The sequence below is a fragment of the Thauera sp. genome, assembly GCF_035444905.1.
Lineage (GTDB): Bacteria > Pseudomonadota > Gammaproteobacteria > Burkholderiales > Rhodocyclaceae > Thauera.
The window spans coordinates 1-55,498 of sequence record NZ_DAOMPS010000004.1 but is presented as its reverse complement, the minus strand read 5'-3'; the positions used below and the strand labels follow the sequence as shown (position 1 = coordinate 55,498).

Genomic DNA, 55,498 nt, shown 5'->3' with positions numbered 1-55,498 from the left:
GCACGGCGTCGAAGCCGGCCGCCCGTGCCGCCTCGGCCAGCATTGCAGCGAGGGCCTCGCCGGCGGTGTCAGCATCGAAAAGCGCGATCACGCGGCTGTGGTCCCACAAGCCGGTGGGCAGGTGCCCGGGTTCGCCGAACTGCGGTTTCTCCGCCTCGGTGCCGGCGTCCGCGTCCTCGATCGAGACCGACAGCGCGCCGGCCTCCATCAGCGCGTCGGAGAGGGCCTCGGCCTTGTCGGCCTCGGCCTGCAGGGTGACGGAGATCCACATCCTCGCCTCAGTCCTTCACTTCGTTGCGATCGGCGAGCTTGTGCTCCAGGTAGTGGATGCTGGTGCCGCCTTCGTTGAAGCGCGGGTCGAGCATCAACGTCTGGTGCAGCGGGATGTTGGTCTTGATGCCCTCGACCATCATCTCGGACAGGGCGATGCGCATGCGGCGGATCGCCTGGTCGCGGGTGTCGCCGTAGGCGATCAGCTTGCCGATCATCGAGTCGTAGTGCGGCGGCACCGTGTAGCCGTTGTAGACGTGCGAGTCGACGCGGATGCCGGGGCCGCCAGGCGTGTGCCAGTTGCTGATGCGTCCCGGCGAAGGGGTGAACTTGAACGGATCCTCGGCATTGATGCGGCACTCGATGGCATGGCCGCGGAACTCGACGTCACGCTGACGGAACCACAGCTTCTCGCCCGCTGCCACCCGGATCTGAGCCTGCACCAGGTCGACGCCGGTGATGAACTCGGTGACCGGGTGCTCGACCTGCAGCCGGGTGTTCATCTCGATGAAATAGAACTCGTCGTTCTCGAACAGGAACTCGAAGGTACCGGCGCCGCGGTAACCGATCTTGCGGCAGGCCTCGGCGCAGCGCTCGCCCACCTTGGCGATCAGCTTGCGGTCGATGCCTGGCGCGGGTGCCTCCTCGATCACCTTCTGGTGGCGGCGCTGCATCGAGCAGTCGCGCTCGCCGAGGTACACTGCGTTGCCGTGCTGGTCGGCCAGCACCTGGATTTCGACATGGCGCGGGTTCTCGAGGAACTTCTCCATGTACACCACCGGGTTGCCGAAGGCCGCCTGCGCCTCGGCGCGGGTGGTGGTCACGGCATTGAGCAGCGCGGCCTCGGTGTGCACCACGCGCATGCCCCGCCCGCCGCCGCCGCCGGCGGCCTTGATGATCACCGGGTAGCCGATGGCGCGCGCGATCTTGACGATCTCCTTCGGGTCATCGGGCAGGGCGCCGTCCGAGCCCGGCACGCAGGGCACGGCTGCGGCCTTCATGGCGTCCTTGGCCGAGACCTTGTCACCCATCAGGCGGATGGTGTCCGGGCGCGGGCCGATGAAGACGAAGCCGGATTGCTCGACGCGTTCGGCGAAGTCGGCGTTCTCGGACAGAAAACCGTAGCCGGGGTGGATGGCCTCGGCGTCGGTGACCTCGGCCGCCGAGATGATGGCCGGCACGTTCAGATAGCTCAGGGTGGACGAGGCCGGGCCGATGCAGACCGACTCATCGGCGAGGCGCACGTACTTGGCCTCGGTGTCGGCCTCGGAGTGCACCGCGACGGTCTTGATGCCCAGCTCACGGCAGGCGCGCAGGATCCGCAGCGCGATCTCGCCGCGGTTCGCGATCAGGATCTTCTCGAACATGGCGCGCTCAGCCGATGACGAAAAGCGGTTGGCCGTACTCGACCGGCTCGCCATTCTCGACCAGGATCGCCTTGATCACCCCGCTCGCATCGGCCTCGATCTCGTTCATCAGCTTCATCGCCTCGATGATGCACAGGCGCTCGCCTTCATTGATGCTCTGGCCGACCTCCACCAGGGGCTTGGCGCCCGGAGCGCTGGCCCGGTAGAAGGTGCCGACCATCGGCGACTTGACGATGTGGCCCTCGGGCAGGGCATTGGCGGCCGGGGCTGCCGCAGGGGTGCCAGCGGCGGCCGGGGCGGCAGGGGCAGCCGGAGCGCTGGCGGGGACTTGCGCGTAATAGGTTGCAGGGGCAGGGTTCGCGTGCTTGGCGATGCGGACCTTCTCTTCGCCTTCGGTGACTTCCAGTTCGGAAATGCCCGATTCCTGGACGAGGTCGATGAGTTTCTTCAGCTTGCGCAGATCCATGGTTTTCTCCGGACAGGGCCGCAGCGCTCGGACAGGCTGCGGTCGGATGTTGAGTGCTTTTCTTGGGGGGGCGGACGACGACCCGTCGCTCGATGGCGGGGGCTGCAGCTGCAGCGTGCCCGCCTTCGTGCTCATTCAGGCGCGCCGTCGTCGTCGTGCGAGCGGGGGCTCGGGCTGCCCGTCACCGCTCGCGTGCCCTGCGTCGACACCGCCACAAGAGCGCGAAACCCAGGCTTCAGGTGGCGTTTCGCGGCCTTGGGTGAGGTGCTGTGGCAGGCTTGTTGCATGCTTCATGACGGCAAGTTTGCCGCAATTGCATGCAAGTTGTCCACTTTTGGCTTGCTGGCTGGGAGGCCGCGGGAACGCTCAGGAGGCCAGCAGTGCGCGGATTTTGCGCTCGAGTTCCTCGCGGTGCAAGGTTCCGAGCTTGATGTGGCGAACCGTGCCGTCGCGGTCGAGAATGACCGTGAAGGGCAGGGCGCGGGCAGTATTGCCGAAGCCGGCGGCGAGTTCCAGCACCGGCGTGCCGGCGATCAGCAAGGGGTAGGGCACCTGGAATTCGGCATCGAACTCGCGCACCTTGTCCGCCGCGTCCACGCTGATGCCGACGAACTGCACCGGCTCGTTGGCCATTGCCTGGCTGACCGCGGAGAAGTCGGGGATCTCCTTGCGGCAGGGCGGGCACCAGGTGGCCCAGAAGTTGGCAACGATGATCTTGCCCTGCCACTGCGCCAGGGCCTGCTCTTCACCGCCGGTGTCGGGCAGGCGCAGCGCGAGCAGGGCGTCGATCGTCTCGCGCGAGACCGCTTGCAGGCCGGCGGGCGCGCTGGTTTCGGCGCCGCGATTGCTCAGGTAGCCGGCGGTGGCCGCGCCGATCGCCACCGCGGCGAACAGTACGAGCTGAAGGCTGCGCTTCATCGTTGGGAGCTCCCTTCGTGGGTCGGGTCGTCCGCGGCGAGCAGAGCCTCGACCTGGGCGAGGCGGGCGCGCTCCTGTCCGCGGCGGATGGTGCGTTCTGCGCTCGACGGGTACACCGACACCTTCACCGGCACCTCGCCCCAGTCGAAGCTGAGGACGGCCTCGGCTGCATGCGGGGCCGGCCGGCGGGGCTCACGGTGCTCGTAGGGAAAGTCCTGGTTGAGGAAGAAGATTTCGACGTCCTTGGTGCTTTCGGGAAAGATCTCGATCTCGAGCTCGGAATAGCGGCCGGCCGTGCCGTCGAGCGCGCCGCCGGTGAGATAAGGGCGAAAATCCGCCAGCAGGCGCATCACCTCGACCGCTGCGCTCCGCATTTCGCGCAGCCGCTCGGGCTGCTCCTCGTCCTGGTAGAGCGCCTGCCAGGCGCGCAGTTCGGTTTCGATCTCGTTATTGGTGGGCAGGGCGTCGGCGTCGGTGGCGCCGAGTTGCCTGGCCGCCTTGCGCTTGGCGAAGCCGAAGTCGCTGACGCCGTCCTCGGCCATCATGCGGGCGGCAAGCGCGGCGATTTCGCGTCTCAGGCTGCCGCTGCGGGAAACGTGGGCATGTGAGGGCATGATGGGGCTCGGGTAGAATGCGCGCCCATTGTACACGGGCCGGTTTCATCCGGATGACGGCCTCTCGGAGCTCAGCGCCACATGCACATCCACATCCTCGGTATCTGCGGCACCTTCATGGGCGGTGTCGCCCTGCTGGCGCGCGCGGCCGGCCACACCGTCAGCGGCTGCGATGCCAACGTCTATCCGCCGATGAGCACCCAGCTCGAGGAGCAGGGCATCGGCCTGATCGAGGGCTACGACCCCGCCCAGCTCGAGCTCGAGCCCGACCTGTTCGTCATCGGCAATGCGGTGTCGCGTGGCAATCCGCTGCTCGAGGCCATCCTCGACCGTGGCCTGCCCTATGTGTCCGGCCCGCAGTGGCTGGCCGAGCACGTGCTGGCCGGGCGCTGGGTACTGGCGGTGGCCGGCACCCACGGCAAGACGACGACCACCTCGCTGCTGGCCTGGATCCTGGAGGATGCCGGGCTCAATCCCGGCTTTCTGGTCGGCGGCGTGCCGCAGAACTTCGGCGTGTCGGCACGGCTCACCGAGTCGCCCTTCTTCGTCATCGAGGCCGACGAATACGACACCGCCTTCTGCGACAAGCGCTCCAAGTTCGTGCATTACCGGCCGCGTACGGCGATCCTCAACAACCTCGAGTTCGACCACGCGGACATCTTTTCCGACCTCGCCGCGATCGAGACCCAGTTCCATCATCTGGTGCGCACCATCCCGGCGAGCGGACGCATCGTCGCCAATGCACGCGAGGACAGCCTCAAGCGCGTGATCGCGCGCGGCTGCTGGTCTGAGCTCGAGTGGTTCAACGACGCTACACAGTGGTCGGCGGTGGCCGGCGTGCGCGACGCCGAGGCGGTGTTCAGCCTTGGCGGGGTCGAGCTCGGTCGGGTCGAGATGGCGCTCGCGGGCAGTCACAATCGCGATAACGCGCTCGCGGCGATTGCCGCCGCGCGCCACGTCGGCGTCACGCCGGCGCAGGCGATCGCCAGCCTGGCGCGCTTTGCCGGCATCAAGCGCCGCCTCGAGTTGCGCGGCACGGTGGGCGGGGTGCGGGTGTATGACGACTTCGCCCACCATCCGACCGCGATCGCGCTCACGGTAGACGGCCTGCGCCGGCGCGAGCCCGCAGGGCGCATCCTCGCCGTGCTCGAGCCGCGCTCCAACACCATGAAGCTGGGCGTCATGAAGGCGCAGCTACCGGCCAGCCTGGCGGGGGCCGACGCCGTATTCTGCTACCGCCAGGGTCTGGGCTGGGACACGGCAGAGGCGCTCGCGCCGCTCGGCGCGCGCGCGCGCAGCTACGATGCACTCGAAGAACTGGTGGCCGATGTGGCGGCGCAGGCGCAGGCCGGTGATCACATCCTGGTCATGAGCAACGGCGGCTTCGGCGGCGTCCACGAGAAACTGCTCGACGCCCTGGCCGCACGCTGACGGCATCGTTCGCGGCGCGGCCCGACCGCCGCATGTTGGCCGGGCCGCCGCCGGCATCGCTGCGCGGCAAGCCGTTGATGAAGGACTCAGCGCCGTGCGCCGGTCGGGTTGTCGAGGCGGCGTGCCTCCTCGTCGCTGATGTACTCGAACACGCGCACCACCTTGCGTACGCCCTGGCTGGTGCGCGCGACTTCGGCCGCAGCGTCGGCCTCGGCACGGGTGACGATGCCGAGCAGGAAGACCGCATTGGCCTCGGTCACGACCTTGATGTGGTGGGCCGAGAAGCGCTGCGCATCGACGAAGCGCGCCTTGACGTTGGAGGTGATGAGTGCATCGTTGGCGCGCGCGCTGAGCGTCGAGTTGGGGCCGACGACGACCTCGTTGATCACGCCGCGCACATGTTCGACACCCGCCACGATGCCGTCGAGCTCGCTGCGCACGGTCTCGTTGGGCGCCTCGCCGGTGAGCAGCACGTTGCGGTTGTAGGAGGTGACGTTGACATGGACCGTGTTGCCGTAGCGCTGGCGGATGCGGCTCGACACCTTCCATTCGATGCTCTCGTCCTCGACGTAGGTGCCGCTGGTGCGGCGGTCTGAGACCATCGCCGCGCCGGCGCCGACGCCGGTGGCCACGACCGGGAAGCAGCCCTGCAGCAGCGGCAGCGCGCCCGCGGCGGCAAGACCTAGCAGCAGCGCGCGGCGGCGTCCGTCGTTTGCAGGGCGTTCGGCTTGCAGGGGGCGTGCGGGGGGCAGCGTCTTCATCAGTCTTCCACTCCTAGTAACAGACAGTCGATGCCGTCGCACAGGCAGTGCAGCACGAGCAGGTGAAGCTCCTGGATGCGTGCCTTGCGTTCGGCTGGGGTGCAGATGTGGATGTCGTCCGGACCGAGGCAGTCGGCGATCCGACCGCCGTCGGCGCCGGTGAGGGCGATCACCCGCATGTCGCGCTCGTGCGCGGCGCGGATCGCCCCCTCGATGCGCGCCGAGTCCGCGCTGGCGGAAAGGGTCAGGAGGATGTCGCCGGGGTGGCCGAAGGCCTCGATCTGGCGCGCGAACAGGCCCGAGGTGTCAGGGTCGCCGGCGAGCGGGGCAAGGGTCGAGGTGTCGGCGCTGAGCGCCAGCGCGGCGAGCGACGGGCGCTCTAGCTCGAAGCCATTCACCAGCTGCGCGGCGAAGCGCCGCGCGTCGCCGGCCGAGCCGCTGCCGCCGCACACCAGCACCTTGCCGCTCTCGAGCAGGCTGGCGGTGATGAGTTCAACGGCGCCGGCAATGGGCGCGGCGAGCATTTCGAGCGCCTCGAGCGAGGTGCGCATGTTGTCTTCGAACTGCCGCGAGATGCGGTCGATCAGATTCATGCTGCGTTGGTCGTCTGCAGGGCGTGAAAGTCTAGCACGCAGTATCAGCCCGCATCGAAGGCGCCGGGTAACCAGGTGATGCGGGCAGGGTCGAGGGCGTCGAGCAGCACCGCGTCGAAGCGGCAGGCCGCGCTCTGAAAGCGCCGCCCCGCACCGCCCAGCCACCACTGTGCGGCGATCAGCACGCGCCGGCGCTTGGCCGCGGTGATGCTCTCGGCCGCGCCGCCGAAGCGTGTGTTCGTGCGCAGGCGCACCTCGACGAAGACGACGTGGCGGTGGTCCAGGCAGATCAGGTCCACCTCGCCGCCGCGGCAGCGGACGTTGCGCGCCAGCACGCGCAGCCCGCGGGCGACGAGGTGCTCGGCGGCGAGCGCCTCGGCTGCCGCGCCGCGCGCTTGCGCCGCCGTCCGGCGGGCGTCGATACTGTGTGCCTCCGCGCGCTCGAATTCACCCATGACTGTCTCCGTCCCCCTGCCTGATCGACCGCTTTCAAGTACGCCGTCATTGTATGTGGTGGCGACGCCACTCGGTAACCTGCATGACATCACGCTGCGCGCGCTGGCGGTGCTGGGCGCCGTCGATGTGGTGGCGGCCGAGGACACGCGCCACAGCCAGCGCCTGCTCGATGCCTTCGGGTTCAGGGTGCGCATGCAGGCGGTGCACCAGCACAACGAGCAGGCTGCCGCGGCCCAGTTGATAGAGCTCCTCGCCGCCGGCCGGCAGGTGGCGCTCATCACCGATGCGGGCACCCCGGCGGTATCCGATCCGGGCGCAAGGCTGGTGGCGCGCGTGCGCGCGGCCGGCCATCCGGTGGTGCCGCTGCCGGGGCCGTGCGCCGCGGTGGCGGCGCTTTCGGTGTCCGGTTTCGCCGAAGGCGGGTTTCGCTTTGTCGGCTTCCTGCCGGCCAAGGCCGGCGCGCGGGTCGCAGCTCTCGGTGAGCTGGCCGACGCGCGCGAGGCGCTGGTGTTCTACGAGGCGCCGCATCGCATCCTCGAGTGCGTGGCCGACATGGCGCAGGTCTTCGGCGGTGCGCGCGAGATCGTGATCGCGCGCGAGATGACCAAGCTGCACGAGCAGATCGTGCGCATGCCGCTGGCCGACACCGCCGCCTGGTTCGCCGCCGACGTCAATCGGGTGCGCGGCGAGTTCGTGCTCGTGCTGGCGGGCGCGCCGGCGAGCGAGGGGCTGGCGGCCGAGGCCGAGCGCGTGCTCACCCTGTTGCTCGAAGCCCTGCCGGTGAAGACCGCGGCACGACTGGCGGCCGACATCACCGGCGCGCCGCGCAAGGCGCTCTACGCACGCGCGCTCGAACTGCGCGCGCCGGACTGAGGCTGGCCCGCCTGCTGGCGACGGGGGCCCTGCGCCCGTCGGCGGGGCGCACTGATCTGGCATGAGAGCGGCCGGCGCAAGCGGGATGCGCCTATAATCTCCGGGCTCTCACGAGGATCCGTTCCATGCATTCGATTACCCTTGTCCGCCCCGACGACTGGCATCTGCACGTGCGCGACGGCGCCGCGCTCGACGCCGTGGTGCCGCATACCGCTGTTCGCTTCGGCCGCGCCCTGATCATGCCCAACCTCAAGCCGCCGGTGACCACCACCGAGCAGGCGCTGGCCTACCGCGAACGCATCCTCGCCGCCGTGCCGGGCTCGGGTTTCGAGCCGCTGATGACGCTCTACCTCACCGACAACCTGCCGGCCGACGAAATCGATCGTGCCATGGCCAGCGGGCGCATCCCCGCGGCCAAGCTCTACCCGGCGGGGGCGACGACCAACTCCGACGCCGGCGTGACCGCGATCGAGCGCATCTACCCGGTGCTCGAGCGCATGGAAAAGCTCGGCATGGTGCTGTGTGTGCATGGCGAAGCCACGGGCCACGAGGTCGATGTCTTCGATCGCGAACGCGTCTTCATCGAGCGCACGCTGTCGCCGCTGGTGCGTCGCTTCCCCGGGCTGAAGGTCGTGTTCGAACACATCACCACCGCCGAGGCGGCGCAGTTCGTGCGTGCGGCCGGCGCCAACGTTGGCGCCACGGTGACCGCCCACCATCTGCTGCTCAATCGCAACGCCATCTTTGCCGGCGGCATCCGCCCGCATCACTACTGCCTGCCGGTGCTCAAGCGTGAAACCCACCGCGAGGCCCTGGTCGCGGCGGTGACCTCGGGCAATCCGCGCTTCTTCCTCGGCACCGACTCGGCGCCGCATGCGCTCAGCACCAAGGAGAACGCCTGTGGCTGTGCGGGCTGCTACACCGCCCACGGCGGCATCGAGCTCTACGCCGAGGTCTTCGATGCAGCCGGCGCGCTCGACAGGCTGGAGGCTTTCGCCAGCCTCAATGGTCCCGCCTTCTACGGTCTGGCGCCCAACACCGACACCATCACTCTGGTGCGCGAGAACTGGACCGTACCGCTCAGCTACCCCTATCTCGGCAGCGATCCCGTCGTGCCCCTGCGTGCGGGCGAGCAGATCGGCTGGAAGCTGGCGGGCGCGGGAGCATGAGCATGGCCAAGCGCAACACGGCAGCGCGTCGGCTGCTGGCAGCCGGCGCGCTGCTGCTGACTCTCGCCGGCTGCGAGAACAGCGCCACCTCCTACATGATCGAGGGCAGTCAGCACGCGCTGATCCTGGTGCGCGAGCAGAAATTCCCCTGGGATGACGAGCTCAAGCAGTCGATCATCGCCTCGCGCCTGCCCAGTTGCCAGAAACGCGTGCGCATCCATCCCGGCCCCACGTCGCTGGTCGAGATGCGCATCTACGTCGCCGGCGATCGCTTGTGGGCGTTGCATCAGGGCAATCGCTGGTACCTCGCCGGCACCGAGCAGTGCCTGGTCCAGGACTGGGACAACCCGGACGGCCAGCCCCCCGGCGCCCTGGTCGGCAGCTTCGTCCTCAAGGACGGCGCGCCTGCTTTCGTCGCCGCGGCGACTGCGAACTGATTCCTGCGCGTATAATCGGCCGCGGGAAGTTCGCCAGGCAGTCGCTGCGCACCTAGTCGTGCGTGGAGGAAAGTCCGGGCCCCGCAGAGCAGGATGCCGGCTAACGGCCGGGCGCCGTGAGGCGACGGAAAGTGCAACAGAGAGCAGACCGCCGATGGCCGTCCGGGCTTCGCCGCCGCAAGGCGGCAAAGTCTCTCTCCTGAAGAGGAGGGGATGCTGCGGCACACAAGTGTCGTGGTGTCAGGAGACTGGCGCGCAAGCGCCAGTGGCCGGCGCGGTGAAAGCCGCGTCGGCCGGATCAGGCAAGGGTGAAACGGTGTCGTGGCGTGCGCAAGCACGGCGCGAGCCGGTGCGAAAGCGCCGGCGGGTAAGAGCTCACCGCAGGACTGGCAACAGGACTGGCACGGCAAACCCCATCCGGGGCAAGGCCAAATAGGGGAGCATTGGCGTGGCTCGCGTCGCTCCCGGGTAGGCTGCTAGAGCGCCGTGGCAACACGGCCCCCAGAGGAATGACTGCCCGATGTCGCCGGCTCGCCCCGGCGGCGTTCGACAGAACCCGGCTTATCGGCGAACTTCCCAATCTCTCGCCGCGTGGTCGAGATCCCTGCGCCGCGCACGGATCTCCCACTTGATCGCCCTGTCCAGCGCCGATCACGGCCGCAAGCCGTGTTCGAATCCCGCTCGCCGGCGACTTCCGGTGTCGGGCACGCATTTTTTCGACTGAATCTCCCACCTTCTCCCACATCCGCGCGACGGAGCTCCCTGCTCGCGTCGGATCTCAGCATTTCATCGTATTGCCCTTGATTTTTCAGGATTTATTCTGACTTCGTCGTTGTGACATAAGTCATTGTGAAACAACGACATTCCCCAGGCGCGACCTTGACCGGCTATGGCCTTTCCACTAAAGTGGGTTCAAGTGGAAAAAAGTGGGGGAAAGTGTCATTCCGATGCTTTCCCGACGCCGTCAGGGGGGACGATGTTCCAGGGGGCCGCAGCGCTCAATCTCGATGCCAAGGGTCGCCTTGCGATTCCTGCGCGGCATCGTGACGCCCTGGCCGTCGAGGACGGCCAGGTGGTGATGACTGCGCACCCCCACGGTTGTGTGCTCGTCTATCCCGTGCCCGCGTGGGTGCCCATTCGCGACCGGGTGCTCGCCCTGCCCGGGCTGGACGCCAAGACGGCCTTGCTCAAGCGCCTGCTGGTGGGCTTTGCCCAGGAAGAGGCGCTCGATGGCGCCGGTCGCGTGCTGGTGGCCCAGTCTCTGCGCAAGTTCGCCAAGCTCGACAAGCAGGTCTGGCTGGTCGGACAGGGCAGTCACTTCGAGCTGTGGTCCGACGAAGGCTGGCAGCAACAGCAGCAGGCCATGTTCGAGATGGCCACCGCCGACCTGCCGGCCGGCTTTGAGAGCCTCACGCTGTGAGCACGGGCACCCATGTCAGCGTCCTCCTTGCGGAAGCGGTCGACGCCCTCGCCATCCACCCCGACGGCATCTATGTCGACGGCACGTTTGGTCGCGGCGGTCATAGCCGCGCCCTGCTCGCGCGGTTGGGCGAGCGGGGGCGGCTGATCGCCTTCGACCGCGATCCGGCGGCGATCGACGCCGGCCGTGCGCTGCAGGATGCCCGTCTGACGCTGGTTCACGCTGCCTTCAGCGCCCTTGACGATGAGCTCGAGCAGCTTGGCGTCGGGGCCGTCGATGGCGTGCTGCTGGACATCGGGGTGTCCTCACCCCAGCTCGACGACGCCGCGCGCGGCATGAGCTTTCGCTTCGATGCGCCGCTCGACATGCGCATGGATACCAGCCACGGGCAGACCGTGGCCGAATGGCTGGCGGATGCCTCCGTCGGCGAAATTACGGAGGTCATCAGGGAATATGGAGAAGAACGGTTTGCTCATGCGATTGCAAAGGCGATTGCAGCTGCTCGGGCAGGGGGGGCTGTCGCAACCACTGGACAACTTGCCGCGATCGTGGAGAAAGCGGTCCGTACGCGCGAGCCGGGGCAGCACCCTGCGACACGCACCTTCCAGGCTCTTCGGATTTTCATCAATCAGGAGCTCGAGGAGCTGAGCCGCGTGCTGCCGGTCTGCGTGTCACGGCTGCGGCCCGGTGGGCGGCTGGTGGTGATCAGCTTTCACTCGCTCGAGGACCGCATCGTCAAGCGTTTCATGCGTGACGAGTCGCGCCCGCCGGTGCTGCCGCGGCGCCTGCCGCTGCGCGCGGCCGAACTGCCGCAGCCGCGCCTGCGCCTGGTGGGCAAGTCGGTGCGCCCGGGCGAGGCCGAAGTCGCCGCCAACCCGCGCGCGCGCAGCGCCGTGATGCGCGTGGCCGAGCGGACCGAGGTGGCGGCATGATGCGCGCCGACGCCGTGCTCGTCGCCCTCGTCGTGGCCAGCGCGCTGGGCGTGGTCTCGGCCCAGCACCAGGCCCGCAAGCTGCACACCGAGTACGAGCGCGAGCAGGCCCGCGCCCAGGCGCTGGCCGTCGAGTGGGGGCAGTTGCAGCTCGAGCAGAGCACCTGGGCAACCCATGGTCGGGTCGAAAGGCTGGCCCGTGAAAAGCTGGGTATGCGCCTGCCCCCGCCGGGGCAGGTGCTGGTGGTGGAGCCGCAATCATGAAGAACCCGCGCAGCGTAACCTTCAATCACAATCCGCTCCTCAAGCGTGATCTGCCGGCCTGGCGCCCGCGCCTGGTCATGCTCGCGCTGATGGGCTGCTCGGTCGCGCTCGCCGGTCGCGCGCTCTACCTGCAAGGGGTTCACAACGACTTCCTGCAGGCCAAGGGCGAGTCGCGCTACGCGCGCACGCTCGAAGTGCCGGCCACGCGGGGCCGCATCACCGATCGCAACGGCGACATCCTGGCGGTGAGCACGCCGGTGCGCTCGATCTGGGCGCTGCCCGCCGATGCCCAGCTCGAGCCGGCGCAGGCGCGCGAACTCGCCCGCCTGCTCGAGATGGATGCCAACGAGCTCAACCGCCGCCTCGCCGCCAGTCGCGACTTCGCCTACCTGAAGCGCCAGTTGCCGCCCGAGCTCGCCAAGCAGGTCGCCGATCTGCACCTGCCGGGCATCCATCAGCAACAGGAATATCGGCGCTACTACCCCGGTGGCGAGGTCATGGCCCACATCCTTGGCTTCACCAACGTCGAGGACAAGGGCCAGGAAGGGATCGAGCTCGCCTTCGAGAAGCAGCTCGCCGGCCGTCCCGGCGCGCGCCGCGTCATCAAGGATCGCCGCGGCCAGATCGTCGAGGATGTCGAGGCTATCCGCCCGCCGCGCGACGGCCAGGACGTCGCGCTGTCGATCGACGGCAAGGTCCAGTACCTCGCCTGGTCGGCCTTGCGCGAGGCGATGGAGCAGCACAAGGCGCAGGCGGGCGCGGTGGTCGTGCTCGACGCACGCAGCGGCGAGGTGCTGGCCCTGGCCAACGCGCCGACCTTCAACCCCAACAACCGCGCCAACCTCAGCGGCGCCCAGCTGCGCAACCGCGTATTCACCGACACTTTCGAACCGGGCTCGGTGATGAAGCCCTTCATCGCGGCGCTGGCGATCGACCGCGGCAAGGCGACCCCGGACACCGTCATCGATACCGGCAACGGTCGCATGACCATCGGTACGGCAACGATCTCCGACGTCAAGCGCAACGGCCTCATGACCGTCGCCGAGGTCCTGCAGAAGTCCTCCAACGTCGGCACCGTCAAGCTCGCCCAGCAGTTCAGCGCCGACGAGATGTGGCACCTGTTCGATCAGCTCGGCTTCGGCACGCCGCTCAATCTCGGTTTTCCGGGCGAGGCCTCGGGCCGGCTGCGGCCCGCCAAGAGCTGGCGGCCGATCGAGCAGGCCACCATGTCCTTCGGCCATGGCATCTCGGTGAGCCTGATCCAGATGGCGCGCGCCTACCTCGTCTTTGCGCGCGACGGCGAGCTCGTGCCCCTGTCGCTGACCCGCGTCGACGGCCAGCCCAGTTCCGGGCGCCGCGTCTATTCGGCCGAGACCGCCCGTACCGTGCGCTCGATGCTGGTGGCCGGCCCCAAGGGCACCGCGGTACGTGCACAGGTGCCGGGCTACACCGTGGCGGGCAAGACCGGTACCGCGCGCAAGCTCGAGAATGGCCGCTACGCGCGCAAGTACATTTCGTCCTACGTCGGCCTCGCGCCGGCGTCCAATCCGCGGCTGGTGGTCGCGGTGATGATCGACGAGCCGTCCGCCGGGCAGTACTACGGTGGTGCCGTGGCGGCACCCCTGTTCTCGCGCGTCACCGAAGGCGCGCTGCGCGCCCTCGGCGTTGCGCCCGACGTGCCGCTCACGCCGCTGCAGCTCGCTCGCCGCAGCGCCGAAGAGGACGCCGGCCGCAGTACCGCCTCCCGGGAGAACATGTGAGCGCCGCCCAAGCCCTCGCCCTGCTCGAGCAACTCCGCAGCCTCGGCGTCGAGCCGCGGGACATCACTGCCGATTCGCGCAAGGTTGCCGCCGGCAGCGTGTTCGCGGCCTGGCCCGGGCTGCGCACCGACGGGCGCCGCTTTCTCGCCGACGCCGCCGCGCGCGGCGCATCGGCCCTGTTATGGGAGCGCGCCGGCGGCGTCCCGCCCGAAGGCGTGGCGGTGCCGGCACTGGCGGTCGATGGCCTGCGCGAGCTCGCCGGCCACCTCGCACACGAGATCCACGGTCGTCCTTCCGAGCGCCTGTGGCTGGCCGGCGTCACCGGCACCAACGGCAAGACCACGGTCACGCAGATGCTGGCCCGTGCCTGCGAGGAGTTCGGCACGCGCTGCGGCATCATCGGCACACTCGGCTGCGGATTCCCGGACGAACTCGAGGAGGGCATTAACACCACGCCCGATGCGCTCGATCTGCATCGTTGGCTGGCGCGCTTCGCCGCCGTCGGGGCCGGCGCGGCGGCGATGGAAGTGTCGTCCATCGGTCTCGACCAGGGCAGGGTAAATGGTGCGCAGTTCGATGTCGCCATCTTCACCAACCTGAGCCGCGACCACCTCGACTACCACGGCAGCATGGACGCCTACGCCGCGGCCAAGGCCCGGCTGTTCGCCCGCCCCGAGCTGCGTACCTGCATCCTCAACATCGACGACCCCTTCGGTCTCACGCTGGCGCGGCGACTGGTTGCCGAGGGGCGCGAGGTGATCGCGTGCTCCCTGCACCAGGCCAACGCCGACGCCATCCCCGGCGCCCGCGTGCTGCTCGCCGACCGTCTTCAGGCGGCGCCCGCCGGGCTGCGCTTCAGCCTCGTGTGGGCGGGGCGTGAGGCCGACGTCAACGTGCGCATGGTGGCGCCCTTCAACGTCTCCAACCTGGTCGCGGTGGCGGCGGCCCTGCTCGCGCGCGGTATCGACTTTGACGCGCTGCCGCCGGTGCTGTCGCGGCTGACGCCGCCGCTGGGCCGCATGCAGCTGGTGGGCGGCGTGTGCGAGCCGCTGGTCATCGTCGACTATGCCCACTCGCCCGATGCGCTCGCCAAGGTGCTCGAGGCTTTGCGCGGCACGGTGCACACCCGCCGCGGTCGGCTGGTGTGCGTGTTCGGCTGCGGTGGCGATCGCGATCCGGGCAAGCGGCCGATGATGGGCGAGGTGGCCCAGGCACTCGCCGACCGCGTCGTCATCACCAGCGACAACCCGCGCTCCGAAGATCCGCTGCGCATCATCGAGGCGGTGGCTGCCGGCGCCGGCCCACAGGCCGAGAAGGTCGTCGACCGCGCCCAGGCCATCGCCATCGCGATCGGCGAGGCCGCCGCCGACGACATCGTGGTGATCGCCGGCAAGGGCCACGAGCCCTATCAGGAGGTCCTCGGCCAGCGCGTGCCGTTTTCCGATCTCGAGCAGGCGCGTGCCGCCCTGCAGGCCTGGCACCAGCGGGGAGAAGGTCGATGATGACGTTGCAGGATGCCGTGCGCGCACTGGCAGCGCATGGCGCACGCCCGACCGGGCTGGCGCGCTTCGAGTGTGTCGGTAGCGACAGCCGCGCCGTCGTGCCCGGCCAGCTCTTCGTCGCCCTGCGCGGCGAGCACTTCGACGGCCATGACTTCGTCGTCGCCGCCGCCGCCGCCGGAGCCGCCGCCGCGCTGGTGGATGAAGCGGGTGCGGCTGCGCTCGCCGGCGCGCCACTGCCTCTGCTGGTCGTCGACGACACCCGGCTCGCGCTCGGCACCCTGGCCGCGGCCTGGCGCGCGCGCTTCGCCGTGCCGCTGATCGGCGTCACCGGCAGCAACGGCAAGACCACGGTCAAGGAGATGTGCGCCGCCATCCTGCGCGCCCAAGCGCGCCGTGACGGCTTCGGCGACGAGTCCGTGCTCGCCAACCGCGGCAATCTCAATAACGACATCGGCCTGCCGCTGACCCTGCTCGAGCTGCGCGACTTCCACCGCGCCGCAGTGGTCGAGATGGGCATGAACCACCCCGGCGAGATCGCCTACCTGAGCGGCCTCGCGCTGCCTACCGTGGCGCTGGTGAACAACGCCCAGCGCGCTCACCTGGAGGGCCTCGGCTCGGTCGACGAGGTCGCACGCGAGAAGGGCACGATCTACCAGGGTCTCGGCGCCGCCGGCATCGCCGTCATCAATGCCGACGACGCCCACGCCGGCTACTGGCGCGCGATCAATGCGGGCCGGGCGATTGTGACATTCGGTATCGAGCACGAAGCCGACGTGCGCGGACGGTGTACCCTGCGCGGCCTCGGCTCGCGGCTCGAGCTCGACACCCCCCAGGGGCAGGTCGAGTTCGCCCTGCAGGTGCCGGGTCTGCACAACGCACGTAATGCCGTGGGCGCCGCCGCGGCCTGCCTCGCGGCGGGGGTGTCGCTCGACGCCGTCGCCGAGGGCCTGGCCGAGTTCGTCGGCACCCGCGGCCGCCTGCAGCGTCGCACCGGTCCCAGGGGGGCGTTGATCCTGGACGACTCCTACAACGCCAATCCGGATTCGGTGCGAGCCGGCATCGACGTGCTCGCCGCCATGCCCGGCCACACCTGGCTGGTGCTCGGAGACATGGGCGAGGTCGGCGACAGCAGCGCGCAGGTGCACGACGAGATCGGCGGCTACGCCAAGAGCAAGGGCATCGACGGTCTCTTTGCACTCGGCGACATGAGCGCCGTGGCGGCACGCAACTTTGGCGATGGCGGGCATCACTTCGGCTCGCCCGAGCCGCTCGTCAAGGCGCTCGTGCCCAGGCTGGATGCGGATTCGGTGGTGCTGGTGAAAGGCTCGCGGTTCATGCGTATGGAAAGGGTGGCGGACGCTCTTGTGGCAGTGCACAATTCCGCCCCTGCAAAGGAAACCGGCTCCTGACATGCTCTTGGAACTCGCTCTCTGGCTCGGCCAGGACATTCGTGGCTTCAACGTCTTCGGCTACATCACGCTGCGCACGGTGCTGGCCGCGCTTACCGCGCTCGCCATCTCGCTGATCGCCGGCCCGGCGGTCATCCGCTGGCTGGCGGCAAAGAAGATCGGCCAGGCGGTGCGCGACGACGGCCCGCGCTCGCACCTCACCAAGGCCGGCACACCGACCATGGGCGGCGCGCTGATCCTGATCTCGATCGGCGTCACCATCCTGCTGTGGGGCGACCTCGGTAACGACTACATGTGGGTCACGCTGCTGGTCACGCTGGGCTTCGGCGCCGTGGGCTGGGTCGATGACTGGCGCAAGGTCGTGCATCGCGACCCCAAGGGCCTGGCCAGCCGCTGGAAGTACCTGTGGACCTCGGCGATCGCGCTGGCCGCGGCGATCTATCTCGGCCTCACCGCAAGCACCCCGGCCGAGACCGAACTTATCGTGCCCTTCTTCAAGGCCATCGCCTATCCGCTGGGCATCTTCGGCTTCATCGCGCTGACCTACTTCGTCATCAACGGCACCAGCCACGCCGTCAACCTCACCGATGGCCTCGATGGCCTGGCGATCATGCCGACGGTGATGGTCGCCGCGGCGCTTGCCATCTTCGCCTATGTCGCCGGCCACGTCGGCTTCTCCAACTACCTCGGCGTGCCCTACATCGCCGGCGCCGGCGAGCTGGCGGTGTTCTGCGGCGCGATCTGCGGCGCCGGCCTCGGCTTCCTGTGGTTCAACGCCTACCCGGCCGAGGTCTTCATGGGCGACGTCGGCGCGCTCGCGCTGGGGGCGGCGCTCGGCACCATCGCCGTCATCGTGCGCCAGGAGATCGTGCTCTTCATCATGGGCGGCCTGTTCGTCGCCGAGACCCTGTCGGTGATGCTGCAGGTGCTCTACTTCAAGGCCACCGGCGGCAAGCGCATCTTCCGCATGGCGCCGCTGCACCACCACTTCGAACTCGGCGGCTGGAAGGAAACCCAGGTCGTCGTGCGCTTCTGGATCATCACCATCATGCTGGTGCTGTTCGGCCTGTCCACCCTCAAACTCAGATGAGCGCGCTCACCGGAAAACTCGTGCTGGTCATCGGCCTGGGCGAATCCGGCCTCGCCATGGCGCGCTGGTGCGCATTGCGTGGCGCGCGCCTGCGCGTCGCCGACAGCCGGCCGAGCCCGCCCGGGCTGGACGCGCTGCGCGCCGACGCACCGCTGGCCGAGATCGTCACCGGCGACTATGGCGCGGGCGTGCTCGACGGCGTCGACCTGGTGGCGCTGAGCCCGGGCATCGACCCCCGGGTCGGGGTGGCGGCCGAGGCGCATCGCCGCGCGCTGCCGATCACCGGCGAGATGAGCCTGCTCGCGCAGGCCCTCGACGAGCTTGGTGTGCGTGCGCAGTCGCGCATCCTCGCCATCACCGGCACCAATGGCAAGACCACCACCACCGCGCTCACCGCCGCGCTCGCGCGCGCGGCCGGCATCGACGCGGTGGCTGCCGGCAACATCAGCCCGGCAGCGCTCGACGTGCTGATGCAGCGTCTCGAACTGGGCGCCGCCCTGCCGGCGTGCTGGGTGCTCGAGCTCTCGAGCTTCCAGATCGAGACCATGCGCGCGCTCGACCCCGAGGCCGCGACCGTGCTCAACGTCACCGACGACCACCTCGACCGCTATGCCGACCTTGGGGAGTACGCCGCCACCAAGGCGGCGATCTTCCAGGGGCAGGGCGTGCAGGTGCTCAACCGCGACGATGCGCGGGTGGCGGCCATGGCGCTGCCCGGCCGGCGCGTGATCCGCTTCGGCACTTCCGCACCCGCGAGCGCCGACGACTACGGCATCGCCGAGCGCGAGGGCCAGGCCTGGCTGGTGCGCGGCGAGCAGCGCCTGATCGCGCTCACCGACCTGCCGCTTGCAGGGCGCCACAACGCCGCCAATGCGCTCGCCGCCTTCGCCTTGTGCGAGGGCGGTCTGGGCATTGCCCCGCAGCGCCTGATCGCAGGCCTGATTGCCTTTCGCGGCCTGCCGCATCGCGTCGAGCTGGTCGCCGAGCGTGCCGACGGCGTGCGCTATTACGACGACTCCAAGGGCACCAACGTCGGCGCCACTGCCGCCGCGCTCGACGGCATGGACTGCCCGGTGGTGCTGATCGCCGGCGGCGACGGCAAGGGTCAGGATTTCTCGCCGCTGGCCGCGGTGCTGACGCGCAAGGCGCGCGCGGTGCTGCTCATCGGTCGCGATGCGCGCCGCATCGAGCACGCCGTGGCCAGCTGCGGCGTGCCCCTCGAACATGCCGCCGATCTCGACACCGCCGTGCTGCGGGCCAATGCGCTCGCCCAGGCCGGCGACGCCGTGCTGCTTTCGCCGGCCTGCGCCAGCCTCGACATGTTCCGCAACTACGCCCACCGCGCCGAGGTCTTCGTCGCCGCGGTGCGCCGCCTGCCCGGGGTGACGCCGCGATGAAGCTCGCCAGCGCCGTGCGCGGCTTCCTCCACGCTGCCGAGCGCAAGGCCGACCCGGCCCAGCGCAGCGTCCAGCGCCTCGCCCAGGGTGGCACGCCGGCGCGCGAGCTCGATCTGCTGCTGATCTGGTCGGCGGTCGCGTTGCTGCTGCTCGGTCTGGTGATGGTCTATTCGGCCTCGATCGCGATCGCCGAAGGCAGCCGCTTCACCGGCTACAAGTCGCATTACTTCCTGATGCGGCACGCAGTCTTCCTGGCCATCGGCCTCGGCCTCGGCGTGGTCTCCTTCCAGCTGTCGATGGCGCGCTGGCAGCAACTCGCCCCCGCGCTCTTCGTCGCCGGCGTGGTGCTGCTGGTGGTGGTGCTGATCCCCGGTGTCGGCCGCGAGGTCAACGGCGCCCAGCGCTGGCTCTCGCTCGGGCCGGTGAACCTGCAGCCTTCCGAGCTGATGAAGATCTTCGCCGCGCTCTACGCCGCCGACTACACCGTGCGCAAGCTCGACGTCATGGGCAGCTTCATCAAGGGCTTCCTGCCGATGATGGCGGTGATCCTGTTTGTCGGCTTCCTGCTGCTGCGCGAGCCCGACTTCGGCGCCTTCGTCGTCATCACCACCATCGCCTTCGGCGTGCTCTTCCTGGGCGGCGTCAATGTGCGCGTGTTCGCCCTGCTCGCCGTGGTGGCGGTGATCGGCTTCATCATCCTGATCTGGACCTCGCCCTACCGGCGCGACCGCATCTTCGGCTTCATGGATCCGTGGCAGGACGCCTTCGGCAAGGGCTACCAGCTGTCGCACTCGCTGATCGCCTTCGGTCGCGGCGAATGGTTCGGCGTCGGCCTCGGCGGCAGCGTCGAGAAGCTCTTCTACCTGCCCGAGGCTCACACCGACTTCCTGCTCGCCGTCATCGCCGAAGAGCTCGGTTTCGTCGGCGTGCTCACCGTGGTCGTGCTGTTCGCCATCGTCGTGCAGCGCGCCTTCCTCATCGGCCGCGAGGCGATCAAGCTCGAGCGCTACTTCTCGGGCCTGGTCGCACAAGGTATCGGGCTGTGGATCGGCGTGCAGTCCTTCATCAACATGGGCGTCAACATGGGCCTCTTGCCCACCAAGGGCCTGACCCTGCCGCTGATGAGTTTTGGTGGCTCGGGCATCGTTGCCAACTGCATCGCGATCGGCATCCTGCTGCGGATCGACTGGGAGGTGCGTCAGCTCAAGCGGGGGGCGACGCCATGAAGACGCTGATGGTGATGGCGGGTGGCACCGGCGGCCACATCTTCCCCGGCATCGCGGTGGCCGAAGAACTGCGCGCCCAGGGCTGGCGCATCGTCTGGATGGGCAACCCCGAGGGCATGGAGGCGCGCATCGTGCCGCAGCGCGGCTACGACACCGCCTGGGTGCGCTTCGGCGCGCTGCGCGGCAAGGGCCTGGTGCGCAAGTTGCTGCTGCCGGTGAATCTGTTGTCGGGCTTCTGGCAGGCGCTGCGCGCGCTGCGCCGCGCGAAGCCCGACGTGGTGCTGGGCATGGGCGGCTACATCACCTTTCCCGGCGGCATGATGGTGGCGCTGCTCGGTCGCCCGCTCGTGCTGCACGAGCAGAACTCGGTCGCAGGGCTGGCCAACCGCGTGCTGGCCCGGGTGGCCGACCGCGTCCTCAGCGGCTTCCCCGACGTGCTGCCGAAGGCGCAGTGGCTGGGCAATCCGGTGCGCGCCGACATCGCCGCGGTGGCGCCGCCCGCCGAGCGCTATGCTGGGCGCAGCGGCCCGCTGCGCCTGCTGGTGGTGGGCGGCAGCCTGGGCGCCGCGGCGCTCAACCAGGTCCTGCCGCAGGCCTTGCTGCGCCTGCCGGCGGAACAGCGCCCGCAGGTGCTACACCAGGCCGGCGACAAGCAGCTCGATGCCCTGCGCGCGGCCTATGCCGAGGTCCAGATCGAGGGCGAGCTGCGGCCCTTCATCGAGGACATGGCGGCGGCCTACGCCGAGGCCGATCTCGTCGTCTGCCGCGCCGGCGCGCTCACCGTCGCCGAACTCGCGGCGGTCGGCGTCGCCAGCCTGCTGGTGCCGTTCCCGCACGCGGTCGATGACCATCAGACCGGCAACGCGCGCTTTCTCGCCGAACGCGGGGCGGCCTACCTGCTGCCCCAGAACGAACTCACGCCCGAGCGCCTGGCGGGCATCGTGTCCAGCCTCGACCGCGAGCGCCTGTTGCAGATGGCCGAACATGCGCGTGCGCTGGCCCGGCCCCAGGCGGCGGCCGCGGTGGCACGGGTGTGCGCCGAACTCGCCGGAGGAGCTCCCGCATGAAACACAAGGTCAGAAACATCCATTTCGTGGGCATCGGCGGTTCGGGCATGAGCGGCATCGCCGAGGTGCTGGTCAATCAGGGCTTTCGCGTCAGCGGCTCCGACCTCGGTGACAACGCCGCCACCCGCCGGCTGCAGAAGAGGGGAGCACGCGTGGTGCGCGGCCATGACGCTGCCAACGTGGCCGGGGCCGACGTGGTCGTGGTGTCGACCGCGGTCAAGGCCGACAACCCCGAGGTGGTGGCCGCGCGCGAGCGCCGGGTGCCTGTCGTGCCGCGTGCCCAGATGCTCGCCGAGCTGATGCGCTTCAAGCACGGCATCGCGATTGCCGGCACCCACGGCAAGACCACCACCACCTCGCTGGTGGCGAGCATCCTCGCCGAAGGCGGCATCGACCCCACCTTCGTCATCGGCGGCCGTCTCAACGCCGCGGGCGCCAATGCCCGCCTGGGCAGTGGCGACTACCTGGTGGCCGAGGCCGACGAGTCCGACGCCTCCTTCCTGCTGCTCAATCCGGTGATCTCGGTCGTCACCAACATCGACGCCGATCACATGGAGACCTACGGGCACGACTTCAGTCGCGTCAAGCAGGCCTTCGTGGACTTCCTCCAGCGCCTGCCCTTCTACGGCGTGGCGGTGCTGTGCGAGGACGATCCCAACGTGCGCGAGATCGCACCCAGGGTGTCGAAGCAGATCGTGCGCTACGGCCTCTCCGAGGCCGCCAACATCCGCGCCGAAAACGTCCGGGCCGACGGCAGTCGCATGCTGTTCGACTGCGTGCGGGTCAATGGCACGACCACCCGGCTGGCCATCGAGCTCAACCTGCCCGGCATGCACAACGTGCTCAACGCGCTGGCGGCGATCGCGGTGGCGACCGAGGTGCAGGTGCCCGACGCCGCCATCGTCAAGGCGCTGGCCGAGTTCAACGGCGTCGGCCGGCGCTTCCAGCGCTACGGCGAGGTGGCCTTGCTCGACCAGGACGGCGACGAGGCCGGCAGCTTCACGTTGATCGACGACTATGGCCATCACCCGGTGGAGATGGCCGCCACCATTGCCGCGGCCCGTGGCGCCTTTCCCGACCGCCGCCTGGTGCTCGCCTTCCAGCCGCACCGCTACACGCGCACGCGCGACTGCTTCGAGGACTTCGTCAAGGTGCTGTCCACGGTGGACGCCCTGTTGCTGGCCGAGGTCTACGCCGCCGGCGAGACGCCGATCGTCGCCGCCGACGGGCGTTCGCTGGCGCGTGCGCTGCGGGTTGCGGGCAAGGTCGAGCCGGTGTTCGTGGAGAACATCGCCGACATGCCGGGAATGATTGTTTCTGCCGCGCGCGATGGCGACGTGGTGATCACCATGGGAGCGGGCAGCATCGGCACCGTGCCGGGCAAGCTCGCCCGCATCGAGGAAGTATTGTGAATACCGGTTTTGGCAAGGTTGCGGTGCTGTTCGGTGGCTCGTCCGCCGAGCGCGAGGTGTCCCTGATGTCGGGCGGCGCGGTGCTGGCCGCGCTGCAGGCCGCCGGGGTGGATGCGCACGCCTTCGACCCCGCCGAGCGCGACCTGCACATCCTCAAGGAAGAAGGCTTCGACCGCGTCTTCATCGCGCTGCACGGTCGCGGTGGCGAGGACGGCACCGTTCAGGGCGCGCTCGAGCTGATGGCCATCCCCTATACCGGCAGCGGCGTCATGGCCTCTGCCCTGTCGATGGACAAGTGGCGCACCAAGATGGTGTGGCTGGCCTGCGGCCTGCCCACGCCGCGCTACGCCATCCTCGACGCCGACACCGACTGGGATGCGGTGGTGGCCGAACTCGGCCTGCCGATCTTCGTCAAGCCGGTGCACGAGGGCTCGAGCATGGGCGCGACCAAGGTGACCGCCGCCGACCAGTTGCGCCCCGCCTGGGAACTGGCCGCGCGCTACGACAGCCTCGTCATCGCCGAGGAGTTCATCGACGGCGACGAGCTTACCGCCCCCTTCCTCGAGGATCAGGCACTGCCGCTGGTGCGCATCGTCGCCCCCGAGGGCAACTACGACTACCAGCACAAGTACTTCACCGACGACACCCGCTACGACTGCCCCTGCGGCCTGCCGCCCGCGCAGGAGGCCGCGCTGCAGGCGCTGGTGATGAAGAGCGCGCGCGTGCTCGGCTGCCGTGGCTGGGGCCGGGCCGACCTGATCCTCACCGCCGATGGCCGGCCCTATCTGCTCGAGATGAATACCGCGCCCGGCATGACCGGCCATTCGCTGGTGCCGATGTCGGCGCGCGTCGCCGGCATGGACTTCACCCGCCTGTGCCTGAAGATCCTGGAGGGGGCCCGCCTTGGCTGAAGTGCGTGCCCGCCCCGCCTCGATCCGCTCCGCCCGCCAGGCGGCGGCGGGTGGGCGCGCGCGCGCAGCGGTCGAGCATGGCCTGTGGCATCGTCCGGCGCTGCTCAACCTGATCTCCGATCTGCTCACGCTGGCGGCGGCGGTAGCCCTGGGCTGGGCGCTGGTGATCTGGTTCCTGTCGCGGCCGCTGTTTCCGCTGCGCGAGCTGGTCGTGGTCACGCCCCCCAGCCAGGTGACCGAGGCCCAGCTCCAATACGCCGCGCGGCTCGCGGTGCAGGGCAACTTCTTCATGGTCGATCTGGACAGTGTGCGCGCCACCTTCGAGAAACTGCCCTGGGTGCGCAAGGCCGACGTGCGCCGGCGCTGGCCCGATGCGCTCGAGCTGCGCATCGAGGAGCACGAGGCGGTGGCCTACTGGACGGTGTCCGAGAGCGGCGACGCGCGGCTCGTCAATCGCCAGGGCGAGGTCTTCATCGCCGCGAGCAATGCGGACATGCCCCAGTTCGACGGCCCGCAGGGCTCGGCCGCCCGGCTGCTGGCACGCTACGCCGAGTTCTCCAGCCTGCTGCAGCCGCTCGGTCTGCGCCTGGTGGGCCTGGCCCTGTCCGCGCGCGAGGCCTGGCAGCTGCAGCTCGACAACGGCATGACGGTCGTGCTCGGCCGCGAACAGGAAAAATCCCCGCTCGCCGAGCGCCTGAAGCGTTTCATCGCGGTATGGCCCGGCGTGCATCAGGAAATCGACATCGACATCAAGATCGCGGATCTGCGCTATCCGGGCGGGTTCGCGCTGACGCCGGCGGACGCCTCGGTGCTGCTGCAGCCCGCGTCGACCACCGGCAGGAAAGGCAAGCAATGAGCAAGGAATACAAGGAACTGATCGTCGGCCTGGACATCGGCACCGCCAAGGTCACCTGCATGGTGGCCGAGGTCAAGCCCGATGGCCGCCTCAACGTCGTCGGCCTCGGCACCCAGGCCACCAACGGGCTCAAGCGCGGCGTTGTGGTCAACATCGAGGCCACCGTCGACGCGATCTCGCGCGTGGTGCAGGAAGTCGAGCTGATGGCCGACTGCAAGATCCACGAGGTCTACACCGGCATCGCCGGCAGCCACATCAAGAGCTTCAACTCCAGCGGCACGGTCGCGATCAAGGAAAAGGAAGTGTCGCCGATGGACGTCGACCGCGTGATCGAGGTCGCCCGCGCGATGCCGATCCCGGCCGAGCAGCAGATCCTGCACATCCTCACCCAGGAATTCATCATCGACGGCCAGGGCGGCGTGCGCGAGCCGATCGGCATGAGCGGCGTGCGCCTCGAGGTCAAGGTGCACATCGTCACCGGCGCGGTTTCGGCGGCGCAGAACGTCATCAAGTGCGTGCGCCGCTGCGGGCTGGAGGTCATGGACCTGAGCCTGCAGCCGCTCGCCTCCAGCCACGCCGTGCTCACCGAGGACGAGAAGGAGCTCGGCGTGTGCATGGTCGACATCGGCGGTGGTACCACCGACATCGCGGTGTTCACCCAGGGTGCCATCCGCCACACTGCGGTGATCCCGGTGGCGGGCGACCAGATCACCAACGATATCGCCATGGCCTTGCGCACGCCCACCACCGAGGCCGAGGAAATCAAGATCCGTCACGGCGTGGCCATGCACCAGCTCGCCGATGCCGACGAGATGATCGAGGTGCCTGGCGTCGGCGACCGTCCGCCGCGCAAGCTGTCGCGCCAGGCGCTGGCCGATGTCATCGAGCCGCGCGTGTCCGAGCTGTTCGAGCTGGTGCAGGCCGAGCTGCGCCGCAGCGGCTACGAGGAGTTGCTGTCCTCGGGCATCGTGCTCACCGGCGGCTCGGCCGTGATGCGCGGCATGGCCGAGCTGGCCGAGGAAGTGTTCCACATGCCGGCACGCGTCGGCGCGCCGCAGTACGACGGCGGCCTCGCCGACGTCGTCTGCCAGCCGCGCTACGCCACCGCGATGGGGCTGGTGATGGAAGGTGCCGCGCAGCGCCGACGCGGGCTGCAGGCGCGCGACACGCGCAGCGTGAAGCAGCTTTTCGGGCGCATGAAGTCGTGGTTCGAACGTAACTTCTGACCGGACCATGGGGGTCCGGTCGTTTTGGATGAAGGCCGGCTGACAAGCGCGTATTTAGTAGTAGACTGCGCGTCTGATACTAGATGCAGGTTAGGCGGCATTCGGGGCTAGCAGGGCTGTCAAATCAGGAGGCGAGGCAAATGTTTGAAATCGTTGAAAAGGAATCGAGCGGGACGATGATCAAGGTGATCGGTGTCGGCGGTGCCGGTGGCAACGCGGTCGACCACATGATTCGCGAGGGCGTGAAGGGGGTGGATTTCATTTCCGCCAACACGGACGCCCAGGCGCTCAAGCGCTGCCTGGCTTCGACCAAGGTGCAGCTTGGCAACACCGGCCTCGGCGCCGGCTCCAAGCCCGAAGCGGGCCGTGCCGCTGCGCAGGAGACGCGCGACGACATCGCCGCGGCGCTCGAAGGCGCACACATGGTCTTCATCACCGGCGGCATGGGCGGTGGTACCGGCACCGGCGCGGCCCCCGTCGTCGCCGAGATCGCCAAGGAGATGGGGATCCTGACCGTCGCCGTGGTGACCAAGCCCTTCGACTTCGAGAACCGCATCCGCGTCGCCGAAAGCGGTGTGGAAGAGCTCACCCGCCATGTCGATTCGCTGATCGTCGTGCTCAACGACAAGCTGCTCGACGTCTATGGCGACGACGCCGGCTTCGAGGAATGCTTCCGCTCCGCCGACAACGTGCTGCGCTCGGCCGTTGGAGGCATTGCCGAGATCATCAACGTGCCCGGCCTGGTCAACGTCGATTTCCAGGATGTGCGCACCGCGATGGCCGAGATGGGCCGCGCGATGATGGGCTCGGCCGAAGCCGCCGGCCTCGACCGCGCCCGCATCGCTGCCGAGCAGGCCGCCGTGTCGCCGCTGCTCGAAGGCACGGAGCTGTCGGGCGCGCGCTGCGTGCTGATCAACATCACCGCCAGCAAGTCGCTCAAGATGTCCGAAGTGCGCGACGCGGTGAAGACCGTGCAGGCCTTTGCCGCACCGGAAGCCTTCGTCAAGTACGGCACCGTGTTCGACGACGCCATGGAAGACCGCATCCGCATCACGGTCGTGGCCACCGGCCTCGGCGCCCCGCGTGCCGCGCGCCAGCCGGTCATGCAGGTGGTACAGGGTACCGGCACCTACGGCCCGTCGATGAGCAGCGGTGCGGTGGATATGACCAACCTCGACGTCCCCGCCGTCATGCGCAGCGGCCGTCGCACCACGGTCGAGGCGATGAGCACGAGCGGTGTCGGCACCTACGACATCCCCGCCTTCCTGCGTCGCCAGGCCGACTGAGCCTGACCCGGGCGGCGCCCCGCCGCCCACCGACGCTGCCATGCAGCGTCCTGCCCCTGCCCGGACGAATGCCTCCCGTCCGCGCAGGGGCTTTGTATTTGCGGCTGTGCCCGCCTCAGGCCGGCTTCAGGTCCTGCGCGCCTTGCCGTACCAGCGGAAACGCTCGATGACTTCGGCCATCTCGGCCTCGGACAGCAGCACCGGCGGGCCGATCTGCAGGGTGCGCCAGTATTGCTCGCACAAGGTCTCGAATTCGATCGCCAATGCCAATGCATGGCCAAGGTCGCGGCCGAAGACGACCATGCCGTGGTTGGCGAGCAGACAGGCGTTGCGCGCCTGCAGCGCGGCGACGGTGGCATCCGACAAGGCCTGGGTGCCGAAGGTGGCGTAGCGCGCGCAACGCACGCTGATGCCGCCGAAGCGCGCGATCATGTAGTGGAAGGGCGGGATCTCGAGGCGCTGGCAGGCGAGCGCAGTGGCAAAGGGCGCGTGCGCATGCAGCACCGCGCCGGCGGCCGCAAAGGCGGCGTAGATGTCGCGATGGAGCTGCCACTCCGACGAGGGCGCGAGCGGGCCGGCATGGCGGCCGTCCCCATCGACCACGGCCATGTCCTCGGGCCGGCAGCGTTCGGCCGGCACCCCGCTGGGCGAGATCAGCATCTTCCCTTCCGGCAGGCGCACGCTGGCATTGCCCGCGGTGCCTACGTTGAGGCCTGCCTCATCCATCGCGCGCAGGATGTCGAGCAGGGTGCTGCGCAGCACGCGCTCCTCGTCCGCGGGCTGGCCGCACACCGCACCCGCGGGCTCGCCATGCTCCACCGTCTCGCGCATGTCCACGCCACCGTCCGCGCTCATCGCCCGCCCTCCGGATACAGCCTTGCCAGCGCATCGGCCGCCACCACGCCGCGCTCGGTGATGATGCCGCGGATCAGCGCGGCGGGGGTGACGTCGAAGGCCGGGTTGGCGACGCGGGTGTCGGCGGGCGCCAGCCGCAGCGCTGCGAGCTCGGCCGGGTCGCTGCCATCGGCCATGCCGCGCAGGCGGCAGACCTCGTCGGCGCCGCGGTCCTCGATGGGAATGGCGCCGCCGTCGGCGCAGGCGAAATCCAGCGTCGAATGCGGCGCGGCAATGTAGAAGGGCACGCCGGCGGCCTGCGCGGCGAGCGCCTTCAGGTAGGTGCCGACCTTGTTGGCGGTGTCGCCGTTGGCAGCGATGCGGTCGGCGCCGGTGATCACCAGGTCGACCTCGCCGCGCATCAGCAGCAGGCCGGCAGCGTTGTCGGCGATCAGCACATGGGGCACGCCGGCGGCGCGCAGCTCCCAGGCGGTGAGCAGGCCCTGATTGCGCGGGCGCGTCTCGCTGACGAAGACCTCGACCGCCAGGCCCGCCGCCTGCGCCGCGTAGATCGGCGCCAGCGCCGTGCCGGCGCCGCAGGTGGCCAGCCAGCCGGCGTTGCAGTGGGTCATCACGCGCAGCGGCCCGCTGCGGCGCGCAGCCAGCGCGCGCAGGATGTCGAGCCCGTGGCGGCCGATCGCCTCGCAGGTCTCGGCGTCGTCGTGGCGGATCGACTCGGCCTCGGCCCACGCTGCCTCGACGCGGCGCGCCGGCGCCAGCGGCCGCAGCGCGGCGGCCATGCGTTCCAGCGCCCAGTGCAGGTTGACCGCGGTCGGGCGGGTCGCACCGAGCAGCTCGATCGCCGCCTGCAGCGTGGCGTCGTCGGCGCCCTGGCGCGCCAGCGCAAGCGCGACCCCAAATGCCGCGGTGGCGCCGATCAGCGGCGCGCCGCGCACCTGCATGTGGCGGATCGCGCCGGCGACCTCGTCCACGCTGGTCAGCGCGACGCGCTCGCTGCGAAACGGCAGCAGGGTCTGGTCCAGGATCAGCAGGCGGTCGCCATCGCGGCACAGGGTGGGAATCGGTTGTTCGAACATCGTCATGGCTGGAGGGGTCCGGGTCGGAAAGAGAAGGGAGGTGGGCTCAGCGGCAGGGCGGGACGCGCACGCCGCCCAGATCGCGTCGGGGCCGGGCCCTCATAGCGCGGCGAGCCGGTCGCAGGCCGCCGCCAGCGTGGCCTCGTTCTTGGCAAAGCAGAAGCGGATCACGCGCTCGTCGCGGCCGTCGGCGAAAAAGGCCGACACCGGGATCGCCGCCACGCCGACGTTGCGCGTCAGGTGCTCGCAGAAGGCGGCGTCGCCCATGTCGCAGATGCGCGCATAGCGTGCGAGCTGGAAATAGGTGCCATGCGAAGGCAGCAGCTCGAAGCGCGAGCCGGCCAGCGCCGTGCGGAAGAAGTCGCGCTTGGCCTGGTAGAAGGCGGCCAGCCCGGTGTGGCGCGCGGCGTCGGCCATGTAGTCGGCGAGTGCGAGCTGTACCGGCGTGTTCACGGTGAATACGTTGAACTGATGCACCTTGCGGAACTCGGCCATCAGCTCGCGCGGGGCCAGCACGTAGCCCACCTTCCAGCCGGTGATGTGGTAGGTCTTGCCGAAGCTCGACACCACGAAGCTGCGCGCGGCCAGATCGGGGTGGGCGGCGCAGCTCGCGTGCGCTGCGCCGTCGAACACGATGTGCTCATACACCTCGTCGGCCACCACCACGATGCCGGTGCCGCGCGTCAGCGCCGCCAGGCGCTCGAGGTCGGCCGGCGTCCACACTGTGGCGGTGGGGTTGTGCGGCGTGTTGATCATGATCATGCGCGTGCGCGGCGTGATCGTGGCGGCCACCGCGTCCCAGTCGGGGCGGTAGTCGGGGGCGGTCAGTTGCAGCCGCAGCGGCTTGCCACCCGCGAGTTCGATGGCCGGCACATAGGAGTCGTACACCGGCTCGAACACGATCACTTCGTCGCCCGGCCGCACGCAGGCGGTCACTGCAGTAAACAGCGCCTGGGTCGCGCCCGCGGTCACCGTGATCTCGGTCTCGACGTCGTAGCACGTGCCGTACAGGGCTTCGACCTTGGCCGCAATCGCCGCGCGCAGCGGCAGGCAGCCGGCCATCGGCGCGTACTGGTTGTGGCCGGCGCGCATCCAGTGCGCGACCCGCTCGAACAGCACGTCCTCGGCATTGAAGTCGGGAAAGCCCTGGGACAGGTTGATCGCACCACAAGTCTGGGCCAGGCGCGACATCACGGTGAAGATCGTGGTGCCCACGCCCGGCAGGCGCGAGTCGAGGGTGGCAGGAAAGGTCGGCATGGCGGCGGGTGGTGGCGTGGCAGGGGAGGGGCGTGCTGGCGACGCCGCCATTGTCGCAAACCCGCGCCCCTCATGGGCAGTGGCGGCAGGGCCGCATGCTAGAATCGGCGCAGTTTCCACTGCCTGCGGCGCCTGTCGGGCGCGGCCTCCATCGTGCGCAACCTGCTCATCCTCATCCTGCTTTTCATCGCCGCCTGGTGGTTGCGTGGCGCGCTGCGGCGGTTCAAGGACAAGGGCGGCTTCGCCGGCCGTGCAGCCGGGCGCAAGCCGGCTGCGCCCGAGCGCATGCTCGAGTGTTCGCACTGCGGCCTCATCGTCCCCGAATCCGAAGGCGTGCGCAGCGGCGAGGCCTTCTACTGCTGCGATGCCCACCGCCACGCCGGCCCGCGTGGCGACTGAGCATGCGGCGGTGGCGCCGGTCGATGTCGACCGTGCGCGCCGCGTCTCGCTGCGCTATCTCAACCTCTTTCGCCTCGTCATCGCCGGCCTGTTCCTCGTTGCCGGGCGCGAGCTCGGCCTGGGCGGCGAGCGCCCGGTGGTCTATCAGGTCGTCGCCTTCGCCTATCTCGCGGCCGTGCTCGCCCTCGGCTTCCCCGATGCCCTGAGGCGGCTGGGGGTCGAGCGCGCGATCGCCATCCAGGGGGTCGTCGATGTGCTCGCGCTGTCGATGATCATGTGGGTCAGCGGCGGTTACCGCAGCGGCATGCCGGCGCTGATGATGGTCGTGCTGGCCGGCGCCGGCCTCGTCGCCGAAGGCCGCATGGTGCTGTTCTTCGCCGCCATCGCCACCATCGCGGTGCTGATCGAGAACGCCTGGCGCCATGCCGTTGGCGGCCAGTCGGTGGACTTCCTGCAGGTGGGCATCTTCTGTGCAGGCTTCTTCGGCATTGCGCTCGTCGCGCGCCTGCTCGCGCTGCGTGCCAAGGCCAACGCCACGCTCGCCGCCGAGCGTGGCGCCGCGCTGGCCAAGCAGCAGGCGGTGAGCGAGCACATCATCCGCGACATGCAGGATGGCGTCCTCGTGGTCGACGCGGGCGGCCGCATCCTGCACGCCAATCCGCAGGCGATGCGCCTGCTCGGCATGGCCCACACCCGCGCTGAAGCGCTCGAGGGGCTCGTGCTGGCCGATCTGGACGATGCCTTTCGCAGCTTCGTGCAACAGGACGCCCCGGTCGAGGGCCGGCTGTTGCGCGTCGGTGCAGCCGGGCGGCTGCTGCGCTGTCGCGCGGTGCTGGGCGAACCGGGCAGCGCCGCCGCGGGCGACACCTTGCTCTACCTCACCGATTTCGACGACATCCAGCGCCAGCTGCAGCAGATCAAGCTCGCCGCCCTCGGCCGTCTCACCGCCAGCATGGCGCACGAGATCCGCAATCCCCTGTCGGCCGTCACCCAGGCTGCCGAACTGCTGCGTGACGAAAAGCGCGGGGAGATGCAGGCAAGGCTGGTGCGCATCATCAATGACAACGCGCTGCGCATCGAGCGCATGATCCGCGACGTGCTCGCGCTCGGCCGCCGCGAGCAGGCCATGCCCGAGGCGCTGCCGCTGGCCGCCTTCGTGCGCGAGGTCATCGACGCGCGCGTGTTCCGCGATCCGGACGAAGCCGCACTCTATGCCATCGATATCGACCCCGCGCTCACGCTCGCCATCGATCGCGCCCACCTGCACCAGATCCTCGACAACCTGCTCGCCAACGCCTGCCGCTACTGTTCGCGCCAGCCGGGCTCGGTTCGCCTGCACGTCGAGCCGCTGGCGGGAGAGCGCATCGCGTTGCATGTCACCGACGATGGCCCCGGCTTCGACGAGCGCACCCGCGCGCACATGTTCGAGCCCTTCTTCACCACCCACCCCAAGGGCACCGGGCTGGGCCTCTACATCGCCCGCGAGCTGGCCGAAGCCAACGACGCCACCCTCGAGCTCGCCGCCACCGCCGCCACGGGCGCCGACCTGGTGCTGACCGGACCGACCACGCCATGACCCTCGTCGACCGCCGCAACCGCCCACAGTCCATCGATGTGCTCGTCGTCGACGACGAGGAGGACATCCGCGAACTGCTCGAACTGTCCCTGATGCGCATGGGCCTGGCCTGCGACACCGCCGGCTCGGTGGCCGAGGCGCGCGCGCAGCTTGCCGCCCGCCGTTACCGGCTGTGCCTCACCGACATGCGCCTGCCAGACGGCGATGGCCTCGAGCTGGTGGAGCACATCCAGGCCTGCCAGCCCGGCCTGCCGGTCGCGGTCATCACCGCCTTCGGCAGCATCGAGACCGCCATCCGCGCGCTCAAGCTCGGCGCCTTCGACTTCGTCACCAAGCCGGTCGAACTCAAGGCCCTGCGCGAGCTCGTCACCCACGCCCTCAAGCTGCGCAGCGGCGAGCCGGCCGCTGCCGCGCCCGAGCGTGCCCTGGTCGGCCATTCCCCGGCCTTCCTGCACCTGCGCAGCCAGGCCGAGAAGCTCGCCCGCAACCAGGCGCCGGTCTTCATCCATGGTGAATCGGGCACCGGCAAGGAGGTCATCGCCCGCTTCATCCACAGCCTGGGCGCGCGCGCGGGCGGTCCCTTCGTGCCGGTCAACTGCGGCGCGATCTCGCCCGAGCTGATGGAGAGCGAGTTCTTCGGCCACCGCAAGGGCAGCTTCACCGGCGCCGCGAGCGACAAGGAAGGCCTGTTCCAGGCTGCCAGCGGCGGCACGCTGTTCCTCGACGAGATCGGCGAGCTGCCGCTCGCGATGCAGGTCAAGCTGCTGCGCGCGATCCAGGAGCGTGCGGTGCGCCCGGTCGGCGCCCATGCCGAGGAGCCGGTGGATGTGCGCCTGCTGTCGGCTTCGCACCAGGACCTTGGCCGTCTCGTCGCCGAAGGGCGCTTCCGTCAGGATCTCTTCTTCCGCATCAACGTCATCACGCTGCGCGTGCCGCCGCTGCGCGAGCGCCGCGAGGACGTCCCCGAGCTGGCCCGACACATCCTCGCCCGCCTCGCCGCGCGCGAGGGCGGCGCCCCCCACCGGCTGTCGGCCGAGGCGATGCGCGCGCTGCAGGGCTACGCCTTTCCTGGCAACGTGCGCGAGCTCGAGAACCTGCTCGAGCGCGCCTGCGCGCTGTGCGAGGGCGAGGAGATCGGCGCCGCCGACATCGAGCTCAACCCCGATCCCTGCGCCGCAGGCTGGCTCACGGACTCGGGCTTCGGCTTGGGCGCCACTGCGCTGGCAGACGAGCCTTTGACCGAGCCCGGCGCCGACACGGCTGCGGACGTGGCCGTCGACGAGGTCGAGCGCCTGCGCATCCTGCACGCGCTCGAGCAGACGCGCTGGAACCGGAGCGCCGCGGCGCGCAAGCTCGGCATGACGCTGCGCCAGTTGCGCTACCGGCTGCAGAAGTGGGGCATGGAGTAGGGCGGGCGTGGGGCATGGAGTGCCGCGCCTCGCGCGGCGGAGCTTCCATTTGGCATGATCGGTATCGAAATATAGAATCGCCCCATGACTCCGACCATCCTTCATCACGGCGCCCGCAACGGCGTCACCGGCTCCTGCCACCAGCTCTTCATCGAGGACGACAACAGCCTGCTCATCGACTGCGGGCTGTTCCAGGGCGCCGAGACCGCGCCCGATGGCAAGGCCGGCGCCAATCAGCTCGACATCGACTTCCCGGTCAAGGGCATCGGTGCGCTGGTGCTCACCCATGTGCACATCGACCACTGCGGCCGCCTGCCCTGGCTGCTGGCGGCGGGCTTCAAGGGGCCGATCTTCTGCAGCGAGCCCTCGGCGCGGCTGCTGCCCACGGTGCTCGCCGATGCCTTCGAGGTCGGCGTCAGTCGCAACAGGGATCTCGTCGAGCGTTACCTCAAGCTCATCGAGCCGCGCATCCGTGCCTTGCCCTACCGCCAGTGGCACACGCTCTACCGCAGTCCCGACGCCACCTGCCGCATCCGCCTGCAGCGTGCCGGTCACATCCTCGGCTCGTCCTACGTCGAGTGCGAGCTCTCCGGTGCGGCCTGGCCACAGCGCAAGCGGGTGCTGTTCTCGGGCGATCTCGGCGCGCCGCACGCGCCCCTGCTGCCGGCGCCGCAGTCGCCCTGGCAGGCCGATGTCGTCGTGCTCGAGACCACCTACGGCGACCGCAATCACGAAGATCGCCGCGCCCGCCGCGAGCGCCTGCAGGCGGTGGTCGAGCATGCGCTGCGCGACGGCGGCACGGTGATCATCCCCGCCTTCAGCATCGGTCGCACGCAGGAGCTATTGTACGAATTCGAGGACATCCTGCACCGGCAGCGCCAGCGGCCCGGCAAGCTCGCCGAGCAGTGGTCGCAACTTCGGATCTATCTGGATTCGCCGCTCGCCCAGCGTTTCACCGAGCTCTACCGCGAACTGCAGCCGTATTGGGATGCCGAGGCCAAGGCGCGGGTGCGCGCCGGCCGCCGGCCGCTGTCGTACGAGCAACTGGTCGCCATCGACAGCCACGCCCTGCACGAGGCCAATGTGCGTCGTCTCGCGCGCAGCCGCGAGCCGGCGATCGTCATCGCCGCCAGCGGAATGTGCGCCGGGGGCAGGGTGGTCAACTACCTCAAGGCCATGCTCGGCGATCCGCGCCACGACGTCGTCTTCGTCGGCTACCAGGCGCGCGGCACGCCCGGCAACGCGATCCAGACCTACGGCCCGCGCGGCGGCTATGTCGAGCTCGACGGCGAGCGCATCGCCATCCGCGCCGGCATCCACACCTTGTCTGGCTACTCGGCGCATGCCGACCGCGACGACCTCACCCGCTTCGTCACCCGCATGCGCCACCTGCCCGCCGAGGTGCGCCTGGTGCATGGCGAGGACAGCGTGCGTCAGGCTTTCGCCACCCATCTCACCACGGTCACGGGTGGCAAGGTGAAGGTCATCCCTTGAGTGGGGTGCGCCGCCTTACTGCTGCAGCCGGCGCATGTACTCGCGGGTGAACATGCGCTCGGGCAGCTCGCGCACGTTCATGTTCTCGTAGGTCAGCACCGACACCTCGCCCTTTTTCAGCGCGTCCTCCATCACCAGGCGGGTGGGGCGCAGCTGGCCGGCCATCTGGCGGAAGTCCTCGTACAGCGCGGTCTTCAGCAGGCGACCCGAGAGGGCGTAGAACTCCGCCTTCAGCGGGCGAATGTCGGACTCGCCGACCCAGTACTTCACCCGTGCGTAGGTCACGCCGCGGTCCACCGCCGCCAGTTCCAGCACCACCGCCGACGCGTCGCCCACCGTGTCACGGCCCGCCACCGTGGGCGTGTAGTCGCCGGCAAAATTGGCGCGCGCCAGGTCGCCGTTGGCGACCTGGCCGGTCAGCCGCTGTGCGAGCGACAGGCGCACCGGCTGCGACACGCTGGGCATGAACACCCACAGGTCGCGACCGCGCATCAGCAGGGCCTGGCCGCGCTCGGTGGCCGGCTCCAGGGTCAGCACGATGGTGTTCTCGTTGCCGCGCGACAGCACGCGGAACTTGCGCGCCTCGCCCTCGACGCCGTCGCTGAAATTGCGCACCGTGATCTCGGTCTGAAAGCTCTCGCGCGGGAAGCGGATCGCGTCGGCCGCCGTCACCAGGCGCACGGCCTCGGCGTCGGTTGCCGCGGGTTCGTCGGCGGCGCGCCCGAAGGCCGGCAACAGCAGGCCACCGGCGAGGGTGGCGATGAAGTGGCGACGGGATCGTAAACTGTGCGTCATGAGTGCTATCCTCTCGGCGTTTTCGTCAATTTTCGGTCGTCCAGATGCCCGTCGTCCAGGTCGAACACGTGAGCAAGAGTTTCCGTCTGGGCGAGCAGATCGTCCAGGCGCTCGATGACGTTTCCTTGTCCATCGAGCCCGGTGTCTTCCTTGCCATCGCCGGCCCCTCCGGCAGCGGCAAGTCTACCCTGCTCAACATCATCGGCTGCATCGACACCCCAAGCGCGGGGCAGGTCGTCATCGACGGGCATGATGTGTCCAATCGCACCCCGGACGAACTGGCCGACCTGCGTGCCCGTACCATCGGCTTCATTTTCCAGACCTTTAACCTGCTGCCCGTGCTGTCGGCGGAAGAAAACGTCGAATACCCGCTGCTGCAGATGCCCGAGCTGTCGAAGAAGGACCGCGCCGAGCGCGTCGCGCACTACCTCGGCATGGTGGGGCTGAAGAAGTATGCCGACCATCGGCCCAACCAACTGTCGGGCGGTCAGCGTCAGCGCGTGGCGATCGCGCGTGCCCTCGCCACCCACTCCAAGATCGTGCTCGCCGACGAGCCCACCGCCAACCTCGACAGCAAGACGGGCTCGAGCATTCTCAAGCTGATGCGCGACATCAACCGTCACTCCGGCACCACCTTCGTCTTCTCCACCCACGACCGCAAGGTCATGAACATGGCAGACCGACTCGTCCGCATCGCCGACGGCCAGATTACGGCGCTGGGCATGAAGGCCGACGGGCGCTGGGTTTTCGTGCAGGACCGTCGGCCGCGCGACGAAGAAGACTCCGAAATCTAGAAAGGTCAGCCATGCCCGTACCGAACAAGCTTGCCCTGAACGCGCTCGCGTGCGCCCTCCTGGGTGTGCTCACCGTGTCCGCCACCGCAGTCGCGACCGCCGCGGATGAACTCGAGTTGGCCGCGGATACCATGGAGGACGATGCAGCGCTCGATGCCGAGCTCGATGCGCTACTCGATGTCGGTGCCCCGGCAGGCGCGGCGGCGGCGGCCGGCAGCGGCATCAAGTGGAGCGGCTACGCCGAGTTTGCCTCCGCCTACACCCTGCCCGAGCCCGACCGCTGGTCGCACCTGCGCGCCCGCGCCGAACTCACCGGCAGTGGCCAGCTTGCGCCGCGCGCGCGCTGGAAGCTCACCGCGCGGGGCGACGTCGATGGCGCCTTCGATCTCGAGGATCAGTATTACCCGGCGGCCGTGCGCCGCGACCAGCGCCGCGACTTCATGCTGCGCGAGGCCTATGTCGACATCGGTCACGGTGAGTGGGAATTCCGCTTCGGGCGGCAGCACATCATCTGGGGCGAGATGGTCGGCTTCTTCTTTGCCGACGTGGTCTCCGCCCGCGACCTGCGCGACTTCCTGCTGCCCGAATTCGAAAGCATGCGGATCGGTCAGTGGGCCGCGCGTGCCGAATATTTCGGCACCGACACCCACTTCGAGCTGCTGTGGATTCCCAAGCCCAGCTTCGACGAGATCGGCAAGCCCGGCGGCGACTTCTACGCCTTTCCATGGCTGCCGGCCGGCACCCTGGTCACCGAGCACGAGCCGTCGGACAGCGTGAGCAACGGCAACTATGGTGCGCGCATCTCCCATCTCGTCGATGGCTGGGACCTGTCGGCCTTCTACTATCGCAGCTACGACATCTCGCCCACCGTGTACGAAGTCACCCCGGGTGCGGCCTCGCTGCGTCACGAGCGGCTGCACCAGCTCGGCGGTACCTTCAGCAAGGATCTCGGCAGCTTCGTGCTCAAGGGCGAAGCGGTTCATACCCGCGGACGCGGCGTCAATACGTTCACGTCGGTGCCGGGGGGCGTGCTCGTGGGGCTGGAGAAGACCGCCATGGTCGATTACGCCGTCGGTGTCGACGTCCCGGCTGGCAGCGACTGGCGTTTCAATGCGCAGCTCTATGGCCGCTGGCTGGACGAACATCGTCCGCACATGATCAGCGACCGCAGCGAAACCGGCGTCACCTTCCAGGCTGTGCACACGGTCGGCAGTGAGATCGAGATGGAGTTCCTCGCGGTGTCCAGTCTCAATCGCTCCGACTACATGCTGCGGCCCAAGATCACCTGGACGTTCGCCCCCGCCTGGCGCGCCGTCACCGGCGTCGATGTCTTTGGTGGCAGCGGGGATGGGCTATTCAGCGCCTACGACCGCAGCGACCGCGCCTACGTCGAATTGCGCCACTGGTTCTGATCGCAGCGCCTCAGGCGGCTTCGAAGCCCTTCAACACCGCCTGCAGTTCGGTCTCCGATGGCAGCAGGCGCTGCACGCGCTGCGGCCGCCGTGCCGCCACGTTCTCGTGGTACGCCAGCGAGCACTCGAACTCCTGTTGCGACAGGTGCAGCAACACGGCCGCTGCGCCCACGCGCGGGCAGATCCGCTCCGGTCCCGCCATGCGGTAGCCAAAGATGCGCTGATAGAAGCGCGCATGGCGCGGGTGGACCTCGATAAAGATGTCGGTCATGCGCTGGGTCAGCCTTGCCAGCACATAGAGCGCCTGCAGCAGTCCTGCCAGCGCATCGTGCGATCCGAGGTCGGGATCGATCGCCAAGCGTGTAATTTCGCACACTCGGCCGCCGATATTTCTGACGGCGTCGATCTCCTTGCGGTACAACGTATCGGCCAGCAGCCCGGCGCCGTGATCCATGCGCAGCGTCAGGGTCGCCACCGCGTGATGCTCACGCAGGGCGACCACGGTGATGTCACGACGGTCCAGCTCGGCGTGCATGCCGTAGGGAAACAGGCCGCGCGCCGAGTACATGCGCTCGATGAGCTTGGCCGTCTGCTTCTTCAGAACGTCGCAGCCATTGGCGATGCGGATCTGGAAGCCGTTGCGCTCGAACGACAGGTTCGGCGCGAGGTGAGGGTCATGAGGTAGCGAAACGGGCTGCCCCGCCCTGCTGGTCAACGGTGAGGCGGGAGCAAAGCGCACGGCCTTGCCCGCCTTGGACGCGTATGCGGCGTCCAGCGCGGAGAGTGGTGGTTGCATAGGAGTGGCCGGGTTCTCGTTTGATTTTCGGGGACAGCTTCGCTCCAACGCCTCGCTCGCCCATTCCCGCGAGAGCGTCTTCCTGTTGCAGCAAATGTTCCGGAATCTACCGCCGCTTATCAGTTCGCAGTGTAAGCGATTGTGTGCATTTGTTCCTGCGCTGCGGTGCGACCATCCGCGTAGCATCGCAAAGGAAACATTGGCGTCGTATCATTGCCGGTCTTGAGATAACACAGGGGGCGTGTCATGGTCAGCAGTATTCGGGGCGCGTGGGTGGCGCTGGGTCGTTTTCTGATGCTGGCGCTGGTCGTCGGCGGCTTGGCCGGTTGTGCGTCGAAGTTTCCGCCCGCCCCGGCGTCCGCTGCGGACGCGGATTACAACTACGTGCTCGGTCCGGGCGACTCGGTCAATATCAGCGTCTGGCGCAACCCGGAGCTGTCCACCACCGTACCGATTCGTCCTGATGGCAAGCTCACCGCACCGCTGGTCGAGGACCTGCCCGCGATGGGCAAGGACTCCACCACCCTGGCGCGCGACATCGAGCAGCATCTTGCCAAGTACATTCGCGACCCGGTCGTCACGGTCATCGTCGGTGGATTTGTCGGCCCCTACAGCGAGCAGATCCGCGTCATCGGCGAGGCCGCCAATCCGCAGGCGCTTCCCTACAAGCAGAAGATGACCCTGCTCGACGTGATGATCGCGGTCGGTGGGCTGACTGACTTCGCCGACGGCAACGGGGCATCGATCCTGCGCACGGCCGAAGGCAACAAGCAATACAGCGTCCGCATTCGCGACCTCGTCAAGCGCGGCGACGTCTCGGCCAACGTCGAGATGCGCCCGGGCGACGTGCTCATCATCCCGCAGAGCTGGTTCTGATTTTTCATCCCGACGCCGCGCCGGCCGTCCTTCGGGGGCGTTGGCGCGGCGCGCAGCACGGCACGGACTCATGGAAGAACTCGTAACACAAGTCATCGGCTACCTGCGCGGCATGTGGCGCTTTCGCTGGTGGGGCATGGCGCTGGCCTGGATCGTGGGCGTGGTCGGTGGCGTGGTCATCTACACGATGCCCGACACCTATCAGTCGAGCGCGCGCATCCATGTCGACACGCAATCGATCCTGCGACCGCTCATGTCGGGCCTGGCCGTGCAACCCAATGTCGGCCAGCAGATCGACATGCTGAGCCGGACCCTGATCAGTCGGCCCAACGTCGAGAAGCTGATCACGATGGCCGACCTCGATCTCACTGCGCAGAACCCGGTGCAGCGCGAGGCCCTCATCGCCTCGGTGACCAATCGCCTGCGCATCCAGTCCGGCCGGGGCGACAATCTGTTTACGCTCTCCTTCAGCGATACGCAGCCCGAGCGCGCCCAGCGCGTGGTGCAGTCCATGCTGTCGCTGTTCGTCGAATCGGGTCTTGGCGGCAAGCGCCAGGACACCGATACCGCGCGTCGCTTCATCGAAGAGCAGATTCGCAGCTACGAGCAAAAGCTCACCGAGGCCGAGAATCGCCTGAAGGATTTCCGCCTGCGCAACATGGCGCTGATCGGAGCCGGTACGCGTGACTACATCAGCCAGATCGCGGATGTCACCGAGCAATTGCGCCAGGCCCAGCTTGAACTGCGCGAGGCGGAAAATTCGCGCGACGCCATGCGCCAGCAGCTGTCGAGCAACCCCTCGGACGACGAGCTCGCCCCGCCGCCGATGCTCGCCACGCCCGAGCTCGACGCGCGCATCGACGCCCTCAAGCGCAGCCTCGACGATCTGCTTCAGCGCTACACCGAACTCCACCCCGATGTAATCGGCGCCCGCCGCGTCATCGAGGACCTGGAGAAGCAGAAGCAGGAGCAACTGGCGCAGATGCGAGAGAACCCGTCCATGGGTCAGTTTGGCGGCTATGGCATGGGCTCGGGCATCGAGCAGACCAAGCTCGCGCTCGCCCAGGGCGAGGCGCGGGTGGCCTCCCTGCGTGCCCGCGTCGGCGAGTTTGAGAGCCGGCTGCTGCGCCTGCAGGAGGATGCCCAGCGCATTCCCGAGCTCGAAACCGAAATGGCCCAGCTCAACCGCGACTACAGCGTCCACAAGAGCAACTACGATGCGCTGGTTTCGCGTCGCGAGTCCGCCAACATCGCCGCCGAGATGAGCTCGCAGTCCGGTATCGCCGACTTCCGCGTCATCGATCCGCCCTCGCTGCCCAACAAGCCGTCGGCGCCGAACCGCCTGCTGTTGCTGCCGCTCGCCGCGCTCGTAGGCCTGGGTGCGGGCTTCGCGCTGACCTTCCTGATCAGTCAGCTACGCCCTGCCTTCAGTGACCCGCGTCAGTTGCGCGAGATCAGCGGCCTGCCCGTCCTCGGCACGGTCTCCATGCTGCCGACGCCCGAACGCCGGCGCAAACGCCGCAACGGCCTGATCGCCTTCGGTACCGGACTCGCGGCCTATGCCGGCGTGTTCGCGATGGCCACGGTCGCACTCCAGATCCTGCAGGGCTGAACGGAAAGACACGATGAGCATTATCGAGAAAGCAGTCGAACGTCTCGACCGGTTGAAGCAGGCGGCCAGCGAGCCCGCAGAGCAGGGCCAGCCGTCCGCCGCACCCGACAGGCCGGCACCGGCCGCCGAGCCCGTCGTCACCGCCAAGGCGGCGCCCGCCAAAGCCGCACCGGTGGTTCCCGCCGCAGCCGCGCCCGCCAAAGCCGCACCGGTGGTTCCCGCCGCAGCCGCGCCCGTTGCGGGCGAGCCGTCGCGCCCGTCCGTGCGCTCGGTGCGGATCGACCTCGAGCGCCTGGCCGCGCGAGGCTTCGTCACCCCCGATCAGCCGCGCAGCTCGATCGCGGAAGAGTTCCGCATCATCAAGCGCCCGCTGCTGCACAACGCCACCGATGAGGGGCCGGCCGCAATCGAGAACGGCAACCTCATCATGATCACCAGCGCCCTGCCGGGCGAGGGCAAGACCTTCAACGCCATCAACCTCGCCATCAGCATGGCGATGGAACTCGACTACACGGTGCTGCTGGTCGATGCCGACGTCTCCCGTCCGTCGGTCCTGCGCGAGCTCGGTCTGCCGGCGCAGCCTGGCCTGATGGACGTGCTGGCCGGCGAAGTGGCCGACCTGCGCGAGGTGCTGCTCAAGACCAACATCGACAAGCTCTCCATCCTTCCCGCGGGCATGCCGCATCAGCGCGCGACCGAGCTGCTGGCCTCCGAGGCCATGGTTCACCTGCTCGATCAGATGGCGCAGCGCTACCCCGATCGCATCATCATCTTCGATTCGCCTCCTGTCCTGGTCACCACAGAGTCCCGCGTGCTGGCCACGCACATGGGGCAGGTGGTGCTGGTTGTCGAGGCCGAGCGCACCACCCATGCCCATGTGAGGCAGGCGCTGAGCACCGTCGACGACTGCGCCGTCAGGCTCATGGTGCTCAACAAGTCCCGTGAGCGTTCGGTGGGTGGCTACTACGGCTATGGATACGGATACGGATATGGACATGGACAAGCGCAGGAAGCCCAGCCGCAGGCGGTCTGAGCCAAGGCGCGCGGTCAGGGGAAAGTGGTTCGGCGCCCTGGCGCTCGCCGTTCTCGGCGTCAGCGGCAGCGCGCATGCGCAATCCGTCCGTGTCACGCCGACCCTCGACACCGAACTCACCTGGACCGACAACGCCAGTGCATCCCGGGGCGGGACAGCGGGTGGGGGCGGCTCCGACTGGATTCTTGAAGTCTCGCCCGGCATTTCGGTCTCGCGCACCAGCGGTCGGCTCAGCGGCAGCCTCAGTGCACGCTTGCGCAACCTGCTCTACGCCGACAACACGGACAACAACACGTCCTTTCTCAGCCTCCAGGGCAGCGGGACCTTCGAAGCGATTGAGGATCTCCTCTTCATCGACTTCGACGCCGGCATCAGCCGCAACAACCTGTCGGCGTTCTCGGGCGGCGCAGCCGGGGACCCGCTCGCCTCGAGCCGGGCCAATGAAACGCGCACCTGGTCCATCGCGCCGCGGCTCGAGTCCGAGCTGCGCTTCGGCGAATCGGCCAGGGGCTCGGTGCAGTACTCCTCGCGTGGCATCACCTCCGGCAGCGAAGGCCTGGGCAACCAGAGCGTGGATACCTTGAGCGTCAATCTGGCCGATCCGGGCGGCTTTCGCTTCTTCGGCTGGGGTGTTGCCTACAGCCGTACCGAATCCGACGGCGGCACGGCGGCGACCAGCTCGCGCACCGAGGAGACGGTGCGCGGCACCCTGTTCGCCAACCTCTCGCCTCAGTTCCGCCTGCGCGGCATCGTCGGCCACGAGTCCAACGACTACGACAACGGCCGCGAGGACAGCGGCAGCATCGTCGGTGGCGGCTTCGACTGGTACCCCACGGATCGCACCGCGATCTCGGCGACGGTCGAGGACCGCATCTTCGGCCGCGGCTACGACCTCAGCTTCAATCACCGCATGCGGCGCTCGGTCTGGTACGTCAACGCGTCAAGGGATCTGTCGTCCACGGCGCAGGAACTCGGTAACGCCTTCGTGTTCGACCAGGCCTGCCTCAGCCTGGTGTCCAACCCGGCCTACCGGCCCGACGTCACCGATCCAACGCTGCGACAGTTGCTCCTGCTCGAGTGTCTCGGGATCGTCAGCCTGCGCTCCAATGCCGCCTACGTGAATCAGTCGGTCGGCGGCGGCTTCTCGCTGCTCGGGGTGCGCAACACCCTGAGCTTTTCCGTCACCCGCGCCGACCGCTCGCTGGTCAGCAACATCTCCGGCTTGCTGCCGGGCGACGACTTCCTCAACACCGACCGCGTGCGCACCACCTCGGCCACCGTGGCCTGGAGCCACCAGCTCACCGGCACCAGCTCGCTCGATGCCAGCCTCACGCGCTCCGAATCCGAAGGGCGCGACGACCCCACGCTCGAGACCACACGCCTGCTGGGCTCGCTGGGCGTCAGCCGCACGCTCGGCCCCAACACCCAGACCAGCCTGCGCTACCGCTACCAGAAGGCCGAGGGCTCCACCGACTACACCGAGAACGCCATCACCGCCACGCTCGGCATGCGCTTCTGACCGGACACCCGATGTACGAAACTTTCTTCAAGCTCCGCGCCAAGCCCTTCCAGCTCAACCCCGACCCCGCCTTCTTCTATGGCAGCCGGGGCCACCGGCGGGCGATGGCCTACCTCGAGTACGGCCTGCACCAGAGCGAGGGCTTCATCGTCATCACCGGCGAGGTCGGTGCCGGCAAGACCACCATCGTGCGCAGCCTGCTCGAGCAGCTCGATCCGGCCAAGGTCGTCGCCGCCAACATCGTCAGCACCCAGGTCGACGCCAACGACATGCTGCGCATGGTGGCCGCGGCCTTCGGCGTGCCCAGCCGCAATCTCGACAAGGCGGGGCTGCTGCTTGCGCTCGAGACCTATCTGGTCTCGATTGCCGCCTCCGGCAAGCGCGCGCTGCTGATCGTCGACGAGGCGCAGAACCTCACCGCCGCCGCGGTCGAAGAGTTGCGCATGCTGTCGAACTTCCAGCTCGAGGACCACGCCCTGCTGCAGAGCTTCCTCGTCGGCCAGCCGGAGTTCCGCGACATGATGCAGCGCGCCGAGATGCAGCAGTTGCGCCAGCGCGTCATCGCCTCCTACCACCTCGGCCCGCTCGACTCGCAGGAAACCCGCGGCTACATCGAGCACCGCCTGTCGCATGTCGGCTGGACCGACGACCCGATCTTCGAGCCCGCCGCCTACAACGTCATCTACGGCTACACCGGCGGCATCCCGCGCCGCATCAACACGCTGTGCGACCGCCTCATGCTCGCCGCCTACATCGCCGAGCGCCACAGCATCGGCGAGACGGACGTGCGCGAAGTCATCGACGAGCTCAAGCAGGAGTTCGCCACGCCAGGCGGGGCCCGGCCGGTGCTCACCGACGCTGTGCAGGCCGATGCCGATGCCGGCGCCGTGGCCGGGGCAGCGGCGCTCGACCTGGTCGGCGCCAACAAGCTCGCCCTCGACCGCCTGCGCGTGTCGCCCGAGCTTGCGGCCCACGCGGCGGAGATGGCGGGCAGCTACGATCTGCAGCGCATCGAGGCCCGCCTCGCCGGGCTCGAGCAGTCGGTCGCCGCCACCCTCAATGTGCTCAGCCAGTTGCTGCAGGCCGTGAGGCGTGACGAGACGGCCGGGGAGGCGCGCGAATGAGCACCTCGCTCGCGGGGGAGGCGGCCGCACCGGTCATCTGCATCGTCGGCGCCCGGCCCAACTACATGAAGGTCGCGCCCATCATCCGCGCCTTCGCCGCCCACAATCCGCCCATCCCGACCCTGCTGGTGCACACCGGCCAGCACTACGACCCGGCGATGAAGGACCGCCTGTTCGCCGACCTCGAGCTGCCCGAGCCCGACATCAACCTCGCCGTCGGCTCGGGTTCGCACGCGGTGCAGACCGCCGAGGTCATGAAGCGCTTCGAGCCGGTCATCGACCAGTTCGGCGCCAGCGCGGTGCTGGTGGTCGGCGACGTCAACTCCACGCTCGCCTGTGCCCTGGTCGCCAGCAAGCGTCACATTCCGGTGATCCATGTCGAGTCCGGCCTGCGCAGCAACGACCGCCGCATGCCCGAAGAGATCAACCGCATCCTCACCGACCAGATCTCCGACGTGCTCTACACCACCGAGCGCTCCGCCCACGACAACCTCGCGCGCGAGGGCATCGCCGCCGAGCGTGCGGTGTTCGTCGGCAACGTCATGATCGACAGCCTGCGCGCCAGCCTGCCCAAGGCGGTGCCCGCCGACGTGCTGCTCGCCCAGGCGGGTCTCGATGCCCGCCGCATCGAGCACGGCTACGGCGTGGTCACGCTGCACCGTCCGTCCAACGTCGATCACCCCGAGGTGCTCGGCCCCATCATCGACGCCCTGCACGCCGTCAGCCGCAAGCTGCCGCTCGTCATCGCCCTGCACCCGCGCACCCGCGGCAACCTCGAGCGCTTCGGCATGCTGGCCACGCTCGATACGCCCGGCTTTCTGGTGCTGCCGCCGCAGGGCTATCTGGAGATGCTCGGCCTCATGTCGGGTGCGCGCATGGTGCTCACCGACTCCGGCGGCATCCAGGAAGAGACCACCGCGCTCGGCGTGCCCTGCATCACCATCCGCGAGAACACCGAGCGCCCGATCACCGTGGAGCAGGGCACCAACAGCCTGGTCGGCATCGACCCGCAGGCCATCGTCGCCGCGGCCGAACAGGTGCTGGCCACCGGCGGCAAGGCCGGGCGCGTGCCCGAGTACTGGGACGGCCGGTGCGCCGAGCGCATCGCCGCCCATCTCCACGACTGGCTGCTCACCCACCCTCGCCAGGTCTGACCCCGCCATGAACGCTGCCGCCCGCATCACCAACGCCTTCACCTGCGACGTCGAGGATTACTTCCAGGTCTCGGCGCTGGCGCCGCACTTCCCGCGCAGCCAGTGGGACAGCGTGCCCTGCCGGGTCGAGCGCAACGTCGACCGGGTCCTCGAACTGCTCGCGCGACATCGCGCGCAGGGCACCTTCTTCACCCTCGGCTGGGTGGCCGAGCGCTACCCCCAGCTCGTGCGTCGCATCGCCGACGCCGGCCATGAAGTTGCCAGCCATGGCTACGCTCACGAGCGCGCCAGCGACCTCAGCCCCGAGGCCTTCAAGGCCGACATCCGGCTGGCCAAGGCGGTGCTCGAGGACATCACCGGCGTGGCCGTCACCGGCTACCGTGCGCCGAGCTTCTCCATCGGCACGGCCAACCTGTGGGCGCACGACTGCATCGCCGAGGCGGGCTACCGCTACAGTTCCAGCGTCTATCCGGTCAAGCACGACCACTACGGCATCCCCGATGCGCCGCGCTTCGCCTGGCGCCTGCCCAACGGCCTAGTCGAGGTGCCGGTGAGCACGGTGCGTCTGTTCGGGCGCAACTGGCCGGCGGGCGGCGGCGGCTTCTTCCGCCTGTTGCCCTATTCGCTGTCGCGCTGGCAGATTGCCCGCGTCAACGCCGACGATCGCCGCCCCGCGATCTTCTACTTCCATCCCTGGGAAATCGACCCCGAACAGCCCCGCGTGACCGGCGCCACGGCAAGAACACGCTTTAGGCACTACATTAACCTTCAGCATACCCAGGCACGGCTCGACCGCCTGCTTGCGGATTTCTCCTGGGGGCGCGCTGACGAAGTCTTCCGCGACGCCGCCTGACCCCGCTTCAACCTGCCCGGACACGGATGCGCGTCATGGACCGATTGCCGATACACGTCAGCCTGCTCACCCCCCACCAGGTCGAGCGCTGGGACGACTTCGTCCGCCGCTGCCCGCAGGCCACCTTTTTTCACCTGGCGGCCTGGCGCGAGATCCTCGAAGACGTCTTCCGCCATCGCACCTTCTACCTGTACGCCGAGCGTGCGGGCGACATCGTCGCCGTGCTGCCGCTGGCCGAAGTGCGCAGCCGCCTGTTCGGCCACGCGCTCACCTCGCTGCCCTTCTGCGTCTATGGCGGGGTGGCGGCCGACGTCGATGCCGGCCCCGAGATCTACCAGGCGCTCGAGATGCGCGCCGAGGCGCTGGCCATGGCGCTCGGCGTGCAGCACACCGAGTACCGCAACCTCAAGCCGGTGCATGCCGACTGGCCGCGCCAGGAGCTCTACGTCACCTTCCGCAAAACGCTCCTGCCCGAGGTGGAGGACAACATGCTCGCCATCCCGCGCAAGCAACGCGCGATGGTGCGCAAGGGCATCAAGAACGGGCTCGTCAGCCACATCGACGACGACGTCGAGCGCTTCTTCGCCCTCTACGCCGACAACGTGCTGCGCCATGGCACGCCGGCCCTGCCCAAGCGCTTCTTCCAGCGCCTGAAGGCCGATTTTGGCGAGGCCTGCGAGGTGCTCACCGTCACCGACCCCGCCGGCAAGCCCTTGTCGAGCGTGCTCAGCTTTTATTTCCGCGACGAGGTGCTGCCGTACTACGCCGGCGACGACTTCGCCGCACGCGACCTCGCCGCCAACGACTTCAAGTACTGGGAGCTCATGCGCCGCGCCTGCGAGCGCGGCTGCAAGGTGTTCGACTACGGGCGCAGCAAGGTCGGCACCGGCCCCTTCAGCTTCAAGAAGAACTGGGGCTTCGAGCCGCAGCCGCTGTCCTACGAGTACTGCCTGTACAAGCGCGACAGCGTGCCGCAGAACAACCCGATGAACCCCAAGTACCGCGCCTTCATCGCGCTCTGGAAGCGCCTGCCGCTGGGCGTCGCCAACCGCCTCGGGCCGCACATCGTGCGCAATCTGGGGTAGGGCGGTGCTGCACGACCGCCCCCCGCTGCTCTACCTGACGCACCGCATCCCCTATCCGCCCAACAAGGGCGACAAGGTGCGCTCGTTCAACATCCTGCGTCAGCTCGCGCGCACGCATCGCGTCTTTCTGGGCAGCTTCGTCGACCATCCCGACGACCGCCAGCACATCCCGGCGCTGCGTCAGTGGTGCGAGCAATGCTGCATCGTCCCGATCGAGCCTGGCATCCGCCGTCTCGCCAGCCTGCGGGGCCTGCTGCGTGGCGAAGCCCTCAGCCTGCCCTATTACCGCAGCCCGCGCCTGGCGGCCTGGGTGCAGCGCATGGTGACCGAGTACGGCATCCGCAGCGCCGTGGCCTTCTCCGGGCCGATGGCGCAATACCTCGACGCGCCCGGCCTCGAGCGCCGCGTCATCGATTTCTGCGACGTCGATTCGGCCAAGTGGACGCAGTACGCCGCCGACCGGCGCTGGCCGCTGTCCTGGCTCTACCGCCGCGAGGGCGAGCGCCTGCTCGCCTTCGAGCGCGCCACCGCCGCGCGCTGCGATGCCAGCCTGTTCGTCACCGAGGCCGAGGCCGATCTGTTTCGCGCCGCCGCGCCCGAACTGGCCACCCAGGTCGGGGTCATGCAGAACGGCGTCGACGCCGAGTATTTCTCGCCCAGCCACGCCTTCGACTCGCCCTACCCGGCAGGCGGGCCGGTGCTCGTCTTCAGCGGCGCCATGGACTACTGGCCCAACATCGACGCCGTCACCGGGTTCGCCCGCGAGCTGCTGCCGCGCATCCGCGCCCAGGTGCCGGACGCCCGCTTCTGGATCGTCGGCATGAACCCGGCGCCGGCGGTGCAGGCGCTGGCCGGCGAGGGGGTGGTCGTCACCGGCACCGTGCCCGACGTGCGGCCCTATCTGGCCCACGCCGACGCCGTCGTCGCGCCGTTGCGTATCGCGCGCGGCATCCAGAACAAGGTGCTCGAGGCGATGGCGATGGCGCGCCCGGTGGTGCTGTCCGCTGCGCCGGCCACCGGCCTCGCCGCTGAGGACGGCCGCGACTGCGAGATCGCCGCCGACGATGCCAGCTTCTGCGCCCGCGTCGTCGGCCTGCTGCAGGATGAGGCACGACGCACCAGCATGGGCCGCGCGGCGCGTGCCTGCGTGCTGCGCGGCTACAGCTGGTCGGCCAATCTGCGCATGCTCGACTGGCTGCTCGAAGTGGCGCCGACCCAGGGCGGGGCGGCGGACGACATCCCGACCGTCATCGGCGACCCCCCCGCGCTGGTACGCTCGCAGGTGGCCTGATGCCAGAACGCCGGCCGCTGGTGATGCACCTCGTCTACAGCTTCGACGTTGGCGGGCTCGAGAACGGCGTCGTCAACCTCATCAACCGCATGCCGCCCGAGCGCTACCGCCACACCGTGGTCGCGCTCACGCGCTGTGTGGACAGCTTCTGCCAGCGCATCACGCGCGAGGACGTCGGCTTCGTGTCGCTGCACAAGCCGCCCGGCCACGGCATCAAGCTCTACCCGCGCCTGTGGCGCCTGTTTCGCGAGCGCCGGCCGGCCATCGTGCACACCCGCAACCTCGCCGCGCTCGAGGCCGCCGTGCCGGCGCGCCTGGCCGGGGTGCCGGTGCGCGTGCATGGCGAGCACGGCTGGGACGTCTCTGACCCCGGCGGCACGCGGCGCAAGTTCCAGTTGCTGCGCCGCGCCTACAGCCCTTTCGTGAGCCGCTATGTGGCGCTCTCGGGCCACATCGAGTCCTACCTGACCGAGCGCGTCGGCATTGCGCCGGCGCGCGTCGAGCGCATCTGCAACGGTGTCGACACCCTGCGCTTCTGTCCGGCGCCTGGCGGCGCGCGCATCGCCGTGCCTGGTGCGCCCTTCGGAGCCACCCCCGGAGTCACCCCCGGTGGCGCGCCCGGTGACGCCCACACGGTCGTCATCGGCACCGTCGGCCGCCTGCAGGCGGTCAAGGACCAGCTCACCCTGGTGCGCGCCTTCGCGCTTGCCCGCGCGCGCGGCGGGGCAGGGCGCGCGCTGCGTTTGCTGATCGCCGGCGACGGCCCCCTGCGCGCCGAGGTCGCGGCAGAGATCCACCGCGCCGGCCTGGATGACGTGGTCTGGCTCGCCGGCGAGCGCAAGGACGTGCCCGAGGTCATGCGCGCGCTCGACGTCTTCGCGCTGCCCTCGCAGGCCGAGGGCATCTCCAACACCATCCTCGAGGCCATGGCCTGCGGCCTGCCGGTAGTCGCCACCGATGTGGGCGGCAATGCCGAGCTCGTCGTCGAAGGAGAAACGGGCGCGCTCGTAGCGGCGCAGGACCCCCACCGCATGGCCGAGGCGCTGCTGTGCTACGCTTCGGATGCTGCATTGCGGAAGAAGCACGGCGCCGCCGGCCGCCAGCGTGTCGAGCGCCACTTCAGCCTCGACGCCATGGTGGCGCGCTACACCGCGATGTACGACAGCCTTCTGTAATTCGGACACGAACATGCTTTCACCAGAAGCGATCATGGATGCCGCGCGACGCGCGGCGGATGCGGCCAGTAGCCCGGCACGCGTGATCCTGTTTGGCTCCTACGCACGGGGCGATGCGGATGAAGGCTCGGACCTGGATTTGCTGGTGATCGAAGACGAGGTGCCGGACAAGGTCGCGGAATATGTTCGGCTGCATCGTGCGATCGGGCCAATGGGCGTCGGGGTCGATGTCGTCGTCTTCTCACGCGATGAGTTTGCTCGGCGCAGCCAAGTGCGTGGCACCTTACCCTATTGGGCAGCGAAGGAAGGAAAGTCTCTTTATGACGCCAAACTATGAAGAGGCGGCTCGATTGCTTCGCCTGGCGCAACGAGACCGTGAAACCTTCGGGCTGCTCAAGCCTATTCCTCAGGCAAGCCTCGCAGCCCTTGGTTTTCACGCACAACAGTCAATCGAGAAAGCCTTGAAGGCGGTTTGTGTGCTCAGAGAAATCGAGTTTCGTCGCACGCATGACCTTGCCGCCCTGGGCGATCTGATTCGGGCGGAGGGTGTGGACCTCCCGGTCCCTGTTGACGCCCTTCGTCTCATCAACCCGTTTGCGGTCGAGTTTCGCTATGACGACGAGCTCGTGCCGTCCATTACCCGGGATGAGCTCGACGGTATTGTCATGAAAGTGCTCGGCTGGGCTATGCAGCGACTGGCGTTGGCGTCAGGCAAGCAGCCCGACGCTGATGGTCAGGAACAAAGGAACCAATAGTATGTGCGGCATCGCCGGCCTCTTCGACACCCGCGGCAAGCGCGACTTCGAGCGCGCGCTGATGCAGCGCATGAACGACGTCCAGCACCATCGCGGCCCGGACGAAGGCGGCTACCACTTCGAGCCCGGCGTCGCGCTCGCCCACCGGCGGCTGTCCATCATCGACCTCGCCACCGGCCAGCAGCCCTTGTTCAACGAGGACGGCTCGGTGGCGGTGGTGTTCAACGGCGAGATCTACAACTTCCAGGAGCTCGTCCCCGAGCTCGAGGCCCTGGGCCACGTCTTTCACACCCGCAGCGACACCGAGGTCATCGTCCACGCCTGGGAGGCCTGGGGCGAGGACTGCGTGCAGCGCTTTCGCGGCATGTTCGCCTTCGCCTTGCACGACCGCAACCGCGACACCTTGTTCATGGCGCGCGACCGGCTCGCGGTCAAGCCGATGTTCTACGCGCTCCTGGCCGACGGCACGCTCGCCTTCGGCTCCGAGCTCAAGGTGCTGATGCAGCATCCGGCGCTCGATCGCCGCATCGACCCGCTGGCCGTCGAGGAATACTTCGCGCTCGGCTACGTCGCCGAACCGCGCACCATCTTCCTCGGCGCCAGAAAGCTCGGCCCGGGCGAATCGCTGTGCATCCGCCGCGGCCAGCCCATCCCCGCGCCCAGGCAGTACTGGGACGTGCGCTTCACCCTCGACAACGACCTCTCGCTGGCCGACGCCACCGCCGAACTCACCGCGCGCCTGCGCGAATCGGTGCGTCTGCGCATGATTTCTGAAGTGCCGCTGGGCGCTTTCCTTTCCGGCGGGGTCGATTCCAGCGCCGTGGTCGCCACCATGGCCGGGCTGTCCGACGAGCCGGTCAACACCTGCTCCATCGCCTTCGACGACCCCAAGTTCAACGAATCCGAGTTCGCGCAGAAGGTCGCCGACCGCTACCGCACCAATCACTTCGTCGAGACGGTCAGGTCGGACGACTTCGACCTCATCGATACCCTGGCGGCGCTCTATGACGAGCCCTACGCCGACAGCTCCGCCATCCCCACCTACCGCGTGTGCCAGCTCGCGCGCAAGCGCGTCACCGTGGCCTTGTCGGGCGACGGCGGCGACGAGAGCTTCGGCGGCTACCGCCGCTACCGCATGCACCTGATGGAAGAAAAGCTGCGCGCCGCGCTGCCGATGGGCGTGCGCCGGCCCGTGTTCGGCCTGCTCGGCCGCGTCTATCCCAAGGCCGATTGGGCGCCGCGCGTGTTCCGCGCCAAGACCACCTTCCAGGCCATGGCGCGCGACGCGGTCGAGGCCTATTTCCACTCGGTGTCGCTGCTGCGTGGCGACATGCGCCGCCAGCTCTTCACCGCCGACTTCCGCGCCAAGCTCGGCGGCTACGACGCGGTCGAGGTCTTCCGCCGCCATGCCGCCGCGTCAAACACCGACGACCCGCTGGCGCTGATCCAGTACCTCGACCTCAAGACCTACCTGGTCGGCGACATCAACACCAAGGTCGACCGCGCCAGCATGGCCCACTCGCTCGAAGTGCGCGAACCGCTGATGGACCACAAGCTGGTCGAATGGCTCGCCACGCTGCCCTCCGGCCTCAAGATCCAGGGCAACGAAGGTAAGTTCCTGTTCAAGAAGGCGATGGAACCCTTCCTGCCCAACGACGTGCTCTACCGCCCCAAGATGGGCTTCGCCGTGCCGCTCGCGCGCTGGTTCCGCGGCCCGCTCAAGCAGCGGGTGCGTGACGCCGTGCTGGGCGAGACGCTGGCCGCCACCGGTATATTCAACCGCGACTACCTGCAGCACCTGGTCGATGCGCATCAGTCGGGCGCGCGCGACTACAGCTCGCCGTTGTGGACCTTGTTGATGTTCGAGGCCTTCGTGCGCAACAACGGATCAAGCGTGGCAGGATCAGCGGGGTCAGACTCGATCGACAGGCGCGTGTGCGCCTGACTCAGTGACCAGCATGCCGACAATCAGCACCTTCTACGGAATCCTCATCCAGATGTACTGGAATGATCACGCGCCTCCTCACTTTCATGCCTTGTAGGGTGAGTTCGAAGCGCTGGTGTCGATCCAGACCCTGGAGGTGATGGAGGGAACGCTTCCGCGTAGAGCGCTATCACTTGTGCTTGAATGGGCACAGGAACATCGCGCGGAGCTCTTCGAGGATTGGGAACTATGCGAACACAATCAGCAGCCAAAGAAAATTCGTCCTTTGACGTAACGCCAGCCATTCGCCCTGCTTCGCCGTGGCGAGTGGCGTCCGTCAAGGCACTGCCCGGTTACCGGATCAGCGTTCGATTCCTGGATGGCACCGAAGGGGTTGTCGACCTGTCTCGGCTTGTTCATTCGCCTTCTGCCGGGGTGTTCGCCAAGTTGTCCGACCCCTCGGTGTTCGCTCAGGTCGACGTTGAGTACGGCGTGGTGACTTGGCCTGGGGAAATCGATCTGGCGCCGGATGCGATGTACCGGGAGATCAAGGCGTCTGGCGAATGGTTGGTACTGCCCAAGCATTGAATGTATCCATCGGTCAGCATTTTGGTCCATGCGCATCCTCCACATCCTCGACCACTCCATCCTGCTGCACAGCGGCTACACCTTCCGCACAGGGATAAATGGGGGGCAGACCCCATTTATCCTATGGATCGACGTGTTGCATGTAACGGAGCTGCGGTCTATGCTGCGTAGCATGTAACGACGTTGGGATTGGGAGATTTCCATGGCTGACAGTGTTTCGGAACGTGTTGGGCGCTACCGCACGAATCTGCGTGAGGCAGGCTTGCGTCCGGTGCAAATCTGGGTGCCGGATACGCGCAAGCCGGGTTTTGCCGAGGAGTGCCGCAGGCAGTCCAGCTTGCTTAAGGATGATCCGAAAGAGCAGGAAGTGCTCGACTGGCTCGAGCAGGCTGCTGACACGGACGGCTGGGTGTGATGCGCGGCGACCTGATCACCGTTGCCTTGCAGGGTGACTACGGCAAACTGCGTCCCGCCGTGGTCATTCAGTCGGACTTGTTCGACGAACACCCGTCGGTCACGCTTCTGCCGCTGACCAGTGATTTACGCGACACACCGCTGTTTCGCATCACCATCGAGCCGTCACCAGAAAATGGCCTGCGCCAGCGATCGCAGGTCATGGTCGACAAGATCCATACGGTACCCAGGGCCAAACTCGGTCCCAGCCTGGGCCGACTGTCCGACGATGAACAGATTGCCGTGAATCGGTCTTTGATGTTGTTTCTCGGACTGGCTTGATCAGGTTTCCCATGCGCATCCTCCACATCCTCGACCACTCCATCCCGCTGCACAGCGGCTACACCTTCCGCACCGCGGCCATCCTGCGCGAGCAGCGCGCGCTGGGCTGGGAGACCTTTCACCTGACCTCGCCCAAGCAGGGCCAGACCGCGGCAGAGGTCGAGGACGTCGATGGCCTGCGCTTCTACCGCAGCCCGGTGCCCCCGCCCGGGCGCAGCGGCGTCAACGAGCTGCGCCAGGTGCGCACCGTGCAGGCGCGCATCGAACAGCTCGCGGCCGAGCTCAAGCCCGACATCCTGCACGCGCACTCGCCGGTGCTCAACGCCATCCCCGCCATCCGCGCCGGCCGGAAGCTCGGCATCCCGGTCGTCTACGAGATCCGCGCCTTCTGGGAGGACGCCGCGGTCGACCACGGCACCACCACCGAGGGCAGCCTGCGCTACCGCGCCACCAAGGCGCTGGAGACCTGGGCGATCAAGCGTGCCGACCACGTGTTCACCATCTGCGAAGGCCTGCGTGCCGACATCGTCGGGCGTGGCATCCCGGCCACCAAGGTCACTGTCATCCCGAATGCGGTTGACATCGAATCCTTCCAGCTCTCGGGCGAGGCCGATCCGGTGCTGCGCGAGCGACTCGGGCTGGCTGGAACCACCGTGGTCGGCTTCGTCGGCTCCTTCTACGCCTACGAAGGCCTCGACCTGCTGCTCGATGCCTTCCCCGCGCTGCTGCAACAGCGCCCCGAACTGCGCCTGCTGCTGGTCGGCGGTGGCCCGCAGGACGCCAATCTCAAGGCCCAGGC

55 protein-coding genes, 1 other RNA gene and 1 pseudogene (1 of these 57 cut by a window edge) are annotated in these 55,498 nt (G+C 68.6%); 44 read left to right on the top strand and 13 right to left on the bottom strand.

From position 1 onward, the window contains the following. The 5 genes from prmA to PLC66_RS02985 form a co-directional block, all read right to left on the bottom strand. Positions 1-271, bottom strand: the start of a protein-coding gene (gene prmA / locus PLC66_RS03005; protein ID WP_324537767.1) for a 50S ribosomal protein L11 methyltransferase. The gene continues 632 nt to the left of window position 1, outside the view; the window shows 271 of its 903 coding nt (coding positions 1-271); it begins with the start codon at positions 269-271; its stop codon lies beyond the left edge, outside the window. 7 nt (positions 272-278) lie between these two features. Next, on the bottom strand, positions 279-1,637 hold the full coding sequence (gene accC, locus PLC66_RS03000; RefSeq protein WP_324537766.1) for an acetyl-CoA carboxylase biotin carboxylase subunit: 1,359 nt from the start codon (positions 1,635-1,637) through the stop codon (positions 279-281). 7 nt (positions 1,638-1,644) lie between these two features. Further along, the gene (accB, locus tag PLC66_RS02995) at positions 1,645-2,103 is read right to left on the bottom strand and encodes an acetyl-CoA carboxylase biotin carboxyl carrier protein (RefSeq protein WP_324537765.1); all 459 of its coding nucleotides are present in this window, start codon (positions 2,101-2,103) and stop codon (positions 1,645-1,647) included. 366 nt (positions 2,104-2,469) lie between these two features. Beyond that, positions 2,470-3,021: a TlpA family protein disulfide reductase gene (locus PLC66_RS02990; RefSeq protein WP_324537764.1), complete on the bottom strand. Its 552-nt coding sequence runs from the start codon at positions 3,019-3,021 to the stop codon at positions 2,470-2,472. Then, positions 3,018-3,635 (bottom strand): hypothetical protein, encoded by a 618-nt coding sequence (locus PLC66_RS02985; RefSeq protein ID WP_324537763.1) that lies wholly within the window; start codon positions 3,633-3,635, stop codon positions 3,018-3,020. The genes PLC66_RS02990 and PLC66_RS02985 overlap by 4 nt, the downstream gene beginning before the upstream one ends. An 81-nt stretch (positions 3,636-3,716) precedes the next feature. Between PLC66_RS02985 and mpl the strand changes: the two genes are divergently transcribed. Further along, positions 3,717-5,066 (top strand): UDP-N-acetylmuramate:L-alanyl-gamma-D-glutamyl-meso-diaminopimelate ligase, encoded by a 1,350-nt coding sequence (gene mpl, locus PLC66_RS02980; RefSeq protein ID WP_324537762.1) that lies wholly within the window; start codon positions 3,717-3,719, stop codon positions 5,064-5,066. Positions 5,067-5,152: 86 nt separating this feature from the next. Here mpl and PLC66_RS02975 read toward each other — a convergent pair whose 3' ends face one another. The 3 genes from PLC66_RS02975 to PLC66_RS02965 are packed head-to-tail and all read right to left on the bottom strand — an operon-like array spanning position 5,153 to position 6,875. After that, on the bottom strand, positions 5,153-5,827 hold the full coding sequence (locus PLC66_RS02975) for a BON domain-containing protein (RefSeq protein ID WP_324537761.1): 675 nt from the start codon (positions 5,825-5,827) through the stop codon (positions 5,153-5,155). Further along, positions 5,827-6,420 carry an SIS domain-containing protein gene (locus PLC66_RS02970; protein ID WP_324537760.1) on the bottom strand — a complete coding sequence of 198 codons (594 nt, stop codon included), beginning with the start codon at positions 6,418-6,420 and terminating at the stop codon, positions 5,827-5,829. The genes PLC66_RS02975 and PLC66_RS02970 overlap by 1 nt, the downstream gene beginning before the upstream one ends. A 44-nt stretch (positions 6,421-6,464) precedes the next feature. Then, positions 6,465-6,875: a YraN family protein gene (locus PLC66_RS02965; protein WP_324537759.1), complete on the bottom strand. Its 411-nt coding sequence runs from the start codon at positions 6,873-6,875 to the stop codon at positions 6,465-6,467. On the opposite strand from PLC66_RS02965, the gene rsmI reads away from it, so the two are divergent. From rsmI to ftsZ, 19 genes are all read left to right on the top strand, one after another. Continuing rightward, positions 6,874-7,749 carry a 16S rRNA (cytidine(1402)-2'-O)-methyltransferase gene (rsmI, locus tag PLC66_RS02960; RefSeq protein ID WP_324537758.1) on the top strand — a complete coding sequence of 292 codons (876 nt, stop codon included), beginning with the start codon at positions 6,874-6,876 and terminating at the stop codon, positions 7,747-7,749. The two genes, PLC66_RS02965 and rsmI, sit on opposite strands and share 2 nt — an antisense overlap. A 125-nt stretch (positions 7,750-7,874) precedes the next feature. Further along, on the top strand, positions 7,875-8,918 hold the full coding sequence (gene pyrC, locus PLC66_RS02955) for a dihydroorotase (RefSeq protein WP_324537757.1): 1,044 nt from the start codon (positions 7,875-7,877) through the stop codon (positions 8,916-8,918). Between the two features lie 2 nt (positions 8,919-8,920). Then, a complete protein-coding gene (locus tag PLC66_RS02950; RefSeq protein ID WP_324537756.1) occupies positions 8,921-9,355 on the top strand; it encodes a hypothetical protein in 435 nt (144 codons plus the stop codon). A gap of 25 nt (positions 9,356-9,380) precedes the next feature. Next, an RNA gene (gene rnpB / locus PLC66_RS02945) (RNase P RNA component class A) lies at positions 9,381-9,935 on the top strand. Positions 9,936-10,331: 396 nt separating this feature from the next. Beyond that, on the top strand, positions 10,332-10,775 hold the full coding sequence (gene mraZ / locus PLC66_RS02940) for a division/cell wall cluster transcriptional repressor MraZ (RefSeq protein ID WP_324537755.1): 444 nt from the start codon (positions 10,332-10,334) through the stop codon (positions 10,773-10,775). Further along, positions 10,772-11,707, top strand: a complete 936-nt coding sequence (gene rsmH, locus PLC66_RS02935; protein ID WP_324537754.1) for a 16S rRNA (cytosine(1402)-N(4))-methyltransferase RsmH — start codon at positions 10,772-10,774, stop codon at positions 11,705-11,707. Before mraZ ends, rsmH begins: the two co-directional genes overlap by 4 nt. Next, complete coding sequence (gene ftsL, locus PLC66_RS02930; protein WP_324537752.1) at positions 11,704-11,970, top strand: cell division protein FtsL; 267 nt, start codon at positions 11,704-11,706, stop codon at positions 11,968-11,970. Before rsmH ends, ftsL begins: the two co-directional genes overlap by 4 nt. Continuing rightward, on the top strand, positions 11,967-13,730 hold the full coding sequence (locus tag PLC66_RS02925; RefSeq protein WP_324537750.1) for a peptidoglycan D,D-transpeptidase FtsI family protein: 1,764 nt from the start codon (positions 11,967-11,969) through the stop codon (positions 13,728-13,730). Before ftsL ends, PLC66_RS02925 begins: the two co-directional genes overlap by 4 nt. Then, complete coding sequence (locus PLC66_RS02920) at positions 13,727-15,232, top strand: UDP-N-acetylmuramoyl-L-alanyl-D-glutamate--2,6-diaminopimelate ligase (RefSeq protein WP_324537748.1); 1,506 nt, start codon at positions 13,727-13,729, stop codon at positions 15,230-15,232. The genes PLC66_RS02925 and PLC66_RS02920 overlap by 4 nt, the downstream gene beginning before the upstream one ends. Then, positions 15,229-16,641: a UDP-N-acetylmuramoyl-tripeptide--D-alanyl-D-alanine ligase gene (locus PLC66_RS02915; RefSeq protein ID WP_324537746.1), complete on the top strand. Its 1,413-nt coding sequence runs from the start codon at positions 15,229-15,231 to the stop codon at positions 16,639-16,641. The genes PLC66_RS02920 and PLC66_RS02915 overlap by 4 nt, the downstream gene beginning before the upstream one ends. Position 16,642: 1 nt before the next feature. Beyond that, entirely contained in the window at positions 16,643-17,731 is a 1,089-nt protein-coding gene (mraY, locus tag PLC66_RS02910; RefSeq protein WP_324537744.1) for a phospho-N-acetylmuramoyl-pentapeptide-transferase, read from the top strand. Beyond that, positions 17,728-19,128, top strand: a complete 1,401-nt coding sequence (murD, locus tag PLC66_RS02905; RefSeq protein WP_324537743.1) for a UDP-N-acetylmuramoyl-L-alanine--D-glutamate ligase — start codon at positions 17,728-17,730, stop codon at positions 19,126-19,128. The genes mraY and murD overlap by 4 nt, the downstream gene beginning before the upstream one ends. Then, positions 19,125-20,354 carry a putative lipid II flippase FtsW gene (ftsW, locus tag PLC66_RS02900; RefSeq protein WP_324537741.1) on the top strand — a complete coding sequence of 410 codons (1,230 nt, stop codon included), beginning with the start codon at positions 19,125-19,127 and terminating at the stop codon, positions 20,352-20,354. The genes murD and ftsW overlap by 4 nt, the downstream gene beginning before the upstream one ends. Further along, positions 20,351-21,421: an undecaprenyldiphospho-muramoylpentapeptide beta-N-acetylglucosaminyltransferase gene (gene murG / locus PLC66_RS02895; protein ID WP_324537739.1), complete on the top strand. Its 1,071-nt coding sequence runs from the start codon at positions 20,351-20,353 to the stop codon at positions 21,419-21,421. Before ftsW ends, murG begins: the two co-directional genes overlap by 4 nt. Continuing rightward, positions 21,418-22,833 (top strand): UDP-N-acetylmuramate--L-alanine ligase, encoded by a 1,416-nt coding sequence (gene murC / locus PLC66_RS02890; protein WP_324537737.1) that lies wholly within the window; start codon positions 21,418-21,420, stop codon positions 22,831-22,833. The genes murG and murC overlap by 4 nt, the downstream gene beginning before the upstream one ends. Continuing rightward, positions 22,830-23,744: a D-alanine--D-alanine ligase gene (locus PLC66_RS02885; RefSeq protein WP_324537735.1), complete on the top strand. Its 915-nt coding sequence runs from the start codon at positions 22,830-22,832 to the stop codon at positions 23,742-23,744. The genes murC and PLC66_RS02885 overlap by 4 nt, the downstream gene beginning before the upstream one ends. Beyond that, on the top strand, positions 23,737-24,600 hold the full coding sequence (locus PLC66_RS02880) for a cell division protein FtsQ/DivIB (protein WP_324537732.1): 864 nt from the start codon (positions 23,737-23,739) through the stop codon (positions 24,598-24,600). Before PLC66_RS02885 ends, PLC66_RS02880 begins: the two co-directional genes overlap by 8 nt. Beyond that, positions 24,597-25,826, top strand: coding sequence for a cell division protein FtsA (gene ftsA / locus PLC66_RS02875; protein WP_324537730.1), 1,230 nt, complete (start codon positions 24,597-24,599; stop codon positions 25,824-25,826). The genes PLC66_RS02880 and ftsA overlap by 4 nt, the downstream gene beginning before the upstream one ends. A gap of 140 nt (positions 25,827-25,966) precedes the next feature. Next, positions 25,967-27,112 carry a cell division protein FtsZ gene (gene ftsZ, locus PLC66_RS02870; RefSeq protein WP_324537728.1) on the top strand — a complete coding sequence of 382 codons (1,146 nt, stop codon included), beginning with the start codon at positions 25,967-25,969 and terminating at the stop codon, positions 27,110-27,112. A gap of 126 nt (positions 27,113-27,238) precedes the next feature. Here ftsZ and PLC66_RS02865 read toward each other — a convergent pair whose 3' ends face one another. The 3 genes from PLC66_RS02865 to PLC66_RS02855 form a co-directional block, all read right to left on the bottom strand. Continuing rightward, complete coding sequence (locus PLC66_RS02865) at positions 27,239-27,943, bottom strand: class II aldolase/adducin family protein (protein ID WP_324537857.1); 705 nt, start codon at positions 27,941-27,943, stop codon at positions 27,239-27,241. 20 nt (positions 27,944-27,963) lie between these two features. Next, the gene (mtnA, locus tag PLC66_RS02860) at positions 27,964-29,043 is read right to left on the bottom strand and encodes an S-methyl-5-thioribose-1-phosphate isomerase (RefSeq protein ID WP_324537856.1); all 1,080 of its coding nucleotides are present in this window, start codon (positions 29,041-29,043) and stop codon (positions 27,964-27,966) included. Between the two features lie 99 nt (positions 29,044-29,142). Beyond that, a complete protein-coding gene (locus PLC66_RS02855; RefSeq protein ID WP_324537726.1) occupies positions 29,143-30,300 on the bottom strand; it encodes a pyridoxal phosphate-dependent aminotransferase in 1,158 nt (385 codons plus the stop codon). 153 nt (positions 30,301-30,453) lie between these two features. On the opposite strand from PLC66_RS02855, the gene PLC66_RS02850 reads away from it, so the two are divergent. The 4 genes from PLC66_RS02850 (at position 30,454) to PLC66_RS02835 (ending at position 35,178) form a co-directional block, all read left to right on the top strand. Then, positions 30,454-30,699: a PP0621 family protein gene (locus PLC66_RS02850; protein WP_324537724.1), complete on the top strand. Its 246-nt coding sequence runs from the start codon at positions 30,454-30,456 to the stop codon at positions 30,697-30,699. Further along, positions 30,665-32,275 (top strand): sensor histidine kinase, encoded by a 1,611-nt coding sequence (locus PLC66_RS02845; RefSeq protein ID WP_503012169.1) that lies wholly within the window; start codon positions 30,665-30,667, stop codon positions 32,273-32,275. The genes PLC66_RS02850 and PLC66_RS02845 overlap by 35 nt, the downstream gene beginning before the upstream one ends. Further along, positions 32,272-33,684, top strand: a complete 1,413-nt coding sequence (locus PLC66_RS02840; RefSeq protein WP_324537720.1) for a sigma-54-dependent transcriptional regulator — start codon at positions 32,272-32,274, stop codon at positions 33,682-33,684. The genes PLC66_RS02845 and PLC66_RS02840 overlap by 4 nt, the downstream gene beginning before the upstream one ends. 84 nt (positions 33,685-33,768) lie before the next feature. Continuing rightward, positions 33,769-35,178: an MBL fold metallo-hydrolase RNA specificity domain-containing protein gene (locus PLC66_RS02835; protein ID WP_324537718.1), complete on the top strand. Its 1,410-nt coding sequence runs from the start codon at positions 33,769-33,771 to the stop codon at positions 35,176-35,178. A gap of 15 nt (positions 35,179-35,193) precedes the next feature. Here PLC66_RS02835 and PLC66_RS02830 read toward each other — a convergent pair whose 3' ends face one another. Continuing rightward, complete coding sequence (locus PLC66_RS02830) at positions 35,194-35,973, bottom strand: outer membrane lipoprotein-sorting protein (protein WP_324537717.1); 780 nt, start codon at positions 35,971-35,973, stop codon at positions 35,194-35,196. A 44-nt stretch (positions 35,974-36,017) separates the two neighbouring features. Between PLC66_RS02830 and PLC66_RS02825 the strand changes: the two genes are divergently transcribed. Both PLC66_RS02825 and PLC66_RS02820 read left to right on the top strand, forming a co-directional pair. Then, complete coding sequence (locus PLC66_RS02825; protein WP_324537716.1) at positions 36,018-36,767, top strand: ABC transporter ATP-binding protein; 750 nt, start codon at positions 36,018-36,020, stop codon at positions 36,765-36,767. Positions 36,768-36,778: 11 nt separating this feature from the next. Next, positions 36,779-38,179 carry a DUF1302 family protein gene (locus PLC66_RS02820; RefSeq protein WP_324537714.1) on the top strand — a complete coding sequence of 467 codons (1,401 nt, stop codon included), beginning with the start codon at positions 36,779-36,781 and terminating at the stop codon, positions 38,177-38,179. A gap of 10 nt (positions 38,180-38,189) precedes the next feature. Here PLC66_RS02820 and PLC66_RS02815 read toward each other — a convergent pair whose 3' ends face one another. Next, positions 38,190-38,975, bottom strand: coding sequence for an N-acyl amino acid synthase FeeM domain-containing protein (locus tag PLC66_RS02815; protein ID WP_324537712.1), 786 nt, complete (start codon positions 38,973-38,975; stop codon positions 38,190-38,192). A 294-nt stretch (positions 38,976-39,269) separates the two neighbouring features. Here PLC66_RS02815 and PLC66_RS02810 point away from each other — a divergent pair, with 294 nt between their 5' ends. From PLC66_RS02810 to PLC66_RS02725, 18 genes and pseudogenes are all read left to right on the top strand, one after another. Next, positions 39,270-39,851, top strand: coding sequence for an XrtA/PEP-CTERM system exopolysaccharide export protein (locus PLC66_RS02810; protein ID WP_503012173.1), 582 nt, complete (start codon positions 39,270-39,272; stop codon positions 39,849-39,851). Between the two features lie 70 nt (positions 39,852-39,921). After that, the gene (locus PLC66_RS02805; RefSeq protein WP_324537709.1) at positions 39,922-41,463 is read left to right on the top strand and encodes an XrtA system polysaccharide chain length determinant; all 1,542 of its coding nucleotides are present in this window, start codon (positions 39,922-39,924) and stop codon (positions 41,461-41,463) included. A gap of 13 nt (positions 41,464-41,476) precedes the next feature. After that, complete coding sequence (locus PLC66_RS02800; RefSeq protein WP_324537707.1) at positions 41,477-42,496, top strand: XrtA-associated tyrosine autokinase; 1,020 nt, start codon at positions 41,477-41,479, stop codon at positions 42,494-42,496. Next, a complete protein-coding gene (locus PLC66_RS02795; protein WP_324537705.1) occupies positions 42,459-44,015 on the top strand; it encodes a TIGR03016 family PEP-CTERM system-associated outer membrane protein in 1,557 nt (518 codons plus the stop codon). Before PLC66_RS02800 ends, PLC66_RS02795 begins: the two co-directional genes overlap by 38 nt. Before the next feature lie 11 nt (positions 44,016-44,026). Continuing rightward, positions 44,027-45,139: an XrtA/PEP-CTERM system-associated ATPase gene (locus PLC66_RS02790; RefSeq protein ID WP_324537703.1), complete on the top strand. Its 1,113-nt coding sequence runs from the start codon at positions 44,027-44,029 to the stop codon at positions 45,137-45,139. Beyond that, positions 45,136-46,293: a non-hydrolyzing UDP-N-acetylglucosamine 2-epimerase gene (wecB, locus tag PLC66_RS02785; protein WP_324537701.1), complete on the top strand. Its 1,158-nt coding sequence runs from the start codon at positions 45,136-45,138 to the stop codon at positions 46,291-46,293. Before PLC66_RS02790 ends, wecB begins: the two co-directional genes overlap by 4 nt. Before the next feature lie 7 nt (positions 46,294-46,300). Continuing rightward, positions 46,301-47,146 carry an XrtA system polysaccharide deacetylase gene (locus PLC66_RS02780; protein WP_324537699.1) on the top strand — a complete coding sequence of 282 codons (846 nt, stop codon included), beginning with the start codon at positions 46,301-46,303 and terminating at the stop codon, positions 47,144-47,146. 35 nt (positions 47,147-47,181) lie between these two features. After that, complete coding sequence (locus PLC66_RS02775; RefSeq protein WP_324537698.1) at positions 47,182-48,231, top strand: FemAB family XrtA/PEP-CTERM system-associated protein; 1,050 nt, start codon at positions 47,182-47,184, stop codon at positions 48,229-48,231. Between the two features lie 4 nt (positions 48,232-48,235). Then, on the top strand, positions 48,236-49,522 hold the full coding sequence (locus tag PLC66_RS02770) for a TIGR03087 family PEP-CTERM/XrtA system glycosyltransferase (RefSeq protein ID WP_324537696.1): 1,287 nt from the start codon (positions 48,236-48,238) through the stop codon (positions 49,520-49,522). Beyond that, complete coding sequence (locus PLC66_RS02765; RefSeq protein WP_324537694.1) at positions 49,522-50,697, top strand: TIGR03088 family PEP-CTERM/XrtA system glycosyltransferase; 1,176 nt, start codon at positions 49,522-49,524, stop codon at positions 50,695-50,697. Before PLC66_RS02770 ends, PLC66_RS02765 begins: the two co-directional genes overlap by 1 nt. Before the next feature lie 13 nt (positions 50,698-50,710). Then, a complete protein-coding gene (locus tag PLC66_RS02760; RefSeq protein WP_324537693.1) occupies positions 50,711-51,034 on the top strand; it encodes a nucleotidyltransferase domain-containing protein in 324 nt (107 codons plus the stop codon). Beyond that, the gene (locus PLC66_RS02755; RefSeq protein WP_324537692.1) at positions 51,018-51,452 is read left to right on the top strand and encodes a HEPN domain-containing protein; all 435 of its coding nucleotides are present in this window, start codon (positions 51,018-51,020) and stop codon (positions 51,450-51,452) included. Before PLC66_RS02760 ends, PLC66_RS02755 begins: the two co-directional genes overlap by 17 nt. A 1-nt stretch (position 51,453) precedes the next feature. Next, entirely contained in the window at positions 51,454-53,397 is a 1,944-nt protein-coding gene (locus tag PLC66_RS02750; RefSeq protein WP_324537690.1) for an XrtA/PEP-CTERM system amidotransferase, read from the top strand. A gap of 13 nt (positions 53,398-53,410) precedes the next feature. Beyond that, a pseudogene (locus PLC66_RS02745) lies at positions 53,411-53,671 on the top strand (DUF4160 domain-containing protein). After that, the gene (locus PLC66_RS02740) at positions 53,626-53,964 is read left to right on the top strand and encodes a DUF2442 domain-containing protein (protein ID WP_324537688.1); all 339 of its coding nucleotides are present in this window, start codon (positions 53,626-53,628) and stop codon (positions 53,962-53,964) included. The pseudogene PLC66_RS02745 and the gene PLC66_RS02740 overlap by 46 nt, the downstream one beginning before the upstream one ends. 202 nt (positions 53,965-54,166) lie before the next feature. Next, positions 54,167-54,379: an antitoxin MazE family protein gene (locus PLC66_RS02735; protein ID WP_324537686.1), complete on the top strand. Its 213-nt coding sequence runs from the start codon at positions 54,167-54,169 to the stop codon at positions 54,377-54,379. Next, positions 54,379-54,699 (top strand): type II toxin-antitoxin system PemK/MazF family toxin, encoded by a 321-nt coding sequence (locus PLC66_RS02730; RefSeq protein WP_324537855.1) that lies wholly within the window; start codon positions 54,379-54,381, stop codon positions 54,697-54,699. The genes PLC66_RS02735 and PLC66_RS02730 overlap by 1 nt, the downstream gene beginning before the upstream one ends. 11 nt (positions 54,700-54,710) lie before the next feature. Continuing rightward, the coding region (locus tag PLC66_RS02725; RefSeq protein ID WP_324537684.1) for a glycosyltransferase at positions 54,711-55,498 on the top strand (788 nt) is incomplete at its 3' end.

Coding starts and splice junctions, on each gene's coding strand:
- accC (WP_324537766.1), bottom strand. CDS start 1,637: ATGTTCGAGAAGATCCTGATCGCGAACCGCGGCGAGATCGCGCTGCGG.
- accB (WP_324537765.1), bottom strand. CDS start 2,103: ATGGATCTGCGCAAGCTGAAGAAACTCATCGACCTCGTCCAGGAATCG.
- PLC66_RS02990 (WP_324537764.1), bottom strand. CDS start 3,021: ATGAAGCGCAGCCTTCAGCTCGTACTGTTCGCCGCGGTGGCGATCGGC.
- PLC66_RS02985 (WP_324537763.1), bottom strand. CDS start 3,635: ATGCCCTCACATGCCCACGTTTCCCGCAGCGGCAGCCTGAGACGCGAA.
- mpl (WP_324537762.1), top strand. CDS start 3,717: ATGCACATCCACATCCTCGGTATCTGCGGCACCTTCATGGGCGGTGTC.
- PLC66_RS02975 (WP_324537761.1), bottom strand. CDS start 5,827: ATGAAGACGCTGCCCCCCGCACGCCCCCTGCAAGCCGAACGCCCTGCA.
- PLC66_RS02970 (WP_324537760.1), bottom strand. CDS start 6,420: ATGAATCTGATCGACCGCATCTCGCGGCAGTTCGAAGACAACATGCGC.
- rsmI (WP_324537758.1), top strand. CDS start 6,874: ATGACTGTCTCCGTCCCCCTGCCTGATCGACCGCTTTCAAGTACGCCG.
- PLC66_RS02965 (WP_324537759.1), bottom strand. CDS start 6,875: ATGGGTGAATTCGAGCGCGCGGAGGCACACAGTATCGACGCCCGCCGG.
- pyrC (WP_324537757.1), top strand. CDS start 7,875: ATGCATTCGATTACCCTTGTCCGCCCCGACGACTGGCATCTGCACGTG.
- PLC66_RS02950 (WP_324537756.1), top strand. CDS start 8,921: ATGGCCAAGCGCAACACGGCAGCGCGTCGGCTGCTGGCAGCCGGCGCG.
- mraZ (WP_324537755.1), top strand. CDS start 10,332: ATGTTCCAGGGGGCCGCAGCGCTCAATCTCGATGCCAAGGGTCGCCTT.
- ftsL (WP_324537752.1), top strand. CDS start 11,704: ATGATGCGCGCCGACGCCGTGCTCGTCGCCCTCGTCGTGGCCAGCGCG.
- PLC66_RS02925 (WP_324537750.1), top strand. CDS start 11,967: ATGAAGAACCCGCGCAGCGTAACCTTCAATCACAATCCGCTCCTCAAG.
- PLC66_RS02915 (WP_324537746.1), top strand. CDS start 15,229: ATGATGACGTTGCAGGATGCCGTGCGCGCACTGGCAGCGCATGGCGCA.
- mraY (WP_324537744.1), top strand. CDS start 16,643: ATGCTCTTGGAACTCGCTCTCTGGCTCGGCCAGGACATTCGTGGCTTC.
- murD (WP_324537743.1), top strand. CDS start 17,728: ATGAGCGCGCTCACCGGAAAACTCGTGCTGGTCATCGGCCTGGGCGAA.
- ftsW (WP_324537741.1), top strand. CDS start 19,125: ATGAAGCTCGCCAGCGCCGTGCGCGGCTTCCTCCACGCTGCCGAGCGC.
- murG (WP_324537739.1), top strand. CDS start 20,351: ATGAAGACGCTGATGGTGATGGCGGGTGGCACCGGCGGCCACATCTTC.
- murC (WP_324537737.1), top strand. CDS start 21,418: ATGAAACACAAGGTCAGAAACATCCATTTCGTGGGCATCGGCGGTTCG.
- ftsA (WP_324537730.1), top strand. CDS start 24,597: ATGAGCAAGGAATACAAGGAACTGATCGTCGGCCTGGACATCGGCACC.
- ftsZ (WP_324537728.1), top strand. CDS start 25,967: ATGTTTGAAATCGTTGAAAAGGAATCGAGCGGGACGATGATCAAGGTG.
- PLC66_RS02865 (WP_324537857.1), bottom strand. CDS start 27,943: ATGCGCGAGACGGTGGAGCATGGCGAGCCCGCGGGTGCGGTGTGCGGC.
- mtnA (WP_324537856.1), bottom strand. CDS start 29,043: ATGTTCGAACAACCGATTCCCACCCTGTGCCGCGATGGCGACCGCCTG.
- PLC66_RS02855 (WP_324537726.1), bottom strand. CDS start 30,300: ATGCCGACCTTTCCTGCCACCCTCGACTCGCGCCTGCCGGGCGTGGGC.
- PLC66_RS02845 (WP_503012169.1), top strand. CDS start 30,665: ATGCCCACCGCCACGCCGGCCCGCGTGGCGACTGAGCATGCGGCGGTG.
- PLC66_RS02840 (WP_324537720.1), top strand. CDS start 32,272: ATGACCCTCGTCGACCGCCGCAACCGCCCACAGTCCATCGATGTGCTC.
- PLC66_RS02835 (WP_324537718.1), top strand. CDS start 33,769: ATGACTCCGACCATCCTTCATCACGGCGCCCGCAACGGCGTCACCGGC.
- PLC66_RS02830 (WP_324537717.1), bottom strand. CDS start 35,973: ATGACGCACAGTTTACGATCCCGTCGCCACTTCATCGCCACCCTCGCC.
- PLC66_RS02825 (WP_324537716.1), top strand. CDS start 36,018: ATGCCCGTCGTCCAGGTCGAACACGTGAGCAAGAGTTTCCGTCTGGGC.
- PLC66_RS02820 (WP_324537714.1), top strand. CDS start 36,779: ATGCCCGTACCGAACAAGCTTGCCCTGAACGCGCTCGCGTGCGCCCTC.
- PLC66_RS02815 (WP_324537712.1), bottom strand. CDS start 38,975: ATGCAACCACCACTCTCCGCGCTGGACGCCGCATACGCGTCCAAGGCG.
- PLC66_RS02810 (WP_503012173.1), top strand. CDS start 39,270: ATGCTGGCGCTGGTCGTCGGCGGCTTGGCCGGTTGTGCGTCGAAGTTT.
- PLC66_RS02805 (WP_324537709.1), top strand. CDS start 39,922: ATGGAAGAACTCGTAACACAAGTCATCGGCTACCTGCGCGGCATGTGG.
- PLC66_RS02800 (WP_324537707.1), top strand. CDS start 41,477: ATGAGCATTATCGAGAAAGCAGTCGAACGTCTCGACCGGTTGAAGCAG.
- PLC66_RS02795 (WP_324537705.1), top strand. CDS start 42,459: ATGGACAAGCGCAGGAAGCCCAGCCGCAGGCGGTCTGAGCCAAGGCGC.
- PLC66_RS02790 (WP_324537703.1), top strand. CDS start 44,027: ATGTACGAAACTTTCTTCAAGCTCCGCGCCAAGCCCTTCCAGCTCAAC.
- wecB (WP_324537701.1), top strand. CDS start 45,136: ATGAGCACCTCGCTCGCGGGGGAGGCGGCCGCACCGGTCATCTGCATC.
- PLC66_RS02780 (WP_324537699.1), top strand. CDS start 46,301: ATGAACGCTGCCGCCCGCATCACCAACGCCTTCACCTGCGACGTCGAG.
- PLC66_RS02775 (WP_324537698.1), top strand. CDS start 47,182: ATGGACCGATTGCCGATACACGTCAGCCTGCTCACCCCCCACCAGGTC.
- PLC66_RS02765 (WP_324537694.1), top strand. CDS start 49,522: ATGCCAGAACGCCGGCCGCTGGTGATGCACCTCGTCTACAGCTTCGAC.
- PLC66_RS02760 (WP_324537693.1), top strand. CDS start 50,711: ATGCTTTCACCAGAAGCGATCATGGATGCCGCGCGACGCGCGGCGGAT.
- PLC66_RS02755 (WP_324537692.1), top strand. CDS start 51,018: ATGACGCCAAACTATGAAGAGGCGGCTCGATTGCTTCGCCTGGCGCAA.
- PLC66_RS02750 (WP_324537690.1), top strand. CDS start 51,454: ATGTGCGGCATCGCCGGCCTCTTCGACACCCGCGGCAAGCGCGACTTC.
- PLC66_RS02740 (WP_324537688.1), top strand. CDS start 53,626: ATGCGAACACAATCAGCAGCCAAAGAAAATTCGTCCTTTGACGTAACG.
- PLC66_RS02735 (WP_324537686.1), top strand. CDS start 54,167: ATGGCTGACAGTGTTTCGGAACGTGTTGGGCGCTACCGCACGAATCTG.
- PLC66_RS02730 (WP_324537855.1), top strand. CDS start 54,379: ATGCGCGGCGACCTGATCACCGTTGCCTTGCAGGGTGACTACGGCAAA.